Genomic DNA, 57,671 nt, shown 5'->3' on the forward strand with positions numbered 1-57,671 from the left:
ATAAATATGTAGAGGACATAGCTAGAAATAGATTGAAAATGGTAAAGCCAGATGAAATAATATATGTAGATATAAATAGAGGAAGTAATTAAATACTTCCTCTATTTATATCTACATTTTTTAAATTACATTAATAGGAGGTTATTTAATTGAAATTAGGAGCTATAGATATAGGAACAAATTCTATGAGATTGTTAGTTGCAGATTATATAGATGGTAAACTTTTAAATAGAGAAAAGTTTGTAAACACGACTAGAATTGGACAAGGTGTAGACAGTGAAGGGTATATATCAAAAGAAGCTATAGAAAGAAATATTGAAGCTTTAAAGGAGTTTTCGGTTTTAGCAAAATCTAAAGGTTGTAAAGAATTATACTGTATAGGGACATCGGCATTAAGAGATAGCAAAAACAAATTGGATTTTGTGAGTAGAGCAAAAAAAGAATTAAATATAGATGTAGATATAATAAGTGGAGAACAAGAGTCTAATTTAGGCTTTGCAGGGGTTTTACAGGGGCTAGAAGATAAAGAAGGCATATTAGCTATAGATATAGGAGGAGGTTCTACAGAATTTATTTTAGGAGGTTTTGAAGGGATTGAATTCTGTAAAAGTGAAAACGTTGGAGCTTTAAGAATGACTGAGAAATTTTTAAAGCATGATCCTATATGTGAAATAGAGTTTGAGAATATGGAAAAATTTATATTTGAAACTATAAATGAAACTCTTAATAAATTAAAAAAAGAAAATATAAAATCAGTAGTTGGTATCGGAGGTACAATAACTTCTGTTTCAGCTATGAATCAGGAATTAGAAACATACTCGATGGAAAAAATCCATGAAAGTGAAATATGCAAAAAAGATTTAGATAATATTTTACAAAATTTAAAAAAGATGACATTAAATGATAAGAAAAACTTAAAAGGGCTACAACCAAAAAGAGCGGATATTATAACAGCTGGTGTAGCAATTTTAAATTTAATAATGAAAAACTTAGAAAAAGAAAAAATTATAGTAAGTGAATACGATAATTTGGAAGGGTTATTATGTCAAAACGCAAAAAAAATGTCTTAATATTATAATGTATTAGCTACCTATTATGACAAAAAAGATATCTCTCATTTGTTACAATTTCAGTATGAAAATAACAGGGGGAGGTTTTTTTTATGGAAAGAAGTATAGCGGTTAATAAAAGAAATTTAGTTTTTAAAAATATAGGACAAGTTAATTTTTTAGATACAAATACACTGGTTTTATGTTTATTTGGATTTTTACTTAGTAGAGCTATGGTTGTGGATAATATAGCCCCACTAGGTGTAGCTTTTTTCTTATGTGTATCTATTATAGATAAGTATAAATTTCCTGTATTTATAGCGACTTTAGCAGGTACGGTATTATCGTTTAATCAAGTTCCTAATATTATAAAATACTCAATTTGTATAATTATTATTCAAATTGTTTCTAGTCATATTAAAAATATAAAATCAATAAATAAGATATCGATTATAGGAGCATTAATAATGATTCCTATATCTATGGGACAAGCTTTTATATTTGGTAGTTACGTATATAATTTAAGTATAGCTTTAGTTGAATGCATTCTAATGTTTGTTGGAACGTATATTTTTTCTTATGGAGTAGCTGTTATAAATAAAAGAGCTTCAAGGACGGTCACTTCTAATGAAGAAATAGTAGCTTTAACAATCATTATAATATTTAGCATAATGGGAATAGGGGAAGTATCTTTGCTCGGTATATCTATTAGAAATGTTTTAACAACAATGACTATATTAATATTATCTATTACAGGTGGTGCAGCACTAGGTGCATCTAGTGGAGTTATAATTGGGTTGGTTTATTTCATAAATAATCTTGTATCTAGTATGTATATGGGTATTTATGCATTTGCAGGACTTATTTCAGGTGGATTTAATAAAGTTAACAAGTATTTAAGTATAGCGGGATATATAGTAGGTTGGAGTTTGATTTATATTTATACATCTGGAATAGGATCTAATATTATGGAAGTAAGAGATATTTTAATAGCCAGTGTATTAGTAATACTTATTCCTGATAAGGTAATAAAAGGAATAGAAAAAACTATAAAAGGTAATGGTGGTCTTAAAGATGGAGTTGAAGATTATTTAGCTAGGAATAGAGAAATAACTAACAATAGATTAAGAGGGATGTATAAAACTTATTCAGACTTAGCAAATACTTTTGATAGAGTCAGGGAAAAGGAAAAAATATTAGATCAAAAAGATATCGCACACATAATAGATATGGTACATAATGATGAGTGTAAAAATTGTGGAATGAGAAGAAGATGCTGGGATTCTAAATTTAACTACACTTATACAATGCTGAATAGAATATTAGAAGAGTTAGAGGACAGTGGTGAAATTTATTTAGAAAATATACCTATTGATTTTAAAAAGGATTGTATAAAACCTGAAAGTATTGTTAAGGCATCTAATTATTATTATAAGATGTTTGCCTTAGACTATAGTTGGGAACAAAAATTTTCTGAGAATAGGAAATTAGTAGCAAATCAAATAAGATATATGTCTAAATCAATTGAAAGTATGGCTAAAGAATTAGATAAAGATATAACATTCGATATGGAGATGGAAAAAAACTTACTTGTTGAATTAGATAGAAATAATATAAGTGTAAAAAAACTTAATTATATATCTACAGACAGTAATGATTTTGAAGTTTTGATAGAAAAAGAAGCTTGCAGTGATAATAAATTATGTGAAAGAAAAATAACTAATATTATATCTAATGTTTTAGGAGAAGAGTTAGTTGCAAGGAAAGTTGGATGTACCTGTACAGGAGGACAATGCAAAATAAAATTAACTAAAAGGCAAGAATTTAAAATTGCAACAGAAGTTTCGAATATGTCTAAAGATGGATATATAATTTCAGGAGATAATTATACTTATATGGAAGTATCAGATGGTAAATATATGGTAGCTATAAGTGATGGAATGGGTAAAGGAAGAAAGGCATATGAAGAATCATCTGTAACTATAGATATACTAGAAAACATGATGGATTCTAACATAGATGAAGAAATAATAATCGACACTATAAATAATATATTGATGCTTAAATCATCAGATGAGATGTTTTCAACATTAGATTTAGGAATTGTTGATTTAAATAAGGGAGTATTAAATACTATTAAAATGGGAGCTTGTTCAACTTATATAAAAAGAAGTAATGGAGAAATAGAGCTTATATCTAGTGCTTCGTTGCCAGTAGGAATACTATCAGATATAAATATAGACAGAGATAGTAGGAAATTAAAGGATGGAGATTATATAATTATGGTTTCTGATGGAATTGTTGATGCTGGAAAAAACAAAAACTTAGGTGACAATTGGCTTATATATTTTTTAAAAGGATTAGAGACAACTAATCCAAAAGAAATTTCAAATGAAATTTTAAATAGAGCTCTGGATATACAAAATAATAATATTCATGATGATATGACGGTACTTGTGAGTAAAATATTTAAACATTAAATCCATAAATCCACAAGTTATACACAAAATGTTAATAAAATGTGGATAAAGTGTGGATATATATATAGGATTTAAAGCTATCAATATGTTGGAATTACAATATTCGACAAAATATTTACAAATTTAAAAATAATTCTAACAATTTTAACTAGAAAACATTGATTTAAAAATAAATAAATATCAACAAAAAAACATAAAAAATGTTAATAACTATGTATAATTTGTGGATAATTACGGAATAAAATGTATAAATACAAAAAAAATTGTATGAAATATGTTGAAAAATTAACATTTTAAATATGTGAATATGTTGATAATTATGTGGATAATTTTCAACATACTTATTTTCCAAAAACTGAATAATATAAATTCAAAAAGCCATCCTAATACTAATAATCTTAGTGAAAGGATGGCTTTTTATGGGGAAAAATATGTATAGAGTAATAACTATAGTCATTGCAGTTATATTATTTGCATCTATTTTATTAAAACGAGATATAAATGGAAACAGTGAAGCTTTTAGTGAAAAAGCACTTGAAATGATAAATGATACTAATAAAAAAGAACCTTCTAAAAATGATAAAAAAGAAGAAGAAAAAAAACCAACAAAATTTACTACTTGGGATATATCTAAATTATATAAGAGTAATAGTGATTGGGAAAAAAATCTAAGTAAATTTAGTAAAGAAACTAAAGAGTTAGAAAATTATGTGGGAAAAGTAACTAAATCTCAAAAACATCTATTATATGCCTTAAACATAAAAGAAGAATTAGACTCAAAGTTAGAAAAATTAAGTGCATATGTATCTTTAAATAGTGATATTAACAATAAATCGTATGACTATTTAAATATGAATGAAAGTTTGAACAAAGTATATAAAGAATATAGTTTTATTTGTTCTAATTTAGAATTAGAAATTTTAAAACTATCAAATAAAGATTTTAAAGATATAATGAAAAATGAAAAAATATCAAGTAAGTATAGTATGTATTTAAATGATATCAGAAGGAACAAAAAGCATTATCTAAATTCTAAGGAAGAAGAAATGTTGAGTAATATAAGTGATATAGCTTCTTTACCTAAAGAAGTATATGATCTTTTTATGAATATGGATAAAAAATCAAACTTAAATCCATCACAATATTCATTAGCACTAGAAAGTTCTAATAGAGAAGAAAGAAAAAAAGCTTATGAAAATGAATCTCTACAGTACAATGATAATATAAACATGCTATCAGGATTATTTATAGGACAAGTTAAGAAAAATATTTTTTACTCAAATACTAGAGGTTATAAAAATTCAAGAGAGATGTATATGTCAGGTGATGATATAGATCCTAAAGTTTATGATGAACTTATAAATACGGTTGATAATAATTTAGGAAGTTTGCATAAATATATAGGTTTAAGGAAAAAAGTATTGAACTTAGATAAAGTTTACTCATATGATATGCATGCTCCAATTATAAATCCAGTAGATGAGTATATTCCATATGATAAAGCACAAGGTATTGTATATACATCGCTAAATCCTTTAGGTAAAGAATATGGAGATATACTTTATAAAGCTTTCAATGAAAGATGGGTGGATGTATATTCTAATGATAATAAAGTAAGTGGAGCATACTGTTTATCTGTATATGATAATCATCCATATGTTTTAATGAATTATAGTGGAAACTTAGATTCTGTATCTACTTTATCTCATGAACTAGGACATGCTGTATATGGATATATGAGTTCAAAGAATCAAAATTACTTAAATTCAAAACCTAGTATATTTACTCATGAAGTAGCATCTATAACTAATGAAGCTTTATTATATGAAATGTTAATAAAGAATACTCAAAATAAAAATGAAAAAGCTTATTATATAACTCAGTACCTAGATTTGATAAAAAACACTCTATTTGTACAAACGATGTATGCTGAATTTGAGTACAAAGTACACCAGAAGCTTGAAAGTGGAGAGGTTGTAAACGTACTGGTATTAAATGATATATGGGGAGAACTTTTACAAAAATATTATGGTAAAGACTTTAGTGTAGATCAGCTATCTAAGGTTGGATGGGCAAAAATACCACATTTTTATAATAGTTTTTATGTATATAAATATGCAACAGGATGTAGTGCCGGAATTGCATTTTCTCAGGATATAATTAAAAATGGTCCTGAAAACTATTTATCATTCCTTAAAAAAGGAGGATCTAATTATCCTATAGACTTACTAAAAGAGAGTGGTATAAATCTTTATAGCACTAAACCTATAGAACAAACTACCGAGAAATTTAACTCTTTAGTATCTGAATTAGAAAAGCTCTTAACAAATTAAGGATAGAAGTAATTGAGAAATAGTGGTAGAATATATTAAAAAGTCCTTACAATTTAAGGACTTTTTAAACTTTTAGTTTAGGTTAATTTATAAGTAATACATAATGTTTAAAATTGATAAGGTAATAACTTTATTTATAGGATTGTAAATACAAGGAGGTAAAACATGAAACTATTTATAGATACTGCAAATGTAGATGAAATAAAAGAAATAAACTCTTGGGGAGTTATAGAAGGTGTTACAACAAACCCTTCATTAATAGCTAAAGAAGGAAGAGTTTTTGAAAATGTAGTTAAGGAAATAACTCAAATTGTAGATGGACCAATATCTGCAGAAGTTATCTCGATGGATAGCGAAGGAATGATAAAAGAAGGCGAAGAGTTAAGTAAAATTCATGAAAATATAGTAATAAAGATACCTATGTGTGCAGAAGGATTAAAAGCTGTATCAGCTTTACACAAAAAAGGAATAAAAACTAATGTAACTTTAATATTCTCATCAAACCAAGCATTATTAGCAGCTAAAGCAGGTGCTTCTTATGTAAGTCCTTTTGTTGGTAGATTAGATGATATAGGTCAAGAAGGAATAATGTTAATAGAAGAAGTTGCTGAAATATTCAGCATACATGGTATAGAAACTGAAATAATATCAGCTAGTATAAGACATCCTCAACATGTTTTAACTTCAGCTAAGGCAGGTGCTGATATATCAACTGTTCCTTACAAAGTTTTTAAACAAATGTTAGGACACCCTATGACTGATATAGGTATAGAAAAATTCTTAAAAGACTGGGAAACTGTACCTAAGAACTAATAAAAAGGCGATAATTTTTAAATTATCGCTTTTTTTATGTCTTTTTGCGATTATATAACATACTAAAACCCTTATTTAACATTTATAAATGTTTACTATTTATTAAATGTGATATATAATTTGAAGAGAGATTAACGAACTAAGGGAGATGAATTTTATGGATAGAAATTTAGCATTAGAGTTAGTTAGAGTAACGGAAGCAGCAGCTTTAGTCTCATCGCAGTTTATGGGTAGAGGAGATAAAAACGGAGCTGACGGCGCAGCAGTTGAGGCTATGAGAAGAGCTTTTGAAACAGTTAAGGTCGATGGTGAAGTTGTAATAGGAGAAGGAGAACTAGATGAGGCTCCTATGTTATATATTGGTGAAAAGGTTGGTATGGCAACAGAGGATAGCATGAAAGTTGATATAGCAGTAGACCCTTTGGATGGAACTACACTAATAGCTAAAGGACTACCTAATGTTATATCTGTAATAGCTATGGGAAAAAAAGGAAGTTTACTTAAAGCTCCTGACACTTATATGAAAAAGATAATTGTTGGTCCTAAGGCAAAGGGATGTATAGATTTAAACGCAAGTGTTGAAGAGAATATAAAAAATGTAGCAAAAGCTTTAAATAAAAAGACAACAGAGATGACTATAATAGTACAGGATAGAGAAAGACATGATTATATATTTGAAGCAGCTAGAAAATTAGGTACAAGAATAAAAATGTTCGGAGATGGAGATGTAGCAGCAGGTATTGCAACTTGCTTTGAAGATACAGGAATAGATATGCTTATGGGAATTGGTGGTGGACCAGAAGGTGTTATAACAGCGGCAGCAATTAAGTGTATGGGCGGAGATATGCAAGCTCAGATTTATCCACTAAGTGAGCAAGAAAGAATTAGATGCCATGAAATGGGATTAACAGACGAAGATATATCGAAAGTATTATCATTAGAAGACTTGGCTCAAGGTGATGAACTATTCTTTGCAGCAACAGGAATAACGGATGGAGATCTATTAAAAGGTGTAGTTAGTTTAGGTAATAATAGAATAACAACAAATTCTGTTGTTATGAGAGCAAAAACAGGAACTATAAGATTTGTCGATGCAATTCATTCGGTTGATAAAAATGATATATTAACTGATTTAATGGGTAAATATAGTATATAAAAGGCGTAAAAAATAAAACTATTTTGTTTGAATAGTTTTATTTTTTTATTTGTTGACCATAATGTATAAATAGTGATAGTATTAAGTTTAACTGTTTGCTATAATAATGGTAGCTTCTCATTTGCACGCCTTTAATTTCCGAATAAAATTGTAATTTAATTATGGGATAGGAGGACTTTTTTGAATACGAAAGATATGACTTTGGATAATTTAGATGACATGACTCTAGTTCAACTAAAAGAATTAGCAAAGAAATTAGAGATTAAGTCTATAAGTAAGTATAAAAAGAATGAGTTAATACAAATAATAAATGAGTATAAAAATAAGGACATGATAGATAATAATAAAGAAATCGAGAAAAAAGAAACCGAGAAAAAAGAAATTAAAAGTGAACAAAAACAAAGTGTGAATAAGCAAGAAACTAAGGTTTATGAAAATAGGACTCAAAGATACAATCAAAATCACAACAGAAATTCATATAATGTTAAAGAAGTTGATGAAGCTAAGATTGTTGATGAGTTTAATACATCTAAAGATGATGAGGTAATGGGTGTTTTAGAAATACTACCAGATGGATTTGGATTTTTAAGAGGTCCTAACTATTTATCTACAGAACATGATGTATATGTTTCACCATCGCAAATTAGAAGATTCAATATGAAAACAGGGGATAAAGTTAAGGGTATAACAAGACATCCAAAAAGTGGAGAAAAATTTAGAGCATTATTATATGTTCAAAAAATAAATGATGAACATCCTGAGACAGCTACAAAAAGAAGAGCTTTTGAAACTCTTACACCGATATACCCGGAAGAAAGACTTACATTAGAGAAGTATCAAAATGAAATATCTACAAGGCTAATAGATTTAATTTCTCCTATTGGTAAAGGTCAAAGGGGATTGATAGTAGCACCACCTAAGGCTGGTAAAACTATCCTTTTAAAAAGTGTAGCCAATAGTATTGTTAAAAATCATCCAGATGTGGAGTTAATAGTTCTTCTTATAGATGAAAGACCAGAAGAAGTAACTGATATGCAAGAATCTATAGATGCAGATGTTATTTACTCAACTTTTGATCAGGTGTCAAGTCATCATGTTAAAGTTGCTGAGATGGTTCTAAATAGAGCACAAAGATTAGTTGAGCACGGAAAAGATGTTGTTATATTATTAGATAGTATTACAAGACTTGCAAGAGCTTATAACTTGAGCATATCGCCAACTGGAAGAACGTTATCAGGAGGGTTAGATCCTGGAGCACTTCATGGGCCTAAAAAATTCTTTGGAGCTGCAAGAAACATTAGACAAGGTGGATCTTTAACTATTTTAGCTACAGCGTTAGTTGAAACAGGATCTAGAATGGATGATGTTATTTTTGAAGAGTTCAAAGGAACTGGAAATATGGAATTACACTTAGATAGAAAATTAGCTGAGAAGAGAGTGTTCCCTGCTGTTGATATATACAAATCAGGAACAAGAAGAGAAGATTTATTATTAACAGAAGAAGAGAAAGCTGCACTTTGGAAACTTAGAAAAGAAATGAGTAGTAATTCGGTATATGAAGTAACTGATAAAGTACTAGAATTACTTAAGAGAACAAAGGATAATAATTCGTTTATAAAGTATATAAAAGAGACTTTAAACTAATTAGAAAACTCTTGTACCCTAAATAATCTTATGTTATAATGGTGTAGTTGAATAATGAAAAACGAAAAGTTAATATAATTAATTTCGAAAAGTAAGGAGAAGAGGTGACAAATATGCAAAAAGATATACAACCAAAATACCAAGAAGTTGAAGTACGTTGCGCTTGTGGAAACACATTCGTTGCTGGGTCAACTAAAGACGAAATAAAAGTTGAGATATGTTCAGAATGCCATCCTTTCTATACTGGAAAGCAAAAGAATATAGAAGCTGGTGGAAGAATAGACAAGTTCAAGAAGAGATTCAAAATCGACTAATAGTAAATACGGAGTTGGCTTGCCAACTCCTATTTTATTTATATAGGAGGATTAAGTATGTATAGACCGGTAAATCATGGATATATAGAAATTGTCATAGGTCCTATGTACAGTGGTAAAAGTGAAGAGTTGATAAGAAGATTAAAAAGAGCTAAGATTGCAAAACAAAACGTAGTTGTTTTTAAGCCTCTTATTGATGATAGATATAGTAAAGAAGATGTAGTATCTCATAGTGGATATGCAATAAATGCTATTCCTATAAAGGATTCTTCAGAAATAGAAAAATACATAAATGAAGATACTCAAGTAGTGGGAATAGATGAGATTCAATTCTTTGATAACGAAGTAGTTGATATGGCTATAAAGTTAGCGGATAAAGGAATTAGAGTTATTGCAGCTGGATTAGATATGGATTTTAAAGGAGAGCCTTTTGGACCTACTCCTAAATTATTGGCTGTGGCTGAATTTGTAGATAAAATTCAAGCTATATGCTCAGTTTGTGGACAACCAGCAACTAGATCTCAAAGACTTATAAATGGTAAACCAGCTAAGTATGATGAACCAATAATACAAGTTGGAGCTGTAGAGAGTTATGAAGCTAGATGTAGAAAATGTCATGTAGTTGAAAAATAAATTTATAAACAACAAACACCTTTTAGGTGTTTTTTCTTTGCCTAATATAGTAATATTATATATATAGTTTAGGAGTAGAGGTGAATATATGAAAAAACAACCGGTAGGTGGTCAAGCTGTAATAGAAGGAGTTATGATGCAATCTAAAAACAAGAGAGCCATAGCTGTTAGAAAAAATGACGGAGAAATTATAATTAGAAAAAGAAATATAAAAAGTTGGATATCTGACAAGAATATAGATAAGATTCCTTTTTTAAGAGGTGCATTTATATTGATAGAGACTATGATTGAAGGAATAAACAGTATGAATTTTTCATCTGAATTTTTCCTAGATGACGAAGAAGAAGAGTCGAGGTTTGATAAATTCATAAATAAACTATTTAAAGATAAGGCAAATGATGTAATCATAATAATTTCCCTAATAATAGGATTGTTTTTTGCTATGTTATTATTTGTAGTAACGCCCACGATGATAGGTGGATTATTTTCAAGATTTATAAATAGTGACTTAATATTAAATCTAATAGAAGGTTTTACGAGAATATGTATTTTATTTATTTATATACTTTTAATATCTATGAATAAAGATATTAAAAGAGTGTTTGAGTATCATGGAGCTGAGCATAAAGCTATTTATTGTTATGAAAATAATTTAGATTTAACTGTTGAAAATGCAAGGAAATTTAAGACACAACATCCAAGATGTGGAACTAATTTTTTATTTATAGTAATGTTCACTTCCATAATACTTTTTTCTTTTTTTGGATGGCCTAATCCAATTATAAGAATAGTTATGAGAATTGTATGTGTTCCTATAGTTGCGGGAATATCATATGAAATAATAAAATTGCTTGGGAAATATAATAACATTTTGACAAAAACTGTAGCTTATCCAGGAATGATGTTACAAAAACTTACAACTAAGGAACCAGATGATAAACAACTTGAAGTTGCATTAAAAGCATTAGATGCTGTCATAAAGTAAAAAAGGAGAATTCTATGACAATAAGAGAAATTTTAATTAAATATATGGAGGAGTTATCAAATATCAGTGATACTCCGAGATTAGATACAGAAATAATATTACAGAAAGTATTAGGTGATGTTGATAGGCTGTATATTCAATTAAACTTGAACAAAAAACTTTCAGATGAACAAATAGAAGAGTTCAATAGAATGATTAAGGAAAGATTAGATGGAAGACCTATTGCATATATCGTTAATAATAGAGAATTTATGGGATTAGATTTTTTTGTAGAAGAAGGAGTTTTAATTCCTAGACCAGATACCGAACCGTTAGTTGAGGAAATAATAGAACTTACTAAGGGTAAGGAAATGTTGAACATAGTTGATATTGGAACTGGATCAGGGGCTATATCTGTAAGCTTAGCAAAGTATATAGATAACTGCCATGTATATTCACTAGATATATCTGAAAAAGCTTTGAGTATAGGTAAAAAGAATGCTGTAAGTAATGAAGTTGACAGTAAAATTGATTTTATAGAATCTAATTTATTCAGTGGAATTAAAGATAAAAATATAAAGTTAGATTTAATAGTTTCTAATCCTCCGTATATAAGAAAAAAAGATATAGAGACGCTTCATACTCAAGTTAAAGATTATGAACCATATATAGCTCTTGAAGGTGGTGAAGATGGTTTAGATTTTTATAGGTCAATAACTAAACAATCTGTTTGTTATTTAAAGGACGGAGGAATATTAGCTTTTGAAGTTGGCCATGATCAAGCTAAAGATGTATGTGATATTATGAACGATAATGGTTACTCTAAAATATATACAAAGAAAGACTTGCAAGGAATCGATAGAGTTGTTATAGGTTATAAACTATGATATAATCAACTATTGATATTTTACAATTAAAGAGGTGAAAAGTATGCTAAACAAATTAGAAGTACTAGAAGATAAATATAAAGAACTAAGTGAAAAAATAGCAGACCCGGAAATAATAAATGACCAAAAAGTATGGCAGAAATTTATAAAAGAACATGCTGAAGTAGAGCCAATTGTAATGAAATTTAGAGAATATAAAGATGTAATGAACGCTATAGCTGATTCTAAAACTATCTTACAAGAGGAATCAGATGAAGAACTAAGAGAATTAGCTAAAATGGAACTATCTGAAATGGAAGAAAAAGTTGAGCCTATAGAGGAAGAATTAAAAATACTATTATTACCAAAGGACCCTAATGATGACAAAAACGTTATAGTTGAAATCAGAGGAGGAGCTGGAGGAGATGAAGCAGCTCTATTTGCTGGGGACTTATTTAGAATGTACTGCAGATATGCAGAAAGAAGAAAATGGAAAATTGAGTTACTAAGTGCTAGTGATACTGGTGTTGGGGGATATAAAGAAGTATCTTTCATGATAAAAGGTAATGGAGCATACTCTGTTCTTAAATATGAATCAGGAGTTCATAGGGTTCAAAGAATACCATCTACTGAATCAGGAGGAAGAATACATACATCAACAGCAACAGTTGCAGTTTTACCAGAGGTAGAAGATGTTGAAGTAGAAATAAACGCAAATGACTTAAGAATAGATGTTTTCCGTTCTTCAGGAAATGGAGGACAAAGTGTTAATACTACAGACTCTGCAGTAAGGGTTACACATATACCTACAGGAGAAGTAGTATCTTGCCAAGATGGAAAATCTCAATTAAAAAATAAAGAACAAGCTTTAAAAATATTAAAAGCTAGATTATATGATAAAGCAGTTGCTGCACAACATAAAGATATAGCTGCAGAAAGAAAAAGTCAGGTTGGAACAGGGGACAGATCTGAAAGAATAAGAACTTACAACTTCCCTCAAGGAAGAGTAAGTGATCATAGAATAAACTTAACTTTATACAAATTAGATGCATTCTTAGATGGAGATTTAAATGAAATGATAGATGCATTAATAACTGTAGATCAAACTGAAAAAATGATGTCTATATAGTTTTAATATAAAAAAATCCCTATTTTGAATAGGGATTTTTTGCAATTAAAAAGAGTTATTATCTAGTATTGTAATAATAGCAATTTATATTACATAAAATTTAGAGCAAGTTAAATAATACTAGGGGGGTAACAAGAATTGTTTCGAATAACATTGATTGGATTGATATCTGGAGTTATAGGGACAGGAATCGGAGGCATTATATCCACTGTTTTTAGAAAAAATGTAAAAAGATATATAAGTTTTTTTATGGGGATATCTGGAGGCGTAATGCTAGCTGTTGTGGTATTTGATCTTCTTAAAGAATCCATGACCCAAATAGGAGTTATTTATACAAGTTTGTTTGTTTTTGCTGGAGCTTTACTTACTATGTTAATAAAAAATAAACTAGAAGTAGAATCCGATCTTAAATCAGGGTATTTAATATTTTTAAGTATACTTTTACATAACTTACCGGAAGGTTTAGCGATAGGATCTTCATTTATAGCAACTGAAAACCTAGGAATTACATTAGCAATTGTAATAGGTATTCATAACATACCAGAAGGTTTAGCAATGGCGCTTAGTTTAGCTGGGAGTAAAATGAGCACGTTTAAAGTTGTATTATTAACATTAATAGCAGGAATTCCTATGGGTATAGGTAGTTTTTTTGGCGCATATTTCGCAGGTATGTGTACTTCTTTAATAGGGGGGTTCTTAGCTATAGCAGCAGGAACTATGATGTATGTAGTTTTAGAAGAAATATTTCCATCAGCAAAATCTATGTATTCTATAATAGGTTTTTTGATTGGAATTTTAGTAGTCAGCTATATATAAACTAAATATGAAGGAAGGTATACTAATGATAAATACAAAAATAAGTAAAATTGATGAATCAAATATAGATATAGAAGAAATAAGAAAGCATGCAAAATTATTATCTGAAGGAAATACAGTTATTTTCCCTACAGAAACAGTTTATGGGTTAGGTGCAAATGCTTTAGATGAAGATGCTGTAAAAAAAATATATGAAGCAAAAGGACGACCTAGTGATAACCCTTTAATAGTACATATATGTGAAAAAGATGAGATAAATGAATTGGCCACAAATATAAATCAAAAAGCTAAAAAATTAATGGATGAATTTTGGCCAGGGCCACTTACTATGATTTTTAAGAAAAAAGAAATAGTTCCACAAAGAACTAGTGGGGGTTTAGATACAGTAGCTATAAGAATGCCTTCGAATCCTATTGCCAGAGAAATTATAAGACAATCAGGAGTACCTATAGCTGCTCCATCAGCTAATATATCAGGTAGACCATCTCCAACAAAGGGACAGCATGTATGCGACGAAATGAACGGAAGGGTAAATGGAATTATAGTTGCAGGAGACTGTGATTTTGGACTTGAATCTACGGTTGTAGATATGACATCTGAAAAGCCTATGATCTTAAGACCTGGAAGTGTTACTAAAGAGCAAATGGAACTTTTAATAGGAGAAGTTCTTATAGACCCGTCTATTGAGGGTAAAGCAGACGTAAAAAAAGCTAAAGCACCAGGAATGAAATATACACACTATTCACCAAATGGGGATGTTTTTATAGTAAGTGGAGAAGATTCAAAAGTAATTAATAAAATAAATTCTTTAATAGATGAAAATGAAGAAAAAGGATTAAGATGTGGTGTTATGTGTCTTAATAAAAATAAAGAAAACTATAAAGGCGAAGTGATAGGTCTTGGAGACAATTTAGAAGAAGTTGGAAGTAACCTTTTTAATGCATTAATAGAAATGGATAAAAAAGAAATGGACATAATATATTCTGAAGCTTTTTCTAATCATGGAGTTGGTAGAGCTATAATGAATAGGTTAATGAAGTCAGCTGGGTATAAAATTATAGAATTATAAATAATAAAGTCCAAAAAATATATGAAATAATTATGTATAAAGGATGCAAAAATATTTAAAGTTTAGTATAATATAAAATTAAGTATAAATCTATGTATACAAAAGTATTGGAGGTATTGGACTATGAAGATAGGTTTAGGTAGCGATCACGGTGGATACAATTTAAAAGAAGAAATAAAAAAACACTTGCAATCAAAAGGAATTGAATGTGTAGACTTTGGAACTGAAAATGGAGTAGATTCAGTTGATTATCCTATATATGGAGAAAAGGTTGCCAAAGCGGTTGTTAGCAAGGACGTAGACTATGGGATATTATGTTGCGGCACAGGTATAGGAATCTCATTAGCAGCTAACAAAGTTAAAGGTATTAGATGTGCTGTTGTTTCAGATACATTTTCAGCTAAAATGTCAAAAGCACATAATAATGCAAACATGCTTTCTTTAGGAGAGAGAGTAATTGGAAAAGGGCTAGCTCTTGAGATAGTTGATGCGTGGATAAACACTGAATTTGAAGGTGAAAGACACTTAAGAAGAGTAAATATGTTAAATGACATAGAACAAAAAAATTAGGAGGCTTACATAATGAAAAAAGTAGTAGTTGCAGATCATCCATTAATACAACACAAATTAACTTTAATGAGGGATAAAAATACAGGATCTAAAGATTTTAGAGAACTTCTAACAGAAATAACAATGCTTATGGGATATGAAATAACAAGAGAATTACCTTTAGAGGAAATAGAAATAGAAACTCCTGTTGTTAAAACTAAAGCAAAAGTTATAGCTGGAAAGAAATTAGGAATAGTTCCAATATTAAGAGCTGGATTAGGAATGGTAGATGGACTTGTAAACTTAGTTCCAGCAGCTAAAGTTGGACATGTTGGTTTATACAGAGACCCAGAAACTTTACAACCAGTTGAATACTATAGTAAATTCCCACAAGATATACAAGAAAGAGAAATGATAGTAGTAGATCCAATGTTAGCTACTGGTGGATCTGCTGTAGCAGCGATAGATGTATTAAAGAGAGATGGAGCTAAAACTATAAAATTAGTTAATTTAGTTGCTTCTCCAGAAGGCATAGAAGAAGTTCACAAATATCACCCAGATGTTGATATATATGTAGCTAATATCGATGAGAAATTAAATGATCATGGATATATAGTTCCAGGGTTAGGCGACGCTGGAGACAGATTATTTGGAACTAAGTAATAAGTTTAAACAAGGTATCTATAAAGTTTTATAGATGCCTTTTTCCGTTGAGTCATTAGCTCAAATATTAGGAAAACACTTATTAAAATAACCAATGCATACTATAAAAAAATTAAATTTAAAAAAATATTTTAAAATATTTTTTTAAAATGTAATTATTTGTAGAAAAATTTTCATAAAAGGTATAATATATATATATCTTTTATGGATTTATATCCAGAATTTAAATTAAAAAGTTTAAATTTTTCAAATGTTTTAAAAAGTAAAAATGTGCATAAATACTAGCATAATGAAGATTATATAAGTATAAACTAAAAAATGAAATAAATTTTAGGATAATTATTTCATAATATATACATTTGAATAATTAAAAAAAAATTATTCAAAATTTATACAAAAATGAAAAAACTGAAATTTAAAAATCAATATTAGGTATTGATAAAAATATTTAAAAGAAATATAATAATGAAATATAATTTACAATTAAAATATTCAACGTTTCAAACAAACATATTACATACGTACAATGAATTGATAGAATTAAAATAAATTACGATACAAGAGGTATGATATTTATGGAAGATAAACATAGAAAATATGTACAAGCTCTTAGTATGCTTTCTTTAATAAGCCAAGTAGGATTGATGATTTTAATCCCTATCTTAGGATGTGCTTTTATAGGAAAGTACTTAGATGATAAATTTGGAACAAGTCCATTTTTATTATTGATTTTCCTTTTATTAGGAATAGGTGGTGCATTTAGTGGTGTTTATAAAACCTTAATTGTATACGCAAGAAGGAAGTGATTAAATGAATAATGGTTTAGGAAAACAAATAAGAGACGTAAATAAAGGTATACTCATAATTGATTTAATCGCAGCAATCCTTATTGTTTTTTTATCAAACTCTCCAAAAGAAATGCTTACAGGTCTTTTGTTTGGGAGCATAATAGCTATGTTAAATTTTAGATTACTAGCTATCTCGTTACAAAAATCAGTAACGTGTCCTCCTACTAAGGCTCAAATATATTCAACTAGTAGATACATAATAAGGATGACAATAGTAGGTGTGGTTTTATTTGTTTCAGCAAAATCTCCACATATAAGTGTTATTGGAACTACCATAGGCTTATTGAGCACTAAGTTTTCTATATTAGGCAAAAGAGTAGTAGTAGACAAACTTAAAAGAAAGGAGGCGTAACTGTGAGTCAAGCAAAATATATACTATATTTTGGAAACTTCAAGTTAAGTGATACAGTTATAACAAGTTGGATAATATTAGCAGGTCTTGCTATAGCATCTTATTTTTTAACTAGAAACTTAAAGAAAGTTCCAACTAGTAAAGTGCAAATATTTTTAGAATTTGTTATAGGCGGATTTGATAAGTTTGTAAAAGCAACTATGGGACCAACAGCTATAAAAGAATTACCTTTTATGGTTCCGTATGTAGGAAGTTTATTCTTATTCTTCGCAGTATCAAACCTTATAGGACTATTAGGATTTAGATCACCTACAACAGATTTAGACACTACATTAGCATGGGCATTAATAACATTCTTTATGATTTACTATGCAGGTGTCAAGAAAAAAGGTATGGGAATGTTCAAGGAGTTACTTGAGCCAATACCATTCTTATTACCGCTTAATATAATAGGGGAATTAGCAAAACCTATATCATTAAGTTTCCGTCCATTTGGTAATATATTAGGAGGATCTGTTATCATGGCACTTTTATATCAATTCTTAGGATTCGTGTCAACAAGCTTAACAGGAATAAATATACCTTTTGGACAATTAATAATACCAGTACCATTACATTTATACTTTGATATATTTGCTGGTATATTACAAGCGTTCATATTCATAATGCTTACAATGGTATTTGTATCAAATGCTACAGAGTAATTGATATGTAAATAAACAAAAAACAATAAAAAAATTATTGAAATTTAAGGAGGAAACAATCATGGAAACAGCTATAATATTAGCAGGTTCAGCTATAGGAGCAGGTATCGCAGTTGCAACAGGTATAGGTGCAGGAATAGGACAAGGATTCGCAGCAGGTAAAGCTGCTGAGGCAGTTGGAAATCAACCAGAAGCTAAAGGTGATATAACTCAAACAATGTTACTTGGAGCTGCAGTTGCAGAGTCTTCAGCAATATATGGTTTAGTTGTAGCTATAATACTTCTATTCGCTAATCCATTCATAAAATAATAAGAATTAAAGTTTAAGGCATTATAAATAGGAGGTGGGGAACCATCTCCTAATTACGAATTGTGATTAGTAGAAAGGAGGAATAAGGATGGAATTAAAACCACTAATTGGGTTAACATACGAATTACTATTCCAATTAATAAATACATTCTTAGTGTTTGTTATTTTAAAGAAACTTTTATTTAAACCTGTTTTAGGAATAATAGAAGCGAGAGAAAAAGATATTCAAACAAACTTAGCTCAAGGAGAGAAATCTAAATCTGAGGGTGAAGAGTTCAAAAAAGAATTTGAAGAAAAATTAAGTTCTGCTAAAGAGCAGGGGCAAGAAATAATAAAACAAGCAACTGTAAGAGCAGAACAAAAATCAGAGGAAATAATATCTACAGCTAAAAATGAAGCTACAAGCATAAAAGAAAAAGCTAGCAAAGATATAGTACAAGAAAGACAAAAAGTTATGAATGAAGTTAAGGATGACATATCTTCAATAGCTTTACTTGCAGCATCTAAGGTTATAGAAAGTGACCTAGATAAGTCTAAGCATGAAAAGCTAATAAATGACTTTATAAAAGAGGTAGGCGAAGCTCAATGATAAATATAGTTGCAAGCAGATACGCTGAAGCCTTATTCCAAGTTGGAGAAGACTCTAAGTCGACTGAAAAACTATATAATGAGCTAAAGGCTGTAGTAGATATAATAAATGAGAATAAAGAGTTTGCAAATATATTAAAATCTCCAATAGTTTCAAAGGATGATAAAAAAGATTTGATATCTAATGTATTTGGATCTCAATTAAATAAAGAAATGTTAAATTTCATGAAAATATTAGCTGATAAAGATAGATTATCTTTAATAACTGGTATAGCAGAAGCTTTTAAAGCTTTATTAAATGATAAAAACAATATATTAGAAGGAGTTGCTATAACAGCAGTTCCTATGGAAAGTGAAGAACTTGAAGGACTTCAAGCTAAACTTTCAACTAAATATAACAAAACAGTTATTTTAAAAAATGAAGTAGATGAGTCTGTATTAGGTGGAGTCCTAGTTAGACTTGGAAACGAAGAGATAGATGGAACAGTTAAAAATCGTTTAGATAAGATGAAGGAACAACTATCTCAAGTAATATCTTAGGAGGGCGGTGAACCCATGAATTTAAAACCAGAAGAAATAAGTGCTATAATAAAAGAGCAAATAAAGAATTACGAAAATAAAGTAGAGTTAACAGATACAGGAAGTGTTTTAAAAGTTGGGGACGGTATAGCTAGTGTTTACGGATTAGAAAAAGCTATGGCTGGTGAGTTATTAGAGTTCCCAGGTAAAGTATACGGAATGGCTCTTAACCTTGAAGAAGAAATGGTTGGGGCAGTTATGCTAGGAGATGACTCTGGAATAAAAGAAGGAGACATCGTAAAAAGAACTGGTAACATAGTTCAAGTTCCAGTTGGAGATGAAATGATAGGTAGAGTTGTAAACTCATTAGGTCAACCAGTTGATGGAAAAGGACCTATAAATGCAACTAAATTCAGACCAGTTGAATCTGAAGCTACAGGAATAATGGCTAGAAAATCTGTTCATGAGCCATTACAAACAGGTATAAAAGCTATAGATGCCATGATACCAATAGGTAAAGGGCAAAGAGAGCTTGTTATCGGAGATAGACAAACAGGTAAAACATCTATATGTGTAGATACAATACTTAACCAAAAAGGTAAAGATGTTATATGTATATATGTTGCAATAGGACAAAAACGTTCTACTGTTTCTCAAGTTGTTAGTACATTAGAAAAAGGTGGAGCAATGGATTATACAATAGTAGTTTCTGCTACTGCATCTGAATCTGCACCACTTCAATTCTTAGCTCCATATGCAGGTGTTGCTATGGGTGAAGAATTCATGTTCAATGGAAAACATGTATTAATAGTATATGATGACTTAACTAAGCATGCCGTTGCATACAGAGAAATGTCATTATTACTTAAGAGACCACCAGGTCGTGAAGCGTATCCAGGAGACGTATTCTACCTACATTCAAGATTACTTGAAAGAGCAGCTAAGTTATCTGACGAATTAGGAGCAGGATCAATAACTGCATTACCTATAATAGAAACTCAAGGTGGAGACGTTTCTGCTTATATACCAACTAACGTTATATCTATAACAGACGGACAAATATACCTTGTACCAGAATTATTCTACGCAGGAATAAGACCTGCAGTTGACCCTGGTATATCAGTTTCAAGGGTTGGAGGATCTGCACAAATAAAATCAATGAAAAAAGTTGCAGGACCATTAAAACTTCTTTACTCACAATATAAAGAACTTGCTGCATTCTCTCAATTTGGATCTGACTTAGATGAAGATACTAAGAAGAGACTTGCTCAAGGGGAAAGAATAGTTGAGGTTCTTAAACAAGGAGAACATCAACCAATGGAAGTTTCAAATCAAGTTGTAATGGTATTTGCAGTTACAAATAACTTATTAGCAGATATACCTGTAAATAACATAAAGAGATTTGAAGCAGAATTATTAGAATTTATAGATGCTAATTATCCACAAATAGGAGAAAAAATTCTTGCAAATGAAGACTTTGCTCAAGAATTAACGAACGCTATAAACGATTTCAAAAAGAAATTTGTTATAGAAGCGTAATCCTTTTTAAAAAAAGGAGGTAACTCAATTGGCAGGAGCTGGAATGAAGGAAATCAAAACTCGTATTGCCAGTGTTGAAAATACGAAACAAATAACTAAAGCAATGGAATTAGTTTCTTCTTCTAAATTTAGAAGAGCTAAGGAAAAAGCTGAAAGTTCTAAAGCGTATTTTAACACTTTGAAAGAAGCTGTAGAGAATATAGCTAAGAGTACGAGCGGAGTTAAAAGTGAATTTCTTAAACAAAGAGAAGTTAAAAATAGATGTTATGTAGTAATAGCAGGAGATAGAGGACTTGCAGGTGGATACAACGCAAATGTATTTAAAGCATTAGCGGCTGAAACTCAAGGTTCTAAAAATGTTAAAGTTGTTACTATAGGAAAAAAAGCAAAAGAATTTGTTAGCAAAAGAGGATTTGAAGTAATAGGATCAATACCTTCTGTTGAAAATGCTAACTATGAAGATATAATGAATATATCAAAAACTGTAATGGATTCGTATCAAAACGGAGACATAGACGAAGTTAAATTAATATATACAGAGTTCGTTTCTGCATTAAGTCAAGAGCCAAGATTAGTTAAGCTTTTACCAATAAGTATAGAAGCTAACAAAGGTGAAGAGAAGAAGCAAAGTGGAGCGGCAGTTCAATACTTACCTTCTGCAGACGCTGTGCTTGGATTTATAGTTCCTAAGTATGTATCAGGAATGATATACGGAGGATTAGCTGAGTCTTACGCTTCAGAGCAAGCTGCAAGAAGAACAGCTATGGAATCAGCAACAGACAATGCAAATGAAATGATATCTAATTTAGAATTACAATACAATAGAGCAAGACAAGCTGCAGTTACTCAAGAAATATCTGAGATAGTTGCAGGAGCTTCTTCAGCTCAATAAATAAGGAGGTTAGGACATGGCAAACATAGGTAAAATAGTTCAGGTTATCGGGCCAGTTGTTGACGTAAAGTTCAATGATGAAAAAAGCTTACCTAATCTATTAAATGCATTAGAGATAAAGCACGGAGATAAAAAAATAGTTGTAGAGGTTGCACAACACGTTGGTGATGATACTGTAAGATGTATATCAATGAGTTCAACTGATGGACTAGTAAGAGGTATGGAAGTTGTTGATACAGGAGCTGCTATAAGTGTTCCTGTAGGAGAAGAAACTTTAGGAAGAATATTCAATGTATTAGGTGAGCCAGTTGATGGTAAAGAAGCTCCAAAAGATGCTCCTAAAAACCCTATACATAGAGAAGCACCAGCATTCGACGAATTAAACCCAGGAGCTGAGATACTAGAGACTGGTATAAAAGTTGTTGACTTACTAGCACCATACTTAAAAGGTGGTAAGATAGGTCTATTCGGAGGAGCTGGAGTTGGTAAAACAGTTCTTATACAAGAGCTTATTAACAATATAGCTACTCAACACGGTGGTATATCAGTATTCGCAGGTGTTGGAGAGAGAACAAGAGAAGGTAACGACTTATTCCATGAGATGAGCGATACAGGAGTTATAAATAAAACAGCTCTAGTATTCGGACAAATGAATGAGCCACCTGGAGCAAGAATGAGAGTTGCTTTAACTGGTCTTACAATGGCTGAATACTTCAGAGATCAACAAGGGCAAGACGTTTTATTATTCGTAGATAATATATTCCGTTTCACTCAAGCAGGATCTGAGGTTTCTGCACTTCTTGGACGTACTCCATCAGCAGTTGGATACCAACCAACATTAGCAACAGAGATGGGTAGATTACAAGAGAGAATAACATCTACAAATAAAGGGTCTATAACATCAGTTCAGGCTGTATATGTACCTGCCGATGACTTAACTGACCCAGCACCAGCTACAACATTCACTCACTTAGATGCTAAAACAGTTTTATCTAGACAAAAAGCTTCTCTAGGTATATTCCCAGCTGTTGACCCATTAGAGTCTACATCTAGAGTTCTTGACCCAGCTATAGTTGGTAAAGAACATTACGAGATAGCAGTATCAGTTCAATCTATACTTCAAAAGTATAAAGAACTTCAAGATATAATAGCTATACTTGGTATGGATGAATTATCTGATGAAGATAAGATAACTGTTAACAGAGCTAGAAAGATAGAGAGATTCTTATCTCAACCATTCTTCGTTGGTGAGCAGTTCACAGGAATACCAGGTAAATATGTACCTGTTAAAGAAACTGTAAGAAGTTTCAAAGAAATATTAGAAGGTAAGCATGATAACTTACCAGAATCAGCTTTCTTATTCGTAGGAAGTATAGAAGAGGCAGTTGAAAAAGCGAAGGAGAGTAGATAATAATGGCAAGCGAATTTGCGGTTAAAATTGTTACTCCTGAAAAAGTCTTCTATGAAGGTCAAACAGAGATGATAATAGTGAGAACTACTGAAGGAGATAGAGGTATATTAAAAAACCACAGACCTTTAGTTGCAGGATTATCAGATGGAACTCTACGTCTAAAAAGAGAAGGTAAATTTAAAGAAGCAAAAATATCTGGAGGATTCGTTCAAGTTGAAAAAGAGCAAGCTGTTATTTTAACTGAATCTGCAGAATGGTTATAGAAAAAAGGCTAGAGTTTAACTCTAGCCTTTTTATTTTTTTATAACTAAGTAAATTTATAACCACTATTCACTTAAATTTAAATACTTGTGGAACTATTAAAATAAATTTCTCTATAGTAATATAAAAATAGATTTGTAAATAAAATTTAGTATAAACAATTGAATAGATTTGAATTTAAGTCACAAAATAGTAATATATACATAAATTTGGAGGTATCCATGAATATATTGGGTATAGGTATAGATATAGTAGAAATAGAAAGAATAGAAAACATATTAAAAAATAAAAAAAGATTTTTAAATAAAATATTCACTGATGAAGAGATAAAGTATTTTGAATCAAAAAAATTTAGATCTGAAACTATAGCTGGAAATTTTTCTGCAAAAGAAGCTATAAGTAAAGCTTTTGGAACAGGCATTAAAGATTTTAATTTTGATGACATAGAGGTTTTAAGAGATGAAAATGGAAAGCCTATAGTTAAAACTTATAATAATTTAAGACAAATGTGCATAGATTATAATGTTTTAGAAATACAAGTATCTATATCTCATAGTGAAAATTATGCTGTAGCTAATGCTATGGTAATAGTTAAGGAGTGATAAGATGAAAACTAAAAAAGCGAAAGATATAATGACTACTAATGTAAAGGTAGCAAGAGAAACTGATAATATACAGGATATAGCTAACATTCTTATAACTGAGAAAATAGGTGGAGTACCTGTAGTGGATAAAGATAATAAAGTTGTAGGTATTATCTCAGAAACAGATATAATGAAAAAAGAAAAATACGTAGATCCTCCAGAGTACATAACATTTTTACAGGGGTTAATATGTATTAATGATTTTAAAAAGATAGAACATGATATAAAAGATATAGCAGCTACTAAAGTCAAAGACTTAATGTCTGAAGATGTAATAAAAGTTTATGAAAATGATACATTTGATGATATTGCAAACATAATGATAAAAAAATCAGTAAACAGAGTTCCTGTAGTTGATGAAAATGACAAAATAAAAGGAATAATTTGTAGATACGATATAATAAAATCTATGTATGAAGAATAGGTTTTAAATTAGGAGGTATTGTGTGAAACGCAAGTGGACGTTATTTTTGATTTTAGTTATAAGCTTTACGACTATATTTATAGGTTGTGAAAAAAGCAAGTCCACAAAAGAAGAGGTATACAAAAACTTTCAAAATGACATATCGAAGATGAAGTACTATAAGTGTAAAGCAGACATAGAAGTTATAGGAAATAAAAAATCTCATAAATACTCTTTTTTACATGAATATAATGGTCCTGGCAATTTTAAATTAGTTGCCTTACAGCCTGAACACCTTAAGGGTAAGACTATAGAATACAAACAAGATAAGATAATTGTAACTAACCCAGAGTTAGAAGATAAATTGATTTTACCTAATGTAGGAAAAGATAGTCAGCATTTATTTGTTGGAGATTTTGTAGAGAATTATCTACAAGGGGAAGATGTAGAGATTGGAATGAAGAATGGGTATTTAATGCTTACAGTATCAATACCTGGGAACACTAAATATTTCAACAAGCAGATACTTTATATAGACTCAAAAGAAAATTATCCTGCTAAATTAGAAATATTAGATCAGGAAGGGAATACCAGATTTATAGTCAATTATTCTGATTTTAAGTACAAGAAATAGCAAGGAGATAGACAATGAAGATAAATATAACAGCTCCTACATGGGCGGAGATAAATCTAGATAATATAAGTAATAATTTAAAAAATATAAAAAAAATATTAAAAGAAGATACTAAAATTTGTGGAGTGGTTAAGGCTAATGCATATAGTCATGGGGCAGTGCAGATATCAAAGTTTTTAGAAAGAGAAAATGTAGATTATTTAGCAGTATCTAGGCTTGAAGAAGGTCTAGAACTTAGACAAAATGATATAGGATTACCTATATTATGTTTAGGATATATACCAAATCAATCTTTAGAAGAAGCTATAATTAATGACATCAGTTTAACTATATTTTCATATGAAACTGCATTTTTAGCAAATAAAATCGCAAAAAAACATAACAAAAAAGCTAAAATTCATATAAAAATAGATACAGGAATGAGTAGGATAGGATTTCAAGTAAATGATGAATCTATAACTGAAATAATTAGAATCAATCAACTTGAAAATATTTTTATAGAGGGCATATATACACATTTTGCTACGGCTGATGAAAGAAATAAAGAATACACTTATGGTCAAGTTTATAAATTTAACTTAGTAATTGAAAAATTACAATCTGCAGACATTGATATTCCTATAAAACATGTTTCTAATAGTGCAGCAACTATGGAATGTAAAGATTTGAATTTTAATATGGTTAGATGTGGAATTATACTTTATGGACATTATCCTTCTGATGAGGTAAATAAAGATATAATTGATTTAAAACCTGCTATGACATTGAAAACTAGAATTTCTCATATAAAGGAAGTGGATGAGAATATAGGTATAAGTTATGGTCTTAAATATGTAACTAAATCTAAAGAAAGAATAGTTACAGTACCTATTGGATATGCTGATGGATTTACAAGAATGCAAAAAAATCCCAAGGCTTATATACAAGGATTAGAGTTTGATGTTGTAGGAACTATATGTATGGATCAATGTATGATAAAAATAGATAAAGATATAGACATAAAAATTGACGATGAGGTTATAATATTTTCTGAGAGCGAAAATCAGAGTGTAGAAAAAATAGCTAAAGACTTAGGAACAATAAATTATGAAGTCTTATGTATGATTTCTAGACGAGTTGAACGTGTTTATATGGAAAGAAATGCAATTGTACAAAAAGATAATTATTTGGTAAAATAAAGATTATAGTATTACCCCCTAGGAGGCGATTTTGTGCACAATATGAGCAAAGAGAAAATTGTGTTTACTCTACCTGACTCTTTGATTTCTGAAGTTGATCATATAGTACAGATAGAGAACTCTAACAGAGAAGATTTTGCAAAAGCTGCTTTTCAATTCTACATTACACAAAAGAAAAAATTTGACTTAAAAGAATCCATGATTAAGGGTTATAAAGAAATGGGTCAAATAAATTTAACTTTAGCCGAGCTAGGAATGACAAATGAGGTATCTTCTGATGATAACCTTGAAGGGACTATAGCTCAAGGTGAGTTCTAACAATTTAGATATAAAACGCGGACATTTATTTTATGCCGATTTAAGCCCTGTAGTTGGATCTGAACAAGGTGGAATAAGACCAGTTCTAATCATTCAAAATGATATAGGAAACAAGTACAGTCCAACTGTTATTGTTGCGGCAATAACTTCGCAAATTAACAAGGCTAAATTACCAACTCATATTGAAATTAGTTCGAATGAGTATGGGCTTAATAAAGATTCCGTTATTCTCTTAGAGCAAATAAGAACTATAGATAAAAAGCGTTTAAGAGAAAAAATAGGTTATCTAGATGAATGTATGATGGAAAAAGTGAATAATAGTCTGCTTATAAGTTTGGGATTATTTCAAATTTAATTTAAATTATTGGTGTATTGAAAGAGTATATCAATAATTTTTTTTGGATTTTTAAGCAAAAAAAACGCAAAAAGTGATATAATAATATGGAATTAGTATGATACAATTGCAAAGTACATAATATAGAGTCAGTAGTTTTACTCACAAAACAAGGAGGTAATTACATGAGAGACCATAAAGTATTAAATGGAATTGCACGTAATATAAGAAGAGATATAGTTACCATGATACATAGTTCTAAATCTGGACATCCAGGAGGATCATTATCTGCAGTTGAAATATTAACATCACTTTATTTTGATGAAATGAATGTAGATTCTAGAAATCCAAAGATGGAAGATAGAGATAGATTTGTACTATCAAAAGGACACGCAGCTCCAGTTTTATATTCTACATTAGCTGAGAAGGGTTATTTTGATAAAACAGAATTAAACTCATTAAGAAAAATAGGAGCAATGTTACAAGGTCATCCAGATATGAAGGGAATACCAGGAGTTGAAATGTCAACAGGTTCTTTAGGACAAGGTTTTTCAGTAGCGTGTGGTATGGCAATGGCATCTAAATTAGATAATGCGCCATGGAGAGTATACACATTACTTGGGGATGGAGAAATACAAGAAGGTATAGTTTGGGAAGCAGCAATGAGTGCAGCTCACTATAAATTAGATAATTTAGTAGCATTTTTAGATTACAATGGATTACAAATTGACGGAGAAGTTGAAAAAGTTATGAATGTAGGTCCTGCAATGGATAAATTCAAAAGCTTTGGATGGAACGTTATTGAAATAGATGGACATGATTTTGATCAAATATTCGCAGCTCTTGATATGGCTAAAGAAACAGTAGGGAAACCTACAATGATAATAGCTAAAACTGTTAAGGGTAAAGGTGTTTCTTTTATGGAAAATAATGCTGGATGGCATGGAACAGCACCTAGTGATAGCGATTTAGAAAAAGCATTACAAGAATTAGGAGGTTCGGATAATGAGTAGTATAGCAACTAGAGAAGCATATGGAAAAGCCTTAGTTAAATTAGGTCAAGTAAATGATAATGTGGTTGTTTTAGATGCAGATTTATCTAAATCTACAAAAACAAATGACTTTTCAAAAACATTCCCTGATAGATTTTTCAATATGGGTATAGCGGAACAAAACTTAATAGGTGCAGCTTGTGGATTAGCAGCAGCAGGTAAAATACCTTTTGCAAGCAGTTTTGCTATGTTTGCAACAGGAAGAGGATTTGAAATAATAAGAAACTCTGCATGTTATCCTAAGTTAAATGTAAAAGTATGTGCTACACATGCAGGTATAACTGTAGGAGAAGATGGAGCATCTCACCAAAGTGTAGAAGATATAGCTATAATGAGATCAATACCTAATATGACTGTTATCGTTCCAGCTGATGGAGTTGAAACAGAACAAGTTATATTTGAAATTGCTAAATACAATGGACCAGTATATGTTAGACTTGGAAGATCTGCAGTTCCAACTTTATTTGATGAGAACTACAAGTTTGAAATTGGTAAAGGTGTAGTAGTAAGAGAAGGTAATGATGCTACTATAATAGCTTGCGGAATAATGGTTAATGAAGCTGTAATAGCACATGAGCAATTAAAAGAAGAAGGTATAAATGTTAGAGTTATAAATATGCCTACTATAAAGCCAATAGATAAAGAAATAATATTAAATGCAGCTAAAGAAACTAAAGTAATAGTTACAGCTGAGGAACATAATATAATTGGTGGGCTAGGATCTGCAGTTAGTGAAGTTGTTAGTGAAGAATGCCCAGTTATAGTTAAAAAAGTTGGTGTTAATGATGTGTTTGGACAATCAGGAACACCAAAAGAATTATTAGAAGCTTATGGATTAACTTCTAAGGAAATAGTTAAGAGTGTAAAAGAAGCTATAGCTAAAAAATAAATTTATGATTATTAAGCCGTAAATATTAGATATTATATCTAATATTTACGGCTTTTTATTTTTTAAAAATCTTCTATTATTTAAAACAAGCTCATATATTTATATGGGGGGTGATTAATTGAAAGTTAAATTTAATATTAGGGGCGTAATCTATGGAATGATAGTTTTAATCTTACTATTGGGAGGTTTTGTATTTGTGCCGAAAATGTTTATGGATGAGTCAAAACCTGTAGATTATATAATGCTTCAAAAAAATGAAATTCCAGAAAAGATTCTTGATATGATGGGTAAATACACAGATGAAGAAAGAGCTCTAGCTGTTAAATTAGATGGCAAAATATATGTAGTTGTAACTAGAGGTAAAGATGCAAATAAGGGGATAGAGATGAACTCTATAAAAATGTTTAAAGAAGAAGATAAAAATGTAATGAAAGTTGAAGTTGTACATAAAAATAAAGAGGAATCACATCCTTATATAGTAGTAGAAACTAATCTGAAAGAACTACCAGATAGAATTGAACTGAATTCAAAAGTAGAAAAATAACAAGAAGTTATAAATAATTAGGCTAAACTAATTATTTATAACTTTTTTTATGTTTAAAAAGTTTTATGAGCAAAACAAATTTTATATAAGTGGATTAAAAATATTAGTTTGAAGAACATTGTTTATAAGTAAAGTACATTATTTATGTTATATAGGTAAAACTAAATGTAAAAATAAATGCTATGAGGTGAATGGATGTTTAATTCGGATAAGTTTAAATTAGATATTGAAAAATTGAAATGTACTTGTGACTTAGATAATATAGAATTTAAATCTACAGAAGATATAGAACCAGTTAGAGATATAATTGGTCAAGATAGAGCTGTTAAAGCTATAGAATTTGGTCTTAATATGAAACAAAAAGGTTATAACATTTATGTTGCAGGGAGTAGTGGAACAGGAAGAAATAGTTACACGAATATGCTTATAAGCAAAGTTAAGAAAAATAATAAAAATATAAAAGATTGGGCATATGTTTATAATTTTAAGAACAATAACGAACCAATAGCTTTATCTTTTGAATGTGGACAAGGTAAGTTATTTAAAAAAGATATGGAAGATATTATTGAAAAATTAAAAGTAGAGATACCTAAAATTTTTAGCACTAAGGAATATGAATATCATAATAGACTATTAATGACAGAACTTGAAAGTAATATTCAATATATAATAGATAAGCTAAATGAAATTGCAAAACCTAGAGGATTTAAATTTGAAGTAACAGAAAGAGGATTGATAAGTGTTCCCATAAACTCAGATGGTGATATGCTGGGAGAAGCAGAAATTGGGAACTTGACACCTCAACAGATAAAAGATTTAAGAGAAGAGGGTTTAAATTTAAATCAAGATAGCAAAGAATATATTAATGAAATAAAGCTATGTGAAGATCAATATAAAGAGAAACTGGATGAATTAGATAAAAATGTAGGTAAAAGCTTAGTTGGATTTTATGAGAGATATTTACTAGAAAGATATGGAGAATGTAAAAAAGTTAAAGAGTATATAAATGATTTATGCGATGATATCGTACAAAATATAAGTAAATTTAAGACTTCAGGAGAAGAAAACAATCAAAATCCAATGGCATTATTAGGTTTAATGGGCCCTAAAAGTGATGCTAAGTTTTTTATTAGATATGGAGTTAATTTACTAATTGATAATAGCGAGTGTACGGAAGGCAAGGTTATAAATGAAAACAATCCTACATATTACAATTTGGCAGGATCAATAGACTATAAAAATGAAATAGGATCATTAACTACTAGCTTTATGGAAATAAAGCCAGGGTCATTACACAAGGCTAATGGAGGATTTATAATAATAAATGCTAAAGATTTATTATCAAGTCCTTTTTCATGGGAATGTCTAAAAAGATCACTTAAGACAGGCAAAATATCAATAGAATCTCTAAATAAGCAGTATGGATATTTAGTTACATCCAATTTGAAACCGGAACCTATTGATTTAGATATAAAGGTGATTTTAATAGGTGACAATTATATTTATAATATATTGTATTCTTATGAGGAAGATTTTAGAAATTTATTTAAAATAATGGCTGACTTTGATGTTGAAATTAATAAAAATAATGAAAATATATATAAAATTATTAAGCTTATATCAAATCAATGTAAAGAATATAATTTAAAACACTTTGATAAAGGAGCGGTAGAAAGAGTTTTACAATATAGTGTAAGGCTTAGTGACGATAAAGAAAAATTGACAGCTAAATTTAATAAAATTGTAGATTTGATTTTTGAATCTGAAGCTCTTAGTAAAGAAGATGCAAAATATGTAACTAAATCAGATGTAGAGAAGGCTATTAATCAAAAAAGATATAGAAATAATAAATATGAAGAAAAGCTAAATGAAATGTTTGAAGATGGAACCTTATTAATAGATATAGATGGAGAAAAAGTTGGACAAATAAATGGACTGGCTGTAATGGGAACAGGTGAATATAGTTTCGGAAAGCCTTCTAAAATAACTGCATCAACATACAAAGGTAGAAGTGGGATTATAAATATAGAAAGAGAAATAAAGCAAAGTGGAAGTATCCATGATAAAGGAGTTTTAATATTAACTGGATACCTAGGAGAAAGATATGGTAAGGAGAAACCTTTATCTATATCAACATCTATAACTTTTGAACAAAACTATTGTGGTGTAGATGGAGATAGTGCATCTAGTACTGAATTATATGCAGTAATATCTAGTATATCTAAAATACCAATTAAACAGCATATAGCAGTAACTGGATCTGTAAGCCAAAAAGGTGAAATTCAGCCTATAGGAGGAATAAATGAAAAAATAGAAGGATTTTTTGATGTTTGTAAGATAAAAGGATTAAATGGAAAACAAGGTGTAATGATGCCTATACAAAATGTCAAAAATTTAATGTTAAAAGATGAAGTTGTAGAAGCTGTAAAAACTGGGGAATTTAGCATATATGCAATATCTAATATAGAAGATGGACTAGGTATACTTACAGGACTTAATATAGAAGAAATAGATAAAAAAGTTATAGAACAATTAAACATATACAGAAAAAGTGATGATGATAAAAAAGATAAATAGTTATTAAATAGAGTAAAGACAATACTTTACTCTATTTAATATTTTTATTTTAAAATTCTTTCTTCTGTCACAATGTAATTTAGTTTAGCATCATGACTTTCTTTTGGTATAGAATCGAAAATTTGAAATTCAAAAGCTATGCCTATGGTTATACTATCAGGTCTCAGTTTTTCTATAAATCTATCATAGAAGCCACCTCCATAGCCTAATCTAAATTTATTTATATCAAAGGCAACTGCAGGTACTATTAAAACATCTATTGATTCGATATCTGTTACTCTTATAAATTCTTTTTTAGGTTCTCTTATGCCATAGGTTCCTATTGAAACTTCTGTATTTATATTTTTGATTTGTGAAGGTACAAGAGTTTTGTTTTCTTTTACGGCAATAGGTACTAATACTTTTTTACCTAAAGAGATTAATGAGTTTACTAGGTTATCAGTTTTTACTTCGTTATTAAAATCTAAATAAACCATTATAGTAGAGGCTTTTTTTACATCCTCTAGTGATAAAATTATATCGGAAATTTTTTTAGATTTACAAATTATAGATTGAGGAGATTGTTTTTTTCTAAGTTCTATAACTTTTTTTCTAAAATCTTTTTTCAATTAAATCACCTTTCTTTAATGTGGTATAATATGGTATAAAAACTTCCTAATAAGAAGTTTAGTATTAAAATACGATAACATCAACTGAAAGACATGCAGTAATAAAAATAATATGAAGGCATATAATAATATAGTATATTATGTAAAAGGAGATGCATAAAATGATATCCAAAAAAAGGGCTATAATATACTCTGTTATAATTGTAATCGCTACGGCATTAATAACATCTCAAGTAGTAGGTTTCAAGTATAAGGGGTATGATAAAATTGCTGGTTTAAAAAGAACGATAGATAAAGATTTTTATAAGGACCCTGATAATGAAAAATTGATGACAGGATCTATAAAAGGGATGTTTGAAAGCTTGGATGATCCATACTCACAATACTACACAAAAGAAGAGTTTGAAAAGTTACAAGAACAAACATCAGGTAGTTATGTAGGAATAGGGGTAGTTATAGGTCCAACATCTGATGATGAATTAATAACTGTTGTATCTCCTATAGAAGGATCTCCTGCTGAAAAAAGTGGAATAAAATCAGGAGATAAAATAATTAAAGTTAATGGAAAAGAAGTTACTTCTAAAGATATGGATAAGGCAATGAGTCTTATAAAAGGAAAAGCAGGAACAGATGTTAAGTTAACTATAAAAAGAGGTAGTGAAGTATTAGATATAAATGTTAAAAGAGAAGAAATAGTAATGAAAACTATAGATTCTAAAGTTTTAGAAAATGATATTGGATACATAAAAATTTCGTCATTTGATGAACATACTTATGATGACTTTAAAAAGGCTCTAAATAATTTAAATAAAAAAGGCATAAAAGGTCTAGTGTTAGATTTACGAGATAATCCAGGAGGGTTATTAAATATATGTGATGATATAGCAGATGAAATATTACCAGAGGGAGATACTATAGTGTCTGTTAAAGATAATAGTGGTAAAGCTAAGTATTTAAAATCTGATAATAATAGAGAATTAGATTTACCGATAGCTTTACTTATAAACGGAGGTAGTGCATCTGCATCTGAAATACTTACAGGAGCTATAGTTGATAACAATAGAGGGATAGCTATAGGGACAACTACATTTGGTAAAGGATTAGTTCAAACTGTAAGAGGTTTAAATGATGGAACAGGTTATAAACTTACTACAGCTCAGTATTATACTCCGAGTGGAGACTATATAAATAAAAAGGGCATAAAGCCTAAAATAGAAGAAAAAGATGAAAATAAGCAACTTCAAGTTGCTATAGATTGGATGAATAATCAAATAAATAAATAAAAAAAATTAAAAGGACTGAGGCAAATTAATTCACTTTAGGTGAAATTAGATTGCCTCAGTCTTTTATTGTTATTATAAACTATGAATTTATATTTATTGAATAAGAAGCTTCGAAAGTTTTATTTGGAGATAATTGGTTTATTCCTAATTTATTTTTGAAAATTTTATTAGAATCTAAACAGTCGGCTATTCCAAACCAAGGCTCTATACATACAAAAGGTGCTATTGTATTATCTTCTTTGTTATAAGGAGACCAAACTCCAACGAATGGAAAATTATCAAACTTTACATGTATGGATGTAGAACTATTCTTAGAGGATATACTAATTTCATCTACATTATCATATATTAGAGCGTCATTTTTAAAAATTTCTGGATGTAATTTAATTGATTTTAAACTATCAACTTTTGATTTTTTACAAACAAAAGGTCCTTGCAATAAATAGTTAGATACTTCATTTCTAGTTTTAAAGTTTAAGTAGTAATTGTCAATAGTAGTATCTTTGTCAAATGGAACATTAAAAGCTGGGTGAGCACCTATTGAAAAAAATATATCATTACAATCTGTATTTACAACTTTCCAGCAAACTTTAATTTCAGTTTCGGTGATTATGTATTTAATGAATAATTCAAAATCATAAGGATAGTACTTTTTAGTTTCATTATTAGAATCTAGTTTATATGTTAAAGAGTCTTGATCCTTTTCTATTAAATTAAAATCAAAATCTCTAGCAAATCCGTGTTGATTCATATTGTATTTTTTTTCATCTATAATAGTTTCATTATCTTTTAGTCTTCCTACAATAGGAAATAGAATAGGAGAATATCTTCCCCAAAACTTTTTGTTTCCATCCCATAAAAATTCTTTATTAAGTGTTTTAGAGTATATTCGACTTAGTTCAGCACCTGTATTTTTAACTTCAATAATTAAATCATTATTTTCAAGTTTATTCATTTTTAAAACTCCTTTATTTAATATTCTTTTATTCACGCTTTCATTATATAATAAAAAATAATTAAATAAAAAATAAAATAAATAAAAAAAGTATTGACGAAAGATAAAAGAGGTGATAAAGTATAACTTGTAGAAAAAAATGTAAGAACTTTGAAAATTAAACAGTAGGTTAATTATATAAATTCTTTTTTAAAGAATTAAACACAAACAACCAAGCCAGATATTCAGATAATGATTAGCTGAGCGATGGACAACTTTTTAAATTATATTTGAGAGTTTGATCCTGGCTCAGGATGAACGCTGGCGGCGTGCCTAACACATGCAAGTCGAGCGATCTCTTCGGAGAGAGCGGCGGACGGGTGAGTAACGCGTGGGTAACCTGCCCTGTACACACGGATAACATACCGAAAGGTATACTAATACGGGATAACATATGAAAGTCGCATGGCTTTTATATCAAAGCTCCGGCGGTACAGGATGGACCCGCGTCTGATTAGCTAGTTGGTAAGGTAATGGCTTACCAAGGCAACGATCAGTAGCCGACCTGAGAGGGTGATCGGCCACACTGGAACTGAGACACGGTCCAGACTCCTACGGGAGGCAGCAGTGGGGAATATTGCACAATGGGCGAAAGCCTGATGCAGCAACGCCGCGTGAGCGATGAAGGCCTTCGGGTCGTAAAGCTCTGTCCTCAAGGAAGATAATGACGGTACTTGAGGAGGAAGCCCCGGCTAACTACGTGCCAGCAGCCGCGGTAATACGTAGGGGGCTAGCGTTATCCGGAATTACTGGGCGTAAAGGGTGCGTAGGTGGTTTTTTAAGTCAGAAGTGAAAGGCTACGGCTCAACCGTAGTAAGCTTTTGAAACTAGAGAACTTGAGTGCAGGAGAGGAGAGTAGAATTCCTAGTGTAGCGGTGAAATGCGTAGATATTAGGAGGAATACCAGTAGCGAAGGCGGCTCTCTGGACTGTAACTGACACTGAGGCACGAAAGCGTGGGGAGCAAACAGGATTAGATACCCTGGTAGTCCACGCCGTAAACGATGAGTACTAGGTGTCGGGGGTTACCCCCCTCGGTGCCGCAGCTAACGCATTAAGTACTCCGCCTGGGAAGTACGCTCGCAAGAGTGAAACTCAAAGGAATTGACGGGGACCCGCACAAGTAGCGGAGCATGTGGTTTAATTCGAAGCAACGCGAAGAACCTTACCTAAGCTTGACATCCCACTGACCTCTCCCTAATCGGAGATTTCCCTTCGGGGACAGTGGTGACAGGTGGTGCATGGTTGTCGTCAGCTCGTGTCGTGAGATGTTGGGTTAAGTCCCGCAACGAGCGCAACCCTTGCCTTTAGTTGCCAGCATTAAGTTGGGCACTCTAGAGGGACTGCCGAGGATAACTCGGAGGAAGGTGGGGATGACGTCAAATCATCATGCCCCTTATGCTTAGGGCTACACACGTGCTACAATGGGTGGTACAGAGGGTTGCCAAGCCGCGAGGTGGAGCTAATCCCTTAAAGCCATTCTCAGTTCGGATTGTAGGCTGAAACTCGCCTACATGAAGCTGGAGTTACTAGTAATCGCAGATCAGAATGCTGCGGTGAATGCGTTCCCGGGTCTTGTACACACCGCCCGTCACACCATGGAAGTTGGGGGCGCCCGAAGCCGGTTAGCTAACCTTTTAGGAAGCGGCCGTCGAAGGTGAAACCAATGACTGGGGTGAAGTCGTAACAAGGTAGCCGTATCGGAAGGTGCGGCTGGATCACCTCCTTTCTAAGGAGTAATTACCTACTGTTTAATTTTGAGAGTTCTTAAATGAACTTTATATTGTGGGGGTGTAGCTCAGCTGGGAGAGCACTTGCCTTGCACGCAAGGGGTCAGGAGTTCGATCCTCCTCATCTCCACCATATTAGTACTTTGAGCAACGGGATATGAGCTATATTAGCGAATAGACGTTGGCGACGTACTTTAGTACTTTGAAAACTGCATAACATTTAGTGATGATTAAATAAACCAATTATAAGAGAAGAAAACTCTTTAAAAAAATAACACTTTTAATAACTGGTCAAGTTATTAAGGGCGCAGGGCGGATGCCTTGGCACTAAGAGCCGATGAAGGACGCGATAAGCTGCGATAAGCTTCGGGGAGTTGCACGTAAACTTTGATCCGAAGATTTCCGAATGAGGAAACTCACTTAGAGTAATGTCTAAGTATCATTAAGTGAATACATAGCTTAGTGAGGGGAACCCGGGGAACTGAAACATCTAAGTACCCGGAGGAAAAGAAAGAAATTCGATTCCGTAAGTAGCGGCGAGCGAACGCGGAATAGCCCAAACCAGTGAAGTTTTCTTCGCTGGGGTTGCGGACACATCATCAACAAAGAGGTATCGTAAACGAAGAGAGTTGGAAAGCTCCGCTATAAAGTGTAATAGCCACGTAGTTGAAACGAGAAGACTTTAGATGTGATCCAGAGTACCACGGGACACGTGAAACCCTGTGGGAAGCAGGAGGGACCATCCTCCAAGGCTAAATACTACTTAGTGACCGATAGCGCATAGTACCGTGAGGGAAAGGTGAAAAGAACCCCGGGAGGGGAGTGAAATAGAACCTGAAACCCTGCGCTTACAAGCTGTGGAAGCACTTTATATGTGTGACCGCGTACTTTTTGTAGAACGGGCCAACGAGTTACGATAGTAAGCTAGGTTAAGTACTTAAGGTATGGAGCCGTAGTGAAAGCGAGTCTTAAATGGGCGTTAAGTTTGCTGTCGTAGACCCGAAACCGAGCGACCTATCCATGAGCAGGATGAAGCGAAAGTAAAATTTCGTGGAGGTCCGAACCCACGAGCGTTGAAAAGCTCGGGGATGACTTGTGGATAGCGGTGAAATTCCAATCGAGCTCGGAGATAGCTGGTTCTCCCCGAAATAGCTTTAGGGCTAGCCTCAAGGTTGAGAAATACGGAGGTAGAGCACTGAATATCCTAGGGGGCATTGCGCTTACCGAAGATTATCAAACTCCGAATGCCGTTATTTTATACTTGGGAGTCAGACTGTGGGTAATAAGATTCATAGTCGAGAGGGCAACAGCCCAGATCGTCAGCTAAGGTCCCTAAATGTAAGTTAAGTGGTAAAGGATGTGGGATTGCATAGACAACCAGGATGTTGGCTTAGAAGCAGCCACTCATTTAAAGAGTGCGTAATAGCTCACTGGTCGAGTGATCCTGCGCCGAAGATTACCGGGGCTAAAACTTACTACCGAAGCTACGATATCATTTATGATAGGTAGGGGAGCTTCCTATGCAGGCTGAAGCATGACCGTAAGGACGTGTGGACAGTATAGGAGTGAGAATGTTGGCATGAGTAGCGAGACGTGGGTGAGAATCCCACGGGCCGTAAACCCAAGGTTTCCAGGGGAAGGTTCGTCCGCCCTGGGTTAGTCGGGACCTAAGCCGAGGCCGAAAGGCGTAGGTGATGGACAACAGGTTGAGATTCCTGTACCACCGATAATCGTTTGAGAGATGGAATGACACAGTAGGATAAGCTAACCACACTGTTGGTTATGTGTGGCTAAGTACTGAGGCAGTCAAGGCAGGCAAATCCGCCATGATAATGCTGGGGTACGATGGGGAGCGAAATTAAGTAGCGAAGTAGCTGATTTCACACTGTCGAGAAAAGTTTCTATCGAGATTAAAGGTGCCCGTACCGCAAACCGACACAGGTGGGTGAGGAGAGTATCCTAAGGCCAGCGAGAGAACTGTTGTTAAGGAACTCGGCAAAATGACCCCGTAACTTAGGGAGAAGGGGTGCCACGTTAGGGTTAACGCCCGAGGTGGCCGCAGAGAATAGGCCCAAGCGACTGTTTACCAAAAACACAGGTTTCTGCTAAGTCGCAAGACGATGTATAGGAGCTGACGCCTGCCCGGTGCTGGAAGGTTAAGGGGATCTGTTAGGATTTATCCGAAGCAGTGAACTTAAGCCCCAGTAAACGGCGGCCGTAACTATAACGGTCCTAAGGTAGCGAAATTCCTTGTCGGGTAAGTTCCGACCCGCACGAAAGGCGTAACGATTTGGGCACTGTCTCAACAACAGACTCGGTGAAATTGTAATCCCGGTGAAGATGCCGGGTACCTGCGACAGGACGGAAAGACCCCATGGAGCTTTACTGTAGCTTGACATTGAATTTTGGTGCTACATGTACAGGATAGGTGGGAGGCTATGAAATCGGGACGCCAGTCTCGGTGGAGCTATCCTTGGGATACCACCCTTGTAGTACTGAGATTCTAACCAGATACCTTGAATCAGGTATTGGGACACTGTCAGGTGGGCAGTTTGACTGGGGCGGTCGCCTCCCAAAGAGTAACGGAGGCGCTCAAAGGTTCTCTCAGCACGGTCGGAAATCGTGCGTAGAGTGTAAAGGCAGAAGAGAGCTTGATTGCAAGACATACAGGTCGAGCAAGGACGAAAGTCGGACTTAGTGATCCGGTGGTTCCGCATGGAAGGGCCATCGCTCAACGGATAAAAGCTACCCTGGGGATAACAGGCTTATCTCCCCCAAGAGTCCACATCGACGGGGAGGTTTGGCACCTCGATGTCGGCTCATCACATCCTGGGGCTGTAGTAGGTCCCAAGGGTTGGGCTGTTCGCCCATTAAAGTGGTACGCGAGCTGGGTTCAGAACGTCGTGAGACAGTTCGGTCCCTATCCGTCGCAGGCGTAGGAAATTTGAGGAGACCTGTCCTTAGTACGAGAGGACCGGGATGGACGTACCTCTGGTGTACCAGTTGTTCTGCCAAGGGCATGGCTGGGTAGCTATGTACGGAATGGATAAGCGCTGAAAGCATCTAAGCGCGAAGCCAACTTCAAGATAAGATTTCCCACCGTAAGGGTAAGATCCCAGGAAGACTACCTGGTTGATAGGTCGGAGGTGTAAGTGCAGCAATGTATGTAGCTTACCGATACTAATAGATCGAGGACTTGACCAAGATTATTTAATCTTACAAATGTTATTCAGTTTTTAGAGTACTAACTCTAAATAAAGATTATGCGGTTATTACAGCAAAGAGGATACACCTGTTCCCATTCCGAACACAGAAGTTAAGCTCTTTAGCGCCGATGGTACTTGGTGGGAAGCTGCCTGGGAGAGTAGGACGTAGCCGCGTAATCTTTTTTATTTTACGTGGATTTATGTTGTGGTTAGTATTAAGTTACATTTGAAGTCATAAAGCTGAGTAGATGCTTTAAAATGACTTCTACATTGTAACTTAATACTAACCACTTTTTGTTGTATAAAATATAAAAAGATTACACTTGTACAAAATAGTATTAAATAATAAGAAAAGATGCTTTGAATGACCTCGGCGTTCCAAACTAAACTTTAACCACTTTTTGATGTGTAAAATAAAGAAGAATTACGCTTAAATAAAAATAAATAAAAAATTTTTGAAATAATGTATATAAATCTTAGAATGGGACATTATATAAGTATAAATAAATACTCAATCTCCCCCATTTAAGAGGTCTCTATCCCCCATAGAGGCCTCATTTTTTATAGATATTTGTAAAAAAAATTTAACAAAAAACATGTTGTATATTGCTATTTTTACGTATAGTATAATTAGTATATAAGAAAAGTCTTATACATTAACTAACATATGCCAGGGGGGTATTTATATGGAGTTTTACGATACACATAGACTTGTTAAAAGTGAAGATTTAAATCACCATGGGACATTATTTGCAGGAAGGATGACAGAGTGGTTTGTTGAGAGTTGTTTTGTAACAGTAGCAAGTGAATATGGACATCCTGAAAATTTAGTTTGTTTAAAAGTACATGAAGTCAAATTTACAAAACCTATAAAAAAAGGTGATATTATAAAAATAAAATCAGCAATTGTATATGCTGGGAAAACAAGTTTGACTGTTTATGGAAAAGTTATTAGAGATGGAAGTATTATTGTTGAAGGATTTTTAACTTTTGTATGTGTAGATGAAAATGGAGCTAAGATGCCTCATAATATAGTACTAGAAGAACCAACGAACGAGGAAGATATAAAGATTTTAGAACAAGTTAAAAATTTAAGAAAATGATTTACATAAATAAAAAGAGATATCTTTGTATAAAGATATCTCTTTTCATTTATGTAAATTTTAGTTAATGAAAATTCATTTATAACCTATAAAATAGTGCATATTTTTATTTAAAAAGATTTTTTAACAATGAAGAAATTTGCTTAGATAATGGGCAAATTAGTTTATAGAGTATATATTTAAAACTTTAAATTTAGGAATTTTAAGCAATTTTTATAAGAGCCATTTCAAATGAAGTAAATTTTTAAATAAAAATATTTAAAATACTTTAAATAAGAGAATATTAATATAGAGTGAAAAAAATTAAAAACCTATGTTATAATTAAGATATTATAATGTGAACTAATGTTCGGTTAGGAGTGGATATTGTGGAATTTAAAATTCAATCGGAATATAAGCCTACAGGTGATCAACCTGAAGCTATAGATAAAATTACAGATGCTTTAAACAGAAATGAAAAGTTTAATACATTACTTGGAGTTACGGGATCAGGAAAGACTTTTACCATGGCTAATATAATAAAAAATGTAAATAAGCCTACTTTAATAATAGCTCATAATAAAACTTTAGCAGCACAACTTTATAGTGAGTTTAAGGAATTTTTTCCAGAAAATGCAGTTGAGTACTTTGTAAGTTACTATGATTATTATCAACCTGAGGCTTATGTAGCACATAGTGATACGTATATAGAAAAAGATGCAAGTATAAATGATGAGATAGATAAATTACGACATTCAGCAACTGCTGCAGTTTTAGAAAGAAGAGATTGTATAATAATTTCTTCTGTATCATGTATATATGGATTAGGGGATCCAGAAGATTATAAAAAACTTATGGTTTCTTTAAGACCAGGTATGGAGAAAGATAGAGATGAAATCATAAAAAAATTAATAGATATACAATATGAAAGAAATGATGTTAATTTCACACGTGGAACTTTTAGAGTTAGAGGTGATATTCTAGAGATATTCCCAGCTAATACAGATGAAAGAGCTATTAGAATAGAATTTTTTGGAGATGAAATAGATAGAATAACAGAAATAGACTATTTAACAGGAAAACTTGTAGGACTTAGAAATCATGTAGTTATATTCCCGGCATCTCACTATGTTACAACACCAGAAAGAATAGATAAAGCAATAATTGATATTCAAAAAGAATTAAAAGATAGAGTAGATTATTTTAAAGAAAATGATAAATTGGTTGAAGCGCAAAGAATAGACCAACGAACTAGATATGATATAGAAATGTTAAAAGAGATAGGATTCTGCCAGGGGATAGAAAATTACTCTAGACATATAACAGGAAGAGAACCGGGAGAAAAACCATATACATTAATGGATTTCTTCCCAGATGACTTTTTAATCATAGTTGATGAATCTCACGTAACAGTTCCACAAGTAAGAGGTATGTATGCAGGTGATAGATCAAGAAAATCGTCTCTTATAGATAATGGTTTTAGATTACCTTCAGCTTATGATAATAGACCTTTAAACTTTAGTGAATTTGAGGATAATATAAATCAAATACTATTTGTAACTGCAACTCCAGGACCTTATGAAATAGAACATTCAACTACAATAGCAGAACAAATAATAAGACCTACTGGACTTTTAGATCCAATAATTGAAGTAAGACCTATAAATAATCAAATTGATAATTTAGTTGGAGAAATAAACTCTATTACAGAAAAAGGAGAAAGAGTTCTTATAACTACTTTAACTAAAAAGATGAGTGAGGATTTAACTAATTATCTTAAAGATATAGGGATTAAAGTTAAGTACTTACATTCAGACATAGATACATTAGAAAGAATAGAAATAATAAGGGATTTAAGATTAGGTAAATTTGACGTATTAGTGGGTATAAACTTATTAAGAGAAGGTTTAGATATACCAGAAGTTTCGCTAGTTGCAATACTAGATGCCGATAAAGAAGGTTTCCTAAGATCAGAAACTTCTCTTATACAAACTATAGGTAGAGCAGCTAGAAATTCAAATGGAAGAGTTATAATGTATGCAGATAAGATAACTAGATCTATGCAAAGTGCTATAGAAGAGACAAAGAGAAGAAGAGAAATACAGATGCATTATAATGAGGTTAATAATATAGTTCCTACAACAATTCAAAAAGGAATAAGAAAAGGAATAGAAGCAACAGTTGTTGCAGATGAAGAAGCGGTTTATGGAGATATAAATGAAAATAATGAAGATAGTATAAGAGAATCAATAGAAGATCTTAAAGTAGAAATGATGGAAGCTGCACAAAATCTTCAATTTGAGAGAGCAGCACAATTAAGAGATAAGATAAAAGAATTAGAAGATAAATTAAATTAATTACTTATAAAGTTGAGTATGAAAGGAAAAAGTATATGAATGATAAAATTATAATAAAAGGAGCTAAAGAGCATAATTTAAAAAATGTAGATTTAACTTTGCCTAGAGATAAATTTATTGTTTTCACTGGTCTTTCAGGATCGGGAAAATCATCTTTAGCTTTTGACACTATATATGCAGAAGGACAAAGAAGATACGTAGAGAGTCTATCTGCATATGCTAGACAATTCCTAGGTCAAATGGAAAAGCCTAATGTAGAGTATATTGAAGGATTATCACCAGCTATATCAATAGATCAGAAAACAACATCAAAAAACCCTCGTTCTACAGTAGGTACAGTAACAGAAATATATGATTATTTAAGATTGTTATTTGCAAGAGTCGGCGAAGTATATTGTCCAACATGTGGGAAAAAGATAAGTCAAATGACAGTACAAGAAATAGTAGATAAGATGATGGATTTCCCAGAAAGAACTAAGTTACAAATATTGTCACCTGTGGTTAGAGGTCAAAAGGGAACGCATAAGAAAGTTATTGAAAACATAAAAAAAGAGGGATTTGTAAGATTAAGAGTAGATGGAACTAATTATGAAGTTACAGATGAAATAGATTTAAATAAAAACCAAAAACATAATATAGAGGTAGTAGTTGATAGAATTGTAATGAAAGATGGTATAGAAAATAGATTAGCAGATTCTATAGAAACAGCTGTAAAATTATCTGAAGGTTTAGTTATAGCTCAAATAATAGATGGAGAAGAAATTCTTTATTCAACTAAATTTGCATGTCCAGAACATGGTATAGGGATAGAAGAGTTATCTCCTAGAATGTTCTCTTTCAACAGTCCTTTTGGAGCTTGTGATACATGTAATGGATTAGGTGAGAGTAAAGAGGTTGATCCAGATCTAGTAGTTCCAAATAAAGAACTTTCTATAAAACAAGGGGCTATAGCTGCTTGGGGCTCAGTTGGAACTAATGATGATACTTACTATAGTAAAATGGTAAAGAGTTTAGCTGAAAAATTTAATGTGGATTTATCTACACCATTTAAAGATTTACCTGAAGAATTTGTTCAAGAGTTACTTTACGGACATGATAATGTTATGGTTGAATTTGTATATGAATCAAAGTATGGAGGAAATAGATTATACAAAGCTCCATTTGAAGGTGTAATAGTAAACTTAGAGAGAAGATATAGAGAAACAAACTCAGAACATTCTAGAGAAAAAATAGAAGAGTTTATGGGAGAAAGACCTTGTCCTAAGTGTAAAGGAAATAGATTAAGAAAAGAAGTTTTATCTGTATTAGTAGATAATAAAAATATAATGGAAGTAACTGATTACTCAGTTAATGAGCTTATAGAATATATTGAAAATATAAACCTAACAGATAAGCAAAAGTTCATAGCTCATGAGATTTTAAAGGAAATAAAAGCTAGAGCATCATTCTTAAGAGATGTTGGACTAGATTATTTAAACTTATCCAGAAAAGCTGGTACATTATCAGGAGGAGAAGCTCAACGTATTAGATTAGCGACACAAATTGGTTCAGCTCTTGTAGGAGTGTTATATGTTTTAGATGAGCCTAGTATAGGATTACACCAAAGAGATAATGACAGATTAATAAAAACTTTAAGACATTTAACTGATATAGGAAATACTCTTATAGTTGTAGAGCATGATGAAGATACAATGAGGGAAGCTGATTATATAGTAGATATAGGTCCAGGAGCAGGAGTTCATGGTGGAGAAATAGTAGCAGAAGGAAATCTTGATGAAATACTTAGAAATCCTAATTCATTAACAGGACAATATTTAAGTGGTAAAAAGGTTATACCAATACCTGAAACTACAAGAGAAGGAAATGGGAATTTCATAGAGGTAGTTAAAGCATCAGAAAATAATTTAAAAAATATAAATGCTAAAATTCCATTAGGAAAGTTTACTTGTATTACAGGTGTATCTGGATCAGGAAAAAGTACATTAATTAATGATATTTTATATAAAGGGATAGCTACAAAAGTTAATAGATTAAGAGACAAGCCAGGTAAACATAAAGAGATAAAAGGAATAGAAAATATAGATAAAATAATAAACATAGATCAAAGTCCAATAGGAAGAACTCCGCGTTCAAATCCTGCAACTTATACAGGTGTATTTGATTTAATAAGAGATTTATTTGCATCAACTAATGAAGCTAAAGCTAGAGGATATCAAAAAGGAAGATTCAGTTTTAATGTTAAAGGTGGAAGATGTGAAGCTTGTAAAGGTGATGGGATAATAAAAATAGAAATGCATTTTTTACCGGATGTTTATGTTCCTTGTGAAATATGTAAGGGAGAAAGATACAACAGAGAAACTCTTCAGGTTAAATATAAAGATAAAACAATATCAGATGTTTTAGATATGAATGTTGAAGAAGCTTCAGCTTTCTTTGAGAACATACCAACAATAAAAAGAAAACTAGATACTCTTATGGATGTTGGGCTTTCATATATAAAATTAGGACAACCATCGACTCAATTATCAGGAGGAGAAGCTCAACGTATTAAACTAGCAACAGAGTTAAGTAAAAGAGCTACAGGAAAGACTTTATATATATTAGATGAGCCAACGACAGGACTTCATATGGCTGATGTAGATAAATTAATAACTGTACTGCAAAGGCTAGCAGATACAGGAAACACTATAGTTGTTATAGAACATAATTTAGATGTTATAAAAACATGTGATTATATAATAGATCTTGGACCAGAAGGTGGAGATAAGGGTGGAAAAATAATTGCAACAGGAACACCAGAAGAAGTTTCTAAAAAGCCAGGTTCATATACAGGATTATTCTTAAAAAAATACTTTGAGAAATAAAAAAAGGAGATGTCTTAAATTTAAGACATCTCCTTTTTTTATTTAATTAGTTAGTAGCTTCTCGCTCAGCTAATTCTTTCTCATATTTTTCCATTTCAGGATCAGAACCAAATATAAAGTGTCCTGGTCTTATTTCAACCCATTTAGGTTCATGTTCAGAATAATCATGAACACTAGTATCGTATTTTATACGAACTCTATGTCTTTCATGTTCTGGATCTGGAAGTGGTATAGCTGACAACAATGATTTTGTATAAGGGTGTAGAGGATTAGCATAAAGTTCTTCAGAAGTAGTTAATTCAACTAATCTTCCATGGTGCATAACTCCTATACGATCACTTATATATTTAACCATTGAAAGGTCATGAGCTATAAATAAATAAGTTAATCCTTTTTCTTTTTGTAACTTTCTAAGTAAGTTAACAACTTGAGCTTGGATAGAAACATCAAGAGCAGATATAGGTTCGTCAGCTATTATAAATTTAGGTTCTATAGCTAATGAACGGGCTATACCTATACGCTGTCTTTGCCCTCCAGAGAACTCATGAGGATATCTTCCTGCATGTTGTTCATTTAATCCAACAGTTCTTAATAATTCGTAAACAGTCTTAGTTCTTTCCTCCTTTGTTTTACATAATCCATGTATATCAAGACCTTCAGCTATTATATCCATAACGGTCATACGGGGATTAAGACAAGCCATAGGATCTTGGAATATCATTTGCATATTTTTATTTACAAATGATTTAATCTTTTTATCTAATTTTTTACTTGATATATTTTTACCATCAAATACTATTTCACCAGCAGTAGGGTCATATAATCTTATTATAGCTCTACCAGTAGTAGATTTACCAGAACCAGACTCTCCAACAAGACCAAAAGTTTCACCTTCATAAATATGAAAACTTATATCATCAACAGCTTTTACAACTGTGCTTTTATCTATTGGAAAGTATTGCTTAAGATTTTTAACCTCTAATAGTTTTTTCTTAGTCATTTGAAGACACCTTCTTTCTTCCTATACTTGCAGGTCTTTCTATTTTAGGAGCTAAAGGGTGTAATAACCATGTAGCAGCACTATGAGTTTCACTTATTTTAAACATAGGAGGCTCTGCAACAAAATCTAGTTTAAGAGCATTTGTATTACGTAAGGCAAAAGCATCACCCTCAGGCGGATTCATTAAATCTGGAGGTGTACCTGGTATATTATATAAATCATTTTCACCAACATCTAAACTAGGCATAGAAGCTAGTAGCCCCCAAGTATATGGATGTTGAGGATTATAGAATACATCATCAGAAGTACCGACTTCTATTATTTTACCAGCGTACATAACAGCAACTCTATCTGCCATATTTGCAACAACACCAAGGTCATGAGTTATAAATATAACAGCAACTCCAGTTTTCTTTTGAATATCTTTTATAAGCTCTAGTATTTGAGCTTGTATAGTAACATCAAGAGCTGTAGTAGGCTCATCCGCTATAAGGATTTTAGGATTACAAGCAAGAGCAATGGCTATAACTATACGTTGACGCATACCACCTGAGAATTGATGCGGATATTGTTTCGCTCTCTTTTCAGGGAAAGGTATACCAACAAGGTCTATAAGTTCAATAGCTTTTTTCATTGCTTCATCCTTAGATAATCCTTGATGTTTTATTATACCTTCTGCTATTTGTTTACCAATAGTAGTAGTAGGGTTTAATGAAGTCATAGGGTCTTGGAATATCATTGCTATATCTTTACCCCTTATAGATTCCATTTCTTTTTCTGGTAATTTTGCTAAATTTTTTCCGTTAAATAAAATTTCGCCTTCTTTTATAATAGCATTTGAAGACATTATTCTCATAATAGTTTTACAGGCAACAGATTTACCAGAACCTGATTCTCCAACTATCGCGAGAGTTTCTCCTTTATGTAGATCAAAAGTAACATTTCTTACGGCTTGAACTTCACCACCAAAAGTTTTGAAGTGAACCTTTAAATTCTTAACTTGTAACAATTTTTCTTTTTCCACAAAACTCATCCCCTTTCTAACTATTGATTACGCATTTTAGGGTCAACAGCATCCCTTAATCCATCAGCAAGTAAGTTTAAACTAAATATTAATAAACATATTACCATTGAAGGTATGAACATCATATATGGATTTGTTTGTAATTGTTTAAATCCATCGTTTATCAATACTCCTAATGATGCATATGGAGGTTGCAGTCCTAATCCTATAAAACTTAAGAATGCTTCATAGAATATAGCAGAAGGTAATGAGAACATCATCATAACAACTACAGGACCTATTATATTAGGGAATAAGTGTTTTACAATTATCTTCTTATCAGATGCACCTAATGTTCTAGAAGCTAAAACGAACTCTTGATTCTTAATTCTAAGAACGTGAGAACGAACTATTCTAGACATTCCGGTCCATCCGGAAATAGCCATTGCAAGGGACATTGATAAAACACCTGGTTCAAATACTAAGATAAATAATGTAAGTATAACTAAACTAGGTATACCAGTTAGTATTTCAATAAAACGTTGCATATACATATCCACTTTTCCGCCATAATAAGCAGAAACACCACCATAAGTAACACCGATTAATAAATCATAAATAGCAGCTAGTATAGCTATAAAAAGAGATACTCTAGCTCCAGTCCAAGTACGAGTCCATAAGTCACGTCCTAAGTCATCTGTACCAAACCAGTGATTAACTCCATCTTCTACACCTTTTTGTTTGTATGAATCAACTCTTTCTTGAGTTCCATCAAATTTTTTCTCTATTTTAGTACCGTCCATGATTCCTAAAGAAGAAACAACAGGCATTCTTGGAGGTAATTTAGCATGACGTAAATTTTGTTGATCATAAGCATATTCATTAAACATTGGGCCAAATACAGTAAGGAAACATATTATAGATAATATGATTAAACCTGTAAGAGCACCTTTATTTCTAAATAGTCTTTTTCTAGCATCTTGCCAAAATGTTAAACTTGGTCTAGTTATAGCTTCATGCTGAGTCATATCAGCAGGACTGACTTCAAATAAGTCAGCAGTAAGTTGAACTTCTTTACCATCAATAATAACTTTATCTATCATTAAGCTTTCCCCCCTGCAACACGAATTCTAGGATCGATTATTCCATAAAGGATGTCAACTAATAAGATAACTCCTATATAAAGTGCACTATAGAATATAGAAACACCTGATATACAGAATAGGTCATTAGTAGTTATAGATGATACTAATAAATCTCCTAATCCAGGAACAGCGAAAACTTTTTCAACAACTAGAGAACCAGTAAGTAGACCAACAGTTAAAGGTCCAAGCATAGTTACAACTGGTATTAAAGCATTTCTTAAAGCATGTTTTACTATTACAGCAGCTTTAGTTAAACCTTTAGATTTTGCAGTTACTATATAGTCTGCATTTAAAACTTCAACAAGTTCAGTTCTAGTAAAACGAGCTATACTTGCTATAGAGAAAAATGCTAATGCTATAGATGGTAAAACAGTCCAAGCATATCTAAAATCTGAGCCTATAGGCATACCCCAAGTAACTGGGAAAATTTGATGTCGTGTAGTTAAATACAATTGTAATAGTGCGGCTAAAACGAATGATGGAACAGAAACTCCTAAAACGGAAATTACAGTTGCGAAGTAATCCCAGAAAGTATTCTTTTTAAGTGCAGCTACTATACCTAAAGTTAAACCAACCACACTTCCTATCATTAGCGCTTGAGCACCTAACATAGCAGAAGGTTTTAAACGAGTACTTATTAAATCCTCAACCTTTTTATTGTCATACTTGAAAGATCTTCCTAAATCACCTGTAAAAACTCCTGTCATATATCTTACATATTGAACTGGAACAGGTGCATCCAAACCATACTGCTTGTTAATCATTTCGACTTGTTGTGCATTCAACTTCTCGTCGTTAAATGGGCTTCCAGGTAATAATCTTACCAAGAAAAATGTAACAGAAATAACGATTAGTAGTGTCATAAGCATAAGAGTAAGACGTTTTAAAATATAGCGACCCATCGCTACACCCCCTTGAATAAAATAGTATTAATTTAAAAATAAATTCTGATATGTATTGATGTCAGAATTTTGAAACTATTTAAAATGTAGTTTTATTAAGTTTATGATGCATTATGTAAACTTATGAATAAATTGTAAAACTTATTAATAACGTGCTTAAAGATATGATTAAACCTGATGATAAAAGTGAATTTGTGTTAGTAAAATGGTATCTTCTTTTTATATAATCATCTATATCTATATTTCCTTCAGACAACAAGCCTCTACTTTTTTGAATTTGATTACAAACTTTATTATATGCATAAATTGTTAAATTAAAAAAACCTTGTTCTGTAACATAAAAGAAAATTCCTAGTGTTAAATAAAATAATCCTATCATAAAAGATGAATTTATAAAAGAAAATCTTTCAAAATCATTAAACAAATAATATGAAAAACTTATAACTAAATTTAATATAATTAGCATATTAAATTTTTTCAAAATATTAATCCTCCCATCTAATTTTAAATTTATAACGGTACTGAAATTAGTTTTATTATAATATTAGTACGGTTTTACAAAAAAAACAATAATTTATATAAAAAATTTATAATATTTAAAAAATTTAATTAAAGGGTTTTTTCGAATAAAGTCTAACTTTTATTAATATAAATTAATATGAGCATAATAAAATGCCATATGCATGACGAAAAATAAATATGTCTAAAAAATAAATATTCAAAAAATAATGACATTTTAAAAAAATTATCCTATAATGTAAATTAATAAATAAATATGGTTGAAATAACCAATAAGGGGGATGTGTTATGGTTTTAAAGAAAAAAATGGCTGTAATGTGTGCAACATCTGCAATTGCTGTTATGGCATTAGTTGGATGTAGTAGCACAGGAGGGAATACATCTAGCGGAGGCAGCAGCACAGGAAAAGGAGACGGCAAGGCCTTAGAAGTACTTGCGAATAAAAATGCTAGAGCCGCGATTGCTATGTCTGTTGATAGACAAGCAATGTGCGATACTATATTAAATAATGGAACAATACCAGCATCATATTATGTAGCGGAAAAATTAGCATATAATGAAGCTGGAAAAGATTATAGAGAAGTAGCTGGGAAAATGGGCTATGAACATAATAAAGAAGAAGCTACTAAATTATGGCAAAAAGCTAAAGAAGAAGTTGGTTTTGATACAGTAAAATTAGAATTATTATCATTTGATTCTGAAAGTAGTAAAAGAACAGCTGAATTTATGCAATCAGAACTTCAAAGTGCTCTTCCAGGATTAACAGTTGAAATAAAGTCACAACCATTTAAACAAAAACTTGATTTAGAAAGTAAAGGAGATTTTGATTTATCTTATGCATCTTGGAATCCAGATTATCCAGATCCATTAACATTCTTAGAAACTATGCAACCTGGAATACAATATGCTAAAAATACAAGTTATAAAAATGATGAATATAATAAGCTTATAGAAGAAGCTAAAAATGCAGAAAAACAAGAAGATAGTTGGGCTAAATATGCAGAAGCTGAAAAAATGATGTTAGATGATGCTTATCTAGTTCCATTGGTACAACAAGGATCTTCATATTTACAAAAATCATATGTAAGCGGAAGACTTACTCCATCATTTGGGGTTCCAGCAATATATAATTGGGTACAATTAGGAGAAGGTAAGAAAGAACTTAACATAACAAATACTTCAGATATACCTACATTAGATATAAGTAAAGCTGAAGATACAGTTTCATCAGAAGTACTTATGAATACTATGGAAGGTTTAGTTAAGTTAGATAAAGATGGTAAGCTAGCTCCAGGAGTTGCTGAGAAGTGGGAAAAATCAGAAGATGGTAAATCATGGACTTTCCATTTAAGAAAAGATGCTAAATGGTCAAATGGAGATACAGTAACGGCTAAAGATTTCGAATACTCATGGAAAAGAACTTTAGATCCAGCAACAGCATCAACTTATGGATTTATTATGTATGATATAGTAGGTGCAAAAGATTATAACTTAGGAAAAACAGATAATGCAGATGGAGTAGGAATAAAAGCAGTAGACGATTATACATTAAAGGTTGATTTAGCAAGACCAGTGCATTACTTTGACAGTTTAATGTTCTTTAAATCATTCTTACCACAAAATGAAAAAGCTGTAAAAGAGTTTGGAAGTGAGTATGGAACTGCAGTTGATAAAGTTGTTTATAATGGGCCATTTACACTAAGCAATTGGAAGTTAGAAGATATGTACACAATGAGTAAAAACCCTAATTACTGGGATGCAAGTTCAGTTAAGATAGATAAAGTAAATACTAAGATAGTTAAAGATCCAAATGCAGCTCTTAACTTATATGAAACAGGATCTATAGATATAGTAGGATTAAGTTCTGAAAATGTTGATAAATACAAAGATTCTCCAGAATTTAAAACAACATTAAAAGCATCAGTAAACTTCTTCCAAATAAATGGAGGGAAAGGTGCTAGTAAGTAAGATTTAATTAAAATTAAAAATAGCAGGGATGTATCAAAAGTTATATATTCCTGCTATTTTCTTATAAAAATATAAATTTAGGAATTAAGGACAAATTTAGGCACATATAATATAAAAACATATATATGCATTATCACAAAAGTACTTAAAAATTAACTTATTTGGGGAGGTAATTCAATGGTTTTTAAAAAGAAAATGGCCTTAATGAGTGCTACTGCAGCAATAACTGTAATGAGTATGGTTGGATGTAGTAACAGTGGTGGTTCCTCATCAGGAAGTGGAGCAGCAGGAGATCCATATGAAGTGCTTGCTAACAAAAATGCAAGAGCAGCTATATCTATGGCTATAGATAAAGAAACTCTATGTGACACAATAATAAACAATGGATGTACAGCAGCTGATTATATAGTTGCAGAAAAATTAGCTTTCAATGAAGATGGTAAAGATTATAGAGAAGTAGCTGGAGAAATGGGCTATAAATACAACAAAGAAGAAGCCACTAAACTATGGGAAAAAGCTAAAGAAGAAGTTGGATTTGATACTGTAACATTAGAATTATTATCATTTGATGCAGAAAGCGCTAAAAAAGAAGTTGAATTTATGCAATCAGAACTTCAAAATGCATTACCAGGATTAAAAGTAGAGATAAAAGTACAGCCATTTAAACAAAAACTTGCATTAGAAGAAAAAGGAGATTTCCAACTTACTCATTCAGGATGGTCACCAGATTACCCAGACCCATTAACATTCTTAGAGACTATGCAAAGTGGATTACAGTATGCTAAAAATACAGGATATAGTAATCCAGAATACGATAAGCTTATAGAAGAAGGTAAAACAGCTGGAAGTCAAAAAGAAAGTTGGGAAAAATATGCAAAAGCTGAAAAAATGATGTTAGAAGATGGATTCTTGTCTCCTCTTTACCAAAAAGGTGTATCTTACCTTCAAAAACCATATGTAAGTGGAAGACTTACTCCAACTTTTGGAGTTGATGCAATATATAACTGGGTAGAATTAGGAGAAGGTAAAAAAGAACTTAATTTATCTCTTACATCAGATATACCTACATTAGATATAAGTAAAGCTACAGATACAGTTTCATCAGAAGTATTGATGAACACTATGGAAGGATTAGTTAAACAAGATAAAGATGGTAAGTTAGCTCCAGGTATGGCTGAAAAATGGGAAAAATCAGAAGACGGTAAATCATGGACTTTCCATTTAAGAAAAGATGCTAAATGGTCAAATGGAGATCCGGTAACAGCTAAAGACTTTGAATATTCATGGAAGAGAACTTTAGATCCAGCAACAGCATCAACTTACGGATTCATTATGTATGATATAGTAGGAGCTAAAGATTTCAACTTAGGAAAAACAGATAATGCAGATGGGGTGGGAATAAAAGCAGTAGATGATTACACATTAAAAGTAGATTTAGTAAGACCAGTTCACTACTTTGATAGTTTAATGTTCTTCAAATCATTCTTACCACAAAATGAAAAAGCTGTAAAAGAATTCGGAAGTGAATACGGAACTGCGGCAGATAAGATATACTATAATGGACCATTTACATTAAGTACTTGGAAAATAGAGGATGTATTTACAATGAGTAAAAATCCAGATTATTGGGATGCAAGCTCAGTTAAGATAGATAAAGTAAATACTAAGATAGTTAAAGATGCAAATGCAGCTCTTAATTTATATGAAACAGGATCTATAGATATAGTAGGATTAACTTCTGAAAATGTTGATAAATACAAAGATTCTCCAGAGTTTAAAACAAGAGAATCTGCAGGAACATATTTCTTACAAGTTAATGGAGGAAAAGCAAAGAAATAAAAATATTGCATATAAAATAATTTAAATTAGAAGGATAAATATAAGGTAGACTTTAAGCTATGAAATGCTTTTAAAGTTATTAAAACTTGTATTTATCCTTCTTTAATTATTTTAAGGCATACTTTAAATATCTTATTATTTGAATGTGATTTAGGGTATAATTTTATTATAAATTAAAGCCGAGGTGAAACAATGTTTGATATACAAGAACAGTTAAAAAAGCTTCCAGCAGAACCTGGGGTTTATTTAATGAAAAATGAAAATGATAAGATTATATATGTTGGAAAAGCCATATCTCTTAAAAATAGAGTAAGGCAATACTTCCAATCTTCTAAAAATCATACATCAAAAGTAAAATCAATGGTAAAGAACATTGCAAAATTTGAATATATAATAACTGATTCAGAATTAGAAGCGTTAATTTTAGAATGTAACTTAATAAAGCAATATAGACCCAAGTACAATGTGCTTCTGAGAGATGATAAGACATACCCATATATAAAAGTAACTGTAAATGAAGATTATCCAAGGGTTTTAAAAGTAAGAAAGGTTTTAAAGGATAAGGCTAAATATTTTGGGCCATATACAAATATAACTGCTGTAAATGATACTCTTGAGATAATAAGAAATACTTACCCTATAAGAACATGTAATATAGATATAGAAAAAGCAATAGCAAATAAAGTTCGCCCATGTTTAAATAAACATATTAAAAAATGTATAGGACCATGTACAGGTGAAGTAAGTAAAGAAGAATACAATAAAATGATAGAGGAAGTAATTTTATTTCTATCTGGGAAAGAAGAAAGATTAATAGAAATTTTAAAAGAAAAGATGAATAAATGTGCAATGGATTTTAATTTTGAAGATGCAGCAATTTATAGAGATAAAATTAGAAGTTTAGAAGATATGGTTCAAAAACAAAAAATAGACTCAGGAACTTCAGATTTAAATGAAGATATAATTGCTATGGCAAGAGCGCATGACGAAGCTTGTGTACAAGTGTTTTTTATAAGAAATGGAAAAATAGTAGGAAGAGAACACTTTATTCTAGAAGGTGTTATGGATAGCTCTCGTAAATCTATTTTATCATCTTTTGTTAAACAGTTTTATATATCTCAAGATTATATACCTAAAGAAATTATAATAGAAGATGAGATAGAAGACAGCTTTGTTTTAGAAGAATGGTTAACAGATAAAAAAGGTCAAAAGGTAAATATAAAGGTTCCTCAGAAGGGAGACAAGAAGAACTTGATAGAAATGGTTAGAAAAAATGCTATTGAATATCTAGAAAAGTTCTCAAATTTAAATAAATTAAAGTATCAAAAAAGTATAGGTGCTCTTGAAGAACTTAAAAATATTTTAGGGTTGAAAGATACACCAAAACGAATAGAATCATTTGATATATCAAATATACAAGGTGTAGATTCTATTGGATCAATGGTTGTATTTACAGATGGTAAAAAGGATAAAAAAGAGTACAGAAGATATAAGATAAAAACAGTTGAAGGTCCAAATGATTATGACTCTATGGCAGAAATAGTGGAAAGAAGAATAAAGTATGAAAACTTTCCAGATTTAATATTGTTAGATGGAGGAAAAGGTCAAGTAAGTGCAGTTAAAAAAGTTTTAGACAGATATGGTGTCAATATTCCTCTATGGGGCATGTATAAAGACGATAAACATAGAACAAAAGGATTAATTTCCCAGGAAAAAGAAATAGAACTCGATAAAACATCTAATTTGTATAGATTTGTAGCAAGCATACAAGAGGAGGTTCATAACTATGCTATTTCATATCATAGGAGTTTAAGGAATAAATCTTTGACAAAATCAGTGTTAGATGATATACAAGGAATAGGAGAAAAAAGAAAGAAAGCATTATTGAGTCACTTTAAAGGCATAGAAGAAATAAAAGTTGCTAGTTTCGAAGATTTATTAGAAGTAGAGGGAATGAATAAGTCTTCAGCAGAAAGTGTATTTAAATTTTTTAACAACAAATAACTTTTATCAAAGGAGTAAATTACACAATGGAAATAGATAATGAGAGAAGTGAAAAGTCAGTTTCAATTAGGCAATTAATAAAAGATTTAGATTTAGAAGTAGTAAATTTACCTGATGATGTAGAATATTATGTTCACTATCAAGATATACACAGACCAGGTTTACAGTTTGCAGGTTATTTTGAACACTTTACTTATGATAGAATCCAAATAGTAGGAAGAACAGAATACACTTATTTTAGTCATATGGATAAGAATGTGAGAAGGTCGGTTCTAGATAAATTTTTTAGTTATGAAGTTCCAGCTTTAATAGTTTCTAGGGGTTTAACAGTAAAAGATGATGTTATAGAAATGGCTAAAAAACATAATAGAGTAGTTTTAGCAACAAAGCGTAATACTACAAGATTAATAAATAAATTATCTAATTACCTAGACTCAAAATTATCTCCTACAACTACTATACATGGGGTTTTAGTTGATGTATTTGGAGTTGGAGTGTTAATAAGAGGGGAAAGTAGTGTTGGTAAATCAGAAACAGCTTTAGAACTTGTTCAAAGAGGACATAGATTAATAGCAGATGATGCAGTAGAAATAACTAAAGTTGACGAGAATATACTTATGGGACAAGCTCCAGAAGTATTAAGACACTTTATGGAAATAAGAGGAATAGGTATAATAGATGTAAGAAGCATGT

At 31.3% G+C, this 57,671-nt stretch carries 51 protein-coding genes, 1 tRNA gene and 3 rRNA genes (2 of these 55 only partly in view); 48 read left to right on the forward strand and 7 right to left on the reverse strand.

The window, feature by feature from the left end; all coding sequences use genetic code 11:
- The 36 genes from KXZ80_RS01100 to KXZ80_RS01275 form a co-directional block, all read left to right on the forward strand.
- Positions 1–92, forward strand: partial view of an FtsB family cell division protein gene (locus KXZ80_RS01100; protein WP_021434204.1) — the 3' end only. 208 nt of this gene lie to the left of the window's left edge; only the last 92 of its 300 coding nucleotides appear in the window; its start codon lies beyond the left edge, outside the window; it ends in the stop codon at positions 90–92.
- Between the two features lie 57 nt (positions 93–149).
- The gene (locus tag KXZ80_RS01105) at positions 150–1,070 is read left to right on the forward strand and encodes a Ppx/GppA phosphatase family protein (RefSeq protein WP_021434203.1); all 921 of its coding nucleotides are present in this window, start codon (positions 150–152) and stop codon (positions 1,068–1,070) included.
- A 92-nt stretch (positions 1,071–1,162) separates the two neighbouring features.
- Positions 1,163–3,529 carry a stage II sporulation protein E gene (gene spoIIE, locus KXZ80_RS01110; RefSeq protein ID WP_021434202.1) on the forward strand — a complete coding sequence of 789 codons (2,367 nt, stop codon included), beginning with the start codon at positions 1,163–1,165 and terminating at the stop codon, positions 3,527–3,529.
- Positions 3,530–3,948: 419 nt separating this feature from the next.
- The gene (gene pepF / locus KXZ80_RS01115; RefSeq protein ID WP_021434201.1) at positions 3,949–5,862 is read left to right on the forward strand and encodes an oligoendopeptidase F; all 1,914 of its coding nucleotides are present in this window, start codon (positions 3,949–3,951) and stop codon (positions 5,860–5,862) included.
- Positions 5,863–6,027: 165 nt separating this feature from the next.
- The gene (gene fsa, locus KXZ80_RS01120; protein WP_021430419.1) at positions 6,028–6,675 is read left to right on the forward strand and encodes a fructose-6-phosphate aldolase; all 648 of its coding nucleotides are present in this window, start codon (positions 6,028–6,030) and stop codon (positions 6,673–6,675) included.
- Between the two features lie 157 nt (positions 6,676–6,832).
- A complete protein-coding gene (gene glpX / locus KXZ80_RS01125) occupies positions 6,833–7,831 on the forward strand; it encodes a class II fructose-bisphosphatase (protein WP_021430428.1) in 999 nt (332 codons plus the stop codon).
- A gap of 195 nt (positions 7,832–8,026) precedes the next feature.
- Positions 8,027–9,475 carry a transcription termination factor Rho gene (gene rho / locus KXZ80_RS01130; protein ID WP_021434200.1) on the forward strand — a complete coding sequence of 483 codons (1,449 nt, stop codon included), beginning with the start codon at positions 8,027–8,029 and terminating at the stop codon, positions 9,473–9,475.
- A gap of 113 nt (positions 9,476–9,588) precedes the next feature.
- On the forward strand, positions 9,589–9,789 hold the full coding sequence (rpmE, locus tag KXZ80_RS01135) for a 50S ribosomal protein L31 (RefSeq protein WP_025161269.1): 201 nt from the start codon (positions 9,589–9,591) through the stop codon (positions 9,787–9,789).
- Between the two features lie 57 nt (positions 9,790–9,846).
- On the forward strand, positions 9,847–10,422 hold the full coding sequence (locus tag KXZ80_RS01140) for a thymidine kinase (protein ID WP_021434199.1): 576 nt from the start codon (positions 9,847–9,849) through the stop codon (positions 10,420–10,422).
- 88 nt (positions 10,423–10,510) lie between these two features.
- Positions 10,511–11,407: a DUF1385 domain-containing protein gene (locus tag KXZ80_RS01145; protein ID WP_021434198.1), complete on the forward strand. Its 897-nt coding sequence runs from the start codon at positions 10,511–10,513 to the stop codon at positions 11,405–11,407.
- 14 nt (positions 11,408–11,421) lie between these two features.
- On the forward strand, positions 11,422–12,273 hold the full coding sequence (prmC, locus tag KXZ80_RS01150) for a peptide chain release factor N(5)-glutamine methyltransferase (RefSeq protein ID WP_021434197.1): 852 nt from the start codon (positions 11,422–11,424) through the stop codon (positions 12,271–12,273).
- Positions 12,274–12,316: 43 nt separating this feature from the next.
- Entirely contained in the window at positions 12,317–13,381 is a 1,065-nt protein-coding gene (prfA, locus tag KXZ80_RS01155; protein ID WP_021434196.1) for a peptide chain release factor 1, read from the forward strand.
- Between the two features lie 138 nt (positions 13,382–13,519).
- The gene (locus KXZ80_RS01160) at positions 13,520–14,197 is read left to right on the forward strand and encodes a ZIP family metal transporter (protein ID WP_021434195.1); all 678 of its coding nucleotides are present in this window, start codon (positions 13,520–13,522) and stop codon (positions 14,195–14,197) included.
- A gap of 25 nt (positions 14,198–14,222) precedes the next feature.
- Complete coding sequence (locus KXZ80_RS01165) at positions 14,223–15,266, forward strand: L-threonylcarbamoyladenylate synthase (protein ID WP_021434194.1); 1,044 nt, start codon at positions 14,223–14,225, stop codon at positions 15,264–15,266.
- A gap of 123 nt (positions 15,267–15,389) precedes the next feature.
- Positions 15,390–15,836, forward strand: a complete 447-nt coding sequence (rpiB, locus tag KXZ80_RS01170; protein ID WP_021430373.1) for a ribose 5-phosphate isomerase B — start codon at positions 15,390–15,392, stop codon at positions 15,834–15,836.
- 12 nt (positions 15,837–15,848) lie between these two features.
- Entirely contained in the window at positions 15,849–16,478 is a 630-nt protein-coding gene (gene upp, locus KXZ80_RS01175; protein ID WP_021430412.1) for a uracil phosphoribosyltransferase, read from the forward strand.
- Between the two features lie 575 nt (positions 16,479–17,053).
- The gene (locus tag KXZ80_RS01180) at positions 17,054–17,284 is read left to right on the forward strand and encodes an AtpZ/AtpI family protein (RefSeq protein ID WP_021430375.1); all 231 of its coding nucleotides are present in this window, start codon (positions 17,054–17,056) and stop codon (positions 17,282–17,284) included.
- 4 nt (positions 17,285–17,288) lie between these two features.
- A complete protein-coding gene (locus KXZ80_RS01185) occupies positions 17,289–17,678 on the forward strand; it encodes an ATP synthase subunit I (RefSeq protein ID WP_021434193.1) in 390 nt (129 codons plus the stop codon).
- A 2-nt stretch (positions 17,679–17,680) separates the two neighbouring features.
- The gene (gene atpB, locus KXZ80_RS01190) at positions 17,681–18,382 is read left to right on the forward strand and encodes a F0F1 ATP synthase subunit A (RefSeq protein ID WP_021434192.1); all 702 of its coding nucleotides are present in this window, start codon (positions 17,681–17,683) and stop codon (positions 18,380–18,382) included.
- 61 nt (positions 18,383–18,443) lie between these two features.
- Positions 18,444–18,692 carry an ATP synthase F0 subunit C gene (atpE, locus tag KXZ80_RS01195; protein WP_021434191.1) on the forward strand — a complete coding sequence of 83 codons (249 nt, stop codon included), beginning with the start codon at positions 18,444–18,446 and terminating at the stop codon, positions 18,690–18,692.
- 88 nt (positions 18,693–18,780) lie between these two features.
- On the forward strand, positions 18,781–19,281 hold the full coding sequence (gene atpF, locus KXZ80_RS01200; protein ID WP_021434190.1) for a F0F1 ATP synthase subunit B: 501 nt from the start codon (positions 18,781–18,783) through the stop codon (positions 19,279–19,281).
- Positions 19,278–19,820 carry a F0F1 ATP synthase subunit delta gene (locus KXZ80_RS01205; RefSeq protein WP_021430392.1) on the forward strand — a complete coding sequence of 181 codons (543 nt, stop codon included), beginning with the start codon at positions 19,278–19,280 and terminating at the stop codon, positions 19,818–19,820. Before atpF ends, KXZ80_RS01205 begins: the two co-directional genes overlap by 4 nt.
- 15 nt (positions 19,821–19,835) lie before the next feature.
- On the forward strand, positions 19,836–21,338 hold the full coding sequence (gene atpA / locus KXZ80_RS01210; protein ID WP_021434189.1) for a F0F1 ATP synthase subunit alpha: 1,503 nt from the start codon (positions 19,836–19,838) through the stop codon (positions 21,336–21,338).
- Between the two features lie 28 nt (positions 21,339–21,366).
- Positions 21,367–22,230: an ATP synthase F1 subunit gamma gene (atpG, locus tag KXZ80_RS01215; protein ID WP_021434188.1), complete on the forward strand. Its 864-nt coding sequence runs from the start codon at positions 21,367–21,369 to the stop codon at positions 22,228–22,230.
- Positions 22,231–22,246: 16 nt separating this feature from the next.
- A complete protein-coding gene (gene atpD / locus KXZ80_RS01220; protein ID WP_021430421.1) occupies positions 22,247–23,641 on the forward strand; it encodes a F0F1 ATP synthase subunit beta in 1,395 nt (464 codons plus the stop codon).
- Between the two features lie 2 nt (positions 23,642–23,643).
- Positions 23,644–23,904 (forward strand): ATP synthase F1 subunit epsilon, encoded by a 261-nt coding sequence (gene atpC / locus KXZ80_RS01225; protein WP_021430426.1) that lies wholly within the window; start codon positions 23,644–23,646, stop codon positions 23,902–23,904.
- Positions 23,905–24,123: 219 nt separating this feature from the next.
- Positions 24,124–24,504: a holo-ACP synthase gene (gene acpS / locus KXZ80_RS01230; protein ID WP_021434187.1), complete on the forward strand. Its 381-nt coding sequence runs from the start codon at positions 24,124–24,126 to the stop codon at positions 24,502–24,504.
- A gap of 4 nt (positions 24,505–24,508) precedes the next feature.
- Positions 24,509–24,970, forward strand: a complete 462-nt coding sequence (locus tag KXZ80_RS01235; RefSeq protein WP_021434186.1) for a CBS domain-containing protein — start codon at positions 24,509–24,511, stop codon at positions 24,968–24,970.
- Between the two features lie 22 nt (positions 24,971–24,992).
- The gene (gene gerS, locus KXZ80_RS01240) at positions 24,993–25,583 is read left to right on the forward strand and encodes a germination lipoprotein GerS (protein ID WP_021434185.1); all 591 of its coding nucleotides are present in this window, start codon (positions 24,993–24,995) and stop codon (positions 25,581–25,583) included.
- Positions 25,584–25,597: 14 nt separating this feature from the next.
- The gene (alr, locus tag KXZ80_RS01245) at positions 25,598–26,761 is read left to right on the forward strand and encodes an alanine racemase (protein ID WP_021434184.1); all 1,164 of its coding nucleotides are present in this window, start codon (positions 25,598–25,600) and stop codon (positions 26,759–26,761) included.
- 42 nt (positions 26,762–26,803) lie between these two features.
- Positions 26,804–27,079, forward strand: coding sequence for a hypothetical protein (locus KXZ80_RS01250; RefSeq protein ID WP_035118413.1), 276 nt, complete (start codon positions 26,804–26,806; stop codon positions 27,077–27,079).
- A complete protein-coding gene (locus tag KXZ80_RS01255; protein WP_021430410.1) occupies positions 27,069–27,434 on the forward strand; it encodes a type II toxin-antitoxin system PemK/MazF family toxin in 366 nt (121 codons plus the stop codon). Before KXZ80_RS01250 ends, KXZ80_RS01255 begins: the two co-directional genes overlap by 11 nt.
- A gap of 164 nt (positions 27,435–27,598) precedes the next feature.
- Positions 27,599–28,426 carry a transketolase gene (locus KXZ80_RS01260; protein WP_021434183.1) on the forward strand — a complete coding sequence of 276 codons (828 nt, stop codon included), beginning with the start codon at positions 27,599–27,601 and terminating at the stop codon, positions 28,424–28,426.
- Positions 28,419–29,354 (forward strand): transketolase family protein, encoded by a 936-nt coding sequence (locus tag KXZ80_RS01265; protein ID WP_021434182.1) that lies wholly within the window; start codon positions 28,419–28,421, stop codon positions 29,352–29,354. The genes KXZ80_RS01260 and KXZ80_RS01265 overlap by 8 nt, the downstream gene beginning before the upstream one ends.
- Before the next feature lie 118 nt (positions 29,355–29,472).
- A complete protein-coding gene (locus KXZ80_RS01270; RefSeq protein WP_025161277.1) occupies positions 29,473–29,898 on the forward strand; it encodes a hypothetical protein in 426 nt (141 codons plus the stop codon).
- Positions 29,899–30,093: 195 nt separating this feature from the next.
- Complete coding sequence (locus KXZ80_RS01275) at positions 30,094–32,475, forward strand: Lon protease family protein (RefSeq protein WP_021434181.1); 2,382 nt, start codon at positions 30,094–30,096, stop codon at positions 32,473–32,475.
- 44 nt (positions 32,476–32,519) lie between these two features.
- Here KXZ80_RS01275 and KXZ80_RS01280 read toward each other — a convergent pair whose 3' ends face one another.
- Positions 32,520–33,083: a 5-formyltetrahydrofolate cyclo-ligase gene (locus tag KXZ80_RS01280; RefSeq protein ID WP_021434180.1), complete on the reverse strand. Its 564-nt coding sequence runs from the start codon at positions 33,081–33,083 to the stop codon at positions 32,520–32,522.
- A 161-nt stretch (positions 33,084–33,244) separates the two neighbouring features.
- Here KXZ80_RS01280 and KXZ80_RS01285 point away from each other — a divergent pair, with 161 nt between their 5' ends.
- On the forward strand, positions 33,245–34,366 hold the full coding sequence (locus KXZ80_RS01285) for a S41 family peptidase (protein WP_021434179.1): 1,122 nt from the start codon (positions 33,245–33,247) through the stop codon (positions 34,364–34,366).
- Between the two features lie 79 nt (positions 34,367–34,445).
- Here the strand turns inward: KXZ80_RS01285 and KXZ80_RS01290 are convergent, their stop codons facing one another.
- Positions 34,446–35,321: an aldose 1-epimerase family protein gene (locus KXZ80_RS01290; protein WP_021434178.1), complete on the reverse strand. Its 876-nt coding sequence runs from the start codon at positions 35,319–35,321 to the stop codon at positions 34,446–34,448.
- Positions 35,322–35,586: 265 nt separating this feature from the next.
- On the opposite strand from KXZ80_RS01290, the gene KXZ80_RS01295 reads away from it, so the two are divergent.
- The 7 genes from KXZ80_RS01295 (at position 35,587) to uvrA (ending at position 46,598) form a co-directional block, all read left to right on the forward strand.
- Positions 35,587–37,088, forward strand: a 16S ribosomal RNA gene (locus KXZ80_RS01295).
- 58 nt (positions 37,089–37,146) lie between these two features.
- A tRNA-Ala gene (locus KXZ80_RS01300) sits at positions 37,147–37,222 on the forward strand.
- A 156-nt stretch (positions 37,223–37,378) separates the two neighbouring features.
- Positions 37,379–40,293: ribosomal RNA gene (locus KXZ80_RS01305) — 23S ribosomal RNA — on the forward strand.
- A gap of 60 nt (positions 40,294–40,353) precedes the next feature.
- Positions 40,354–40,470, forward strand: a 5S ribosomal RNA gene (gene rrf, locus KXZ80_RS01310).
- Together the 16S, 23S and 5S rRNA genes with 1 tRNA gene alongside form the textbook arrangement of a ribosomal RNA operon.
- Before the next feature lie 511 nt (positions 40,471–40,981).
- Positions 40,982–41,398: an acyl-CoA thioesterase gene (locus KXZ80_RS01315; RefSeq protein WP_021434177.1), complete on the forward strand. Its 417-nt coding sequence runs from the start codon at positions 40,982–40,984 to the stop codon at positions 41,396–41,398.
- Positions 41,399–41,766: 368 nt separating this feature from the next.
- Complete coding sequence (gene uvrB / locus KXZ80_RS01320; protein WP_021434176.1) at positions 41,767–43,734, forward strand: excinuclease ABC subunit UvrB; 1,968 nt, start codon at positions 41,767–41,769, stop codon at positions 43,732–43,734.
- Positions 43,735–43,769: 35 nt separating this feature from the next.
- Positions 43,770–46,598: an excinuclease ABC subunit UvrA gene (uvrA, locus tag KXZ80_RS01325; protein ID WP_021434175.1), complete on the forward strand. Its 2,829-nt coding sequence runs from the start codon at positions 43,770–43,772 to the stop codon at positions 46,596–46,598.
- Between the two features lie 46 nt (positions 46,599–46,644).
- On the opposite strand, the gene KXZ80_RS01330 is transcribed toward uvrA, so the two are convergent.
- The 5 genes from KXZ80_RS01330 to KXZ80_RS01350 form a co-directional block, all read right to left on the reverse strand.
- Complete coding sequence (locus KXZ80_RS01330) at positions 46,645–47,598, reverse strand: ABC transporter ATP-binding protein (protein WP_021434174.1); 954 nt, start codon at positions 47,596–47,598, stop codon at positions 46,645–46,647.
- A complete protein-coding gene (locus KXZ80_RS01335; RefSeq protein WP_038285951.1) occupies positions 47,591–48,631 on the reverse strand; it encodes an ABC transporter ATP-binding protein in 1,041 nt (346 codons plus the stop codon). Before KXZ80_RS01335 ends, KXZ80_RS01330 begins: the two co-directional genes overlap by 8 nt.
- 11 nt (positions 48,632–48,642) lie before the next feature.
- A complete protein-coding gene (gene opp3C, locus KXZ80_RS01340; RefSeq protein WP_021434172.1) occupies positions 48,643–49,704 on the reverse strand; it encodes an oligopeptide ABC transporter permease in 1,062 nt (353 codons plus the stop codon).
- Positions 49,704–50,648, reverse strand: coding sequence for an ABC transporter permease (locus tag KXZ80_RS01345; RefSeq protein WP_021434171.1), 945 nt, complete (start codon positions 50,646–50,648; stop codon positions 49,704–49,706). Before KXZ80_RS01345 ends, opp3C begins: the two co-directional genes overlap by 1 nt.
- A 121-nt stretch (positions 50,649–50,769) precedes the next feature.
- Positions 50,770–51,129 (reverse strand): DUF3899 domain-containing protein, encoded by a 360-nt coding sequence (locus KXZ80_RS01350; protein WP_021434170.1) that lies wholly within the window; start codon positions 51,127–51,129, stop codon positions 50,770–50,772.
- A gap of 326 nt (positions 51,130–51,455) precedes the next feature.
- Here KXZ80_RS01350 and KXZ80_RS01355 point away from each other — a divergent pair, with 326 nt between their 5' ends.
- The 4 genes from KXZ80_RS01355 to hprK form a co-directional block, all read left to right on the forward strand.
- Positions 51,456–53,135: an ABC transporter substrate-binding protein gene (locus KXZ80_RS01355; protein WP_021434169.1), complete on the forward strand. Its 1,680-nt coding sequence runs from the start codon at positions 51,456–51,458 to the stop codon at positions 53,133–53,135.
- A 177-nt stretch (positions 53,136–53,312) separates the two neighbouring features.
- Complete coding sequence (locus tag KXZ80_RS01360; RefSeq protein WP_021434168.1) at positions 53,313–54,974, forward strand: ABC transporter substrate-binding protein; 1,662 nt, start codon at positions 53,313–53,315, stop codon at positions 54,972–54,974.
- Between the two features lie 192 nt (positions 54,975–55,166).
- Entirely contained in the window at positions 55,167–56,978 is a 1,812-nt protein-coding gene (gene uvrC, locus KXZ80_RS01365) for an excinuclease ABC subunit UvrC (RefSeq protein ID WP_021434167.1), read from the forward strand.
- A gap of 26 nt (positions 56,979–57,004) precedes the next feature.
- A protein-coding gene (gene hprK, locus KXZ80_RS01370) for an HPr(Ser) kinase/phosphatase (protein ID WP_021430144.1) crosses the window boundary here: on the forward strand, positions 57,005–57,671 show its 5' portion. Its footprint extends 281 nt past the window's final position; the window shows 667 of its 948 coding nt (coding positions 1–667); the start codon lies at positions 57,005–57,007; the stop codon falls past the right edge of the window.

It is taken from the genome of Paraclostridium bifermentans, assembly GCF_019916025.1.
Lineage (GTDB): Bacteria > Bacillota > Clostridia > Peptostreptococcales > Peptostreptococcaceae > Paraclostridium > Paraclostridium bifermentans.

Excerpts from the sequence above, each read along its gene's own strand:
- KXZ80_RS01335 (WP_038285951.1), bottom strand. The coding sequence starts at position 48,631 with ATGAGTTTTGTGGAAAAAGAAAAATTGTTACAAGTTAAGAATTTAAAG.
- KXZ80_RS01165 (WP_021434194.1), top strand. The coding sequence starts at position 14,223 with ATGATAAATACAAAAATAAGTAAAATTGATGAATCAAATATAGATATA.
- upp (WP_021430412.1), top strand. The coding sequence starts at position 15,849 with ATGAAAAAAGTAGTAGTTGCAGATCATCCATTAATACAACACAAATTA.
- atpD (WP_021430421.1), top strand. The coding sequence starts at position 22,247 with ATGGCAAACATAGGTAAAATAGTTCAGGTTATCGGGCCAGTTGTTGAC.
- rpmE (WP_025161269.1), top strand. The coding sequence starts at position 9,589 with ATGCAAAAAGATATACAACCAAAATACCAAGAAGTTGAAGTACGTTGC.
- KXZ80_RS01250 (WP_035118413.1), top strand. The coding sequence starts at position 26,804 with ATGAGCAAAGAGAAAATTGTGTTTACTCTACCTGACTCTTTGATTTCT.
- spoIIE (WP_021434202.1), top strand. The coding sequence starts at position 1,163 with ATGGAAAGAAGTATAGCGGTTAATAAAAGAAATTTAGTTTTTAAAAAT.
- KXZ80_RS01260 (WP_021434183.1), top strand. The coding sequence starts at position 27,599 with ATGAGAGACCATAAAGTATTAAATGGAATTGCACGTAATATAAGAAGA.
- prmC (WP_021434197.1), top strand. The coding sequence starts at position 11,422 with ATGACAATAAGAGAAATTTTAATTAAATATATGGAGGAGTTATCAAAT.
- KXZ80_RS01285 (WP_021434179.1), top strand. The coding sequence starts at position 33,245 with ATGATATCCAAAAAAAGGGCTATAATATACTCTGTTATAATTGTAATC.
- KXZ80_RS01265 (WP_021434182.1), top strand. The coding sequence starts at position 28,419 with ATGAGTAGTATAGCAACTAGAGAAGCATATGGAAAAGCCTTAGTTAAA.
- KXZ80_RS01360 (WP_021434168.1), top strand. The coding sequence starts at position 53,313 with ATGGTTTTTAAAAAGAAAATGGCCTTAATGAGTGCTACTGCAGCAATA.
- acpS (WP_021434187.1), top strand. The coding sequence starts at position 24,124 with ATGAATATATTGGGTATAGGTATAGATATAGTAGAAATAGAAAGAATA.
- KXZ80_RS01345 (WP_021434171.1), bottom strand. The coding sequence starts at position 50,648 with ATGGGTCGCTATATTTTAAAACGTCTTACTCTTATGCTTATGACACTA.
- KXZ80_RS01315 (WP_021434177.1), top strand. The coding sequence starts at position 40,982 with ATGGAGTTTTACGATACACATAGACTTGTTAAAAGTGAAGATTTAAAT.
- rpiB (WP_021430373.1), top strand. The coding sequence starts at position 15,390 with ATGAAGATAGGTTTAGGTAGCGATCACGGTGGATACAATTTAAAAGAA.
- KXZ80_RS01275 (WP_021434181.1), top strand. The coding sequence starts at position 30,094 with ATGTTTAATTCGGATAAGTTTAAATTAGATATTGAAAAATTGAAATGT.
- fsa (WP_021430419.1), top strand. The coding sequence starts at position 6,028 with ATGAAACTATTTATAGATACTGCAAATGTAGATGAAATAAAAGAAATA.
- uvrA (WP_021434175.1), top strand. The coding sequence starts at position 43,770 with ATGAATGATAAAATTATAATAAAAGGAGCTAAAGAGCATAATTTAAAA.
- prfA (WP_021434196.1), top strand. The coding sequence starts at position 12,317 with ATGCTAAACAAATTAGAAGTACTAGAAGATAAATATAAAGAACTAAGT.
- KXZ80_RS01185 (WP_021434193.1), top strand. The coding sequence starts at position 17,289 with ATGAATAATGGTTTAGGAAAACAAATAAGAGACGTAAATAAAGGTATA.
- KXZ80_RS01140 (WP_021434199.1), top strand. The coding sequence starts at position 9,847 with ATGTATAGACCGGTAAATCATGGATATATAGAAATTGTCATAGGTCCT.
- atpE (WP_021434191.1), top strand. The coding sequence starts at position 18,444 with ATGGAAACAGCTATAATATTAGCAGGTTCAGCTATAGGAGCAGGTATC.
- opp3C (WP_021434172.1), bottom strand. The coding sequence starts at position 49,704 with ATGATAGATAAAGTTATTATTGATGGTAAAGAAGTTCAACTTACTGCT.
- atpF (WP_021434190.1), top strand. The coding sequence starts at position 18,781 with ATGGAATTAAAACCACTAATTGGGTTAACATACGAATTACTATTCCAA.
- rho (WP_021434200.1), top strand. The coding sequence starts at position 8,027 with ATGACTTTGGATAATTTAGATGACATGACTCTAGTTCAACTAAAAGAA.
- KXZ80_RS01205 (WP_021430392.1), top strand. The coding sequence starts at position 19,278 with ATGATAAATATAGTTGCAAGCAGATACGCTGAAGCCTTATTCCAAGTT.
- KXZ80_RS01145 (WP_021434198.1), top strand. The coding sequence starts at position 10,511 with ATGAAAAAACAACCGGTAGGTGGTCAAGCTGTAATAGAAGGAGTTATG.
- KXZ80_RS01330 (WP_021434174.1), bottom strand. The coding sequence starts at position 47,598 with ATGACTAAGAAAAAACTATTAGAGGTTAAAAATCTTAAGCAATACTTT.
- KXZ80_RS01290 (WP_021434178.1), bottom strand. The coding sequence starts at position 35,321 with ATGAATAAACTTGAAAATAATGATTTAATTATTGAAGTTAAAAATACA.
- glpX (WP_021430428.1), top strand. The coding sequence starts at position 6,833 with ATGGATAGAAATTTAGCATTAGAGTTAGTTAGAGTAACGGAAGCAGCA.
- atpA (WP_021434189.1), top strand. The coding sequence starts at position 19,836 with ATGAATTTAAAACCAGAAGAAATAAGTGCTATAATAAAAGAGCAAATA.
- KXZ80_RS01180 (WP_021430375.1), top strand. The coding sequence starts at position 17,054 with ATGGAAGATAAACATAGAAAATATGTACAAGCTCTTAGTATGCTTTCT.
- alr (WP_021434184.1), top strand. The coding sequence starts at position 25,598 with ATGAAGATAAATATAACAGCTCCTACATGGGCGGAGATAAATCTAGAT.
- KXZ80_RS01235 (WP_021434186.1), top strand. The coding sequence starts at position 24,509 with ATGAAAACTAAAAAAGCGAAAGATATAATGACTACTAATGTAAAGGTA.
- KXZ80_RS01355 (WP_021434169.1), top strand. The coding sequence starts at position 51,456 with ATGGTTTTAAAGAAAAAAATGGCTGTAATGTGTGCAACATCTGCAATT.
- pepF (WP_021434201.1), top strand. The coding sequence starts at position 3,949 with ATGGGGAAAAATATGTATAGAGTAATAACTATAGTCATTGCAGTTATA.
- atpC (WP_021430426.1), top strand. The coding sequence starts at position 23,644 with ATGGCAAGCGAATTTGCGGTTAAAATTGTTACTCCTGAAAAAGTCTTC.
- uvrC (WP_021434167.1), top strand. The coding sequence starts at position 55,167 with ATGTTTGATATACAAGAACAGTTAAAAAAGCTTCCAGCAGAACCTGGG.